The organism is Staphylococcus sp. MB377 (assembly GCF_001922505.1).
Lineage (GTDB): Bacteria > Bacillota > Bacilli > Staphylococcales > Staphylococcaceae > Staphylococcus > Staphylococcus haemolyticus.
The window spans coordinates 57,672-115,342 of sequence record NZ_MAON01000022.1; the positions used below are offsets into that span (position 1 = coordinate 57,672).

Sequence of the window (57,671 nt, forward strand, 5' to 3'; positions counted from 1 at the left end):
AATCTTTTTACTTCATTTAAAATTTATTGAAAAAGAAAGAGACCCACCTTACTCTCCAGTTAAGATGCGTCTCTAACGAATTTTATCAGTTGAGAGCTTATTATCCCCCTCATACATCAGATCGATCTAATGTGAGTTAATTATACTATGGAATTGAATCTTTTTTAATAGTGGTTAGTATCAATATTTTGTCTAATAATATCAATTTATGTAATTTTAACAATATATAGGTGGTAAAATATTTATCTTTAGGGACTTTTGACTGTAACTATACGTAGTCAAGCATAGTAACAAATTGAGTTATAAAATTATGTAATGATGACATCTATATTCCACATACATAAATCCCTTCAATTACTTTCATTTTCAAAAAATGAACTATTTGTGAAAAGTATCACAAAAGACTTTAAAAATTTTTAAAAGGGTGTATGATAAGAATTGTAAGGAATAAGTAATGGGAAGTGATACTGATGAGAAAAGTAATTGAAGAAGTTGTTTTTTCTGATGAAGGCAGTTACGACATTTATTTGAAAACTGGTGTTAATCAAGGAATGATCGGTGATATTAAAGATGGCTACTTGACTATCGATTCAATTCCATATATTGATGCAGAACGACTATATTACTATGGACTCGAACGTAAAACACTCGTTACAAATTAATACAAATTGAATGGCCTCCTATTAACATTCAAGAACCTTATATGCCTTCGTTGGTGAGCAGTCGAAGGCATACCATAAATATACCCCTAATCATTCTGGAATAATGTGTTGAAAGCCCGTATCTCTATGGTAAGATACGGGCTTCAGTGTATTATAAATCTTTGAAATTCTTCTTAACTTCATTATATTGATATTCTTGATTATATAACTTAAACTTGTAGCCTTCTTGACTAGAGAATGGCATTCTTACACGTGGAATTTGATCCAATTGTGCGATAAATTCTCTCTCTTGGCGTGTACGTTGCTTCACACTCATATTCATCCATTCTTCTTCACTATATAAATCGATGAAATGAAACGAGAAACTTGTTCTACTCTTTTCAGCACGTAACGCTTGAATACGTTCATCAAATGTCATTGTGTATCCTCCTATCTTTCTATATGCCCAATGATTTAATTACATATATTAACTTTAATACGTTTTCATAGAGATTACAATTCATCTTAGTATTTTCATAATAATATTTCCTGGAAATTGTCTTAAAGGTTTAATGCATTTTAAATAAGGTAATGTATTTTATGAATCTAAAATAAAGGATGAAGTGAAATGACAGAATTAAACGGACGCGTAGCAATTATTACCGGTGCAAGTAGTGGTATAGGAGCAGCAACAGCAAAAGCACTTGAGAAGCAAGGTGTTAAAGTCGTACTAGCAGGACGTAGTCATGATAAATTGAATACGGTAGCGAAAGATATGAATGAAGACAATATACATATTGTGCCTACAGATGTGACAAACCAAGCAGAAGTAGATGCATTAGTAGCAAAAGCCATCGATGTATTTGGACATGTGGATATCTTCGTAAATTGTGCAGGTGTAATGGGTTCATCTAAAATCACAGACTATCAAGTTGAGTCATGGGATTCAATGGTTGATACGAATATTAAAGGACTTCTATACAGTCTCAATGCGATATTACCTAAGTTTGAAGCACAGGGGTCAGGACATGTGGTAAATTTAGCATCTATATCTGCGAATGAAGTATCTAAAGAAAGTGCATTATATAGTGCTACAAAATCTGCTGTACTGATGATTTTTAATGGTTTAGAAAAAGAATTAGCAAAAACAGGGATTAAAACAACAAGCATATTACCAGGAATGGTAGATACACCAATGACAGAACGCAGTGACTTTGGTGGTCGTAAGAAACTAGATCCTGAAAATATTGCAGATGCGATTATTTACGCATTAACACAACCTGCACATGTTAATGTGAACGAAGTGACAGTACGACCAGTGTAGTAGATTATAGAGAGGCTAGGACATTAAGTACTTAGATAATGTAAAATTATATTAAAATGGTATACTGATAATGAAGGATGATAGTGGGGATAACTAAGATTTGGAGGAGTGACAAAGATGGAGAAACGTCTTTATAACTTATTAGAATTATTAGTTAGCTATAATACGGAGAGTCCACCTGGACGTAATACAGACCCTTTGCAAGATGAGATTGAAGAATTATTAAAAGCACTTGGATCTAGTATTCAACGGGAACAACTCTATAAGGATGATAGTGTCATTGTCGCGACTTTGAAGGGGAGTGACCCTTCCGCACCTAAACTTATATTAAATGGCCATGTAGATGTGGCATCAGTAGATGATGATTCAAACTGGACGTATCCGCCGTTTGAATTAACCCAAGTGGATGACTGGCTTTATGGTCGTGGGGTAAGTGATATGAAAGGTGGTATGGCGTCATTATTTTATGTTCTTGAAAAGTTACATCAAGAAGGACGCCAACCGAAAGGCGATATTATTGTGCAATCGGTTGTAGGAGAAGAAGTAGGTGAAGCAGGTACGAAACTTGCGTGTGAAATTGGACCTAAAGCTGATCTAGCACTTGTGTTAGATACCAGTGAGAATATGGCGCTTGGTCAAGGTGGTGTGATTACCGGCTGGATTACGGTGAAAAGTAAGAATACCATTCATGACGGTGCGCGTAGTCAAACCATCCATGCTGGTGGTGGGCTATTTGGTGCGAGTGCCATTGAAAAAATGACAAAAATTATTCACGCACTAAACGAATTAGAACAGCACTGGGCTGTAATGAAACATAGTCCAGGTATGCCTCCAGGTGCAAATACCATTAACCCGGCAGTGATAGAAGGTGGACGGCATCCGGCATTTATTGCAGATGAATGTCGTTTATGGATAACGGTTCATTATTTGCCAAACGAGCGATATGAAGATGTAGTTGCAGAAATAGAAGATTACTTGAATCGTGTGGCTGAGGCTGATATTTGGCTTCGGGAGAATCCATTGAAGTTTGAATGGGGCGGTGAATCAATGATTGAAGACAAAGGTGAAATCTTCCCTAGCTTCACCATTCCTACTGAACATCCTGGATTTAAACAATTACAGTCAGCGCATCAAACTGTTCATGGAACTGATTTAAAGCATGGTATGAGTACGACTGTAACTGATGGTGGTTGGACAGCACACTTTGGTATACCAACTATTTTATATGGACCTGGTAGTTTAGAAGAGGCACATAGCGTCGATGAGAAGATAGAAGCATCAGAACTACAAACCTATAGTGATGTTCTCTACCAATTCTTAAATCATTGGTACGATCACCCTGAGAAATAAAATTGTTTACAAAAATAAAGGCAATGGTCATGAGCGACCATTGCCTATTTTATATGTTATTTCTTTAGAGAACGACGGATACGATTCATCCAATTGGCACGACGTTTAGATACAACTGGCATACCTGATGGTTGAGCTGAACGTTTCTTAAGTTCTTGTCCATATTTAATTGCTTCTTGCATTAAATAGACTTGTGAATTTAATGGTGATAAGTTATTTTCCACATAGTGATAATGACCATGTTCATCTTGGTAGCGTCCTTTTTGATTATCAGATAATTGTAAGTCCATGAAGTCGACTAGGCGTTTTCCAATTTCTTTATCTTCAACTGGGAATAAGATTTCTACACGTTTAATCATGTTACGTGTCATTACATCAGCTGATGATAAATAGATGCGTTCATCTCCATTGTTATGGAAGTAATAAATACGAGAGTGCTCTAGTAAACGACCAACGATACTTACCACTTCAATATTCTCACTTATGCCAGGAATACCTGGTTTTAAGCAACAGATACCACGAATAATGAGTTGAATCTTCACACCGGCTTGTGATGCTTCGAATAACTTTTCAATGATGGCTTTATCCGTAAGTGAGTTCATCTTCATCATAATCTTACCATTGCCATGTTGAAGGTGACTGCTAATCTCTTTATCAATGCGATCGATAAAGACATCACGAATATCAAATGGTGCTACGATTAATTTATTGTATTCTGGTTTTACTGAGTACCCACTTAAATAATTGAAGAAGTTAATGGCATCTTCTGCAATTTGTTCATTTGTAGTGATAATACCCATATCTGTATAGAGTTTCGCAGTCTTGTCATTATAGTTACCTGTTCCTAAGTGAACGAATGATGTTAATTCGCCACCGATACGTTTAACGACTAAAGCGATTTTACTGTGTGTCTTAAGATGTGTCATACCATATATAACGTGACAACCTGCATCTTCTAACATGCGTGCCCAGTGTACGTTGTTTTCTTCATCGAAACGTGCTTTCAATTCTACAAGTACGGTTACTTGTTTACCTTTTTCAGCAGCTTCTTTTAAACTCTTAATAATAGGTGAGTCTTTACTAACGCGATACAATGTCTGTTTAATCGCTATTGTATTTGGATCGTCCGCAGCTTCGCGAATAAAGTCAACAATCGGTTCGAAAGATTCGTATGGGTGATGGAAGAAGATATCACGTTTTAATGCAAGTTCATATAAATTATTATTGCCTAAAGAACGTGGAATCTGTGGTGAATATTTTTCATAAGTTAAATAGTTTAATTTATGAGATAGGTGATCGACTAAGCCGAAAATAAATGTTAAATCCAATGGTCCATTTAAGAAATAAACATCTTGCTTATCAACTTCCAATGTTTCGATAAGCCAGTCTAAATCATCTGGATTTGCAGTACGACCATCAACTTCCAGACGTACAGCTGAACCACTCTTACGTTCTTTAAGGAAACGTTCGATTTCGATAAGTAAGTCTTCAGCGCCATCCTCATGTATCGTCAAATCGGCATTTCTTGTGATTCTGAATGTGAAGGTATTTAATATTTCATAACCAGTAAATAAATAATTGATAAAATATGTGATAACATCTTCAACCATAACCACATATTGTTTAGGACCTTCATTATAAGTTAAGAATCTTGGAATGAGTGACGGGATTTGAACAATTGCTGAATTAATCGCATCTTCAGTATCAATGTCTACGAAGATGTTTAAACTTTTATTATTAAGTTTAGGGAAAGGATGATACGCATCAATGCCAAGTGGTGTTAAAGTTGGCAGAATCGTTAGTTTAAAATCTCTTTCTAATTTGTTTAATAAAGGTTCAGATAATTCATGTGGTTCACACATCACTATTTCATAATCTTGAAGTTCAGTCATTAATTCGTTATAACGTTCATATTGTGTATCAACATATTTTTTAGCTTTTTCTTGGATGGCATCAACTTGTTCTTGTGGTGTCATTTGTGCTTTGTTTTCTGGTTTGTCGTAGCCCATCTTAACTTGGTCTTTTAAACCTGCAACGCGAACCATGAAGAATTCATCTAAGTTAGAACTAAAAATAGATATAAAGTTTAATTTCTCTAGTAGCGGATTATTTTTGTCATATGCTTCTTGAAGTACGCGATAGTTGAAATCAAGCCAACTTAGTTCGCGGTTGTTGTAGTATTGCGGTAAGCTAATATCATTTTCTCCCAATTGAGTTTGCATTCCAAATACACCTCGTCATTTCCTCAAATATGCGTTATTCTTTTCAATTAGTAAGTAAAAGGCATAACATCCTAAGTTTAAGATAGCATACTTGTTTTAAGATTTTGTAAAGATAATGGAAACATTTCCTTTAAGTATCTTTTCAATATGTTTTTTCTGTCTGTTTGCTTGATATTCTTCTGCAATAGGCTCGCCTTCAGTATAAAAAACAGTTAATTGATAGTCCTCGTCGCCTTTTTTCATTTTCTTCAATTCAACATCGACTACGAAGCTTGTTTGAGAAATATTTAAAGCGTTGATAAATTTAATGATGCCACCGAGTGCTTGAATCGTATCTACTTCTTTATTGCTAAACCAATCTGTTTCTTTGCAATAGAATTTCAATAGTGATTTATTTTTGAAACTGGCGAGTAGCGCTAATTTAACACGGTCTTTATGTGTATAACCGTTAATCATAGAGTTAGCAATGATGTAGTACGTGTGTGGAGAACTTGAATCTGAATCGATAAAGCTACCTAGGTAGTAAATATAAGCGCCTTCTTCAAATAGACGTTGATCGTTATCACTGATGTCTAAATCAGCGATATCAATTAATTGTGATAATAAGGATTTAGCTAATTTAAGACGTGCTTGTGAACTAACATCTTCAATCTTATATTCACGTGCTAAGAAATGAATTGATTCTTTACGTACATTATTTTTATCGAAGACATCAGTATAGCGTTCATGTACTTGCTTCATGACATATCCCTCACGTAAACCATTTCTAGAGAATGTGAATTGTTTAGCGTCTACAATTTTATACAACGTTTTAAACACTGATACAGCTGGTAAGATAATATCTACACGGTCACGACTTAGGCCGTCAAGGTTGGTTAAATCATCGCGATCACTTTTACGAATGATATCAAAGACTTCATCAATATCTTTATTCGTCATTGTATAATTGTGTACACCGCCAATAGGGTATGAATGTTCGGCTTGATGGATACGAGCTACATTTCGTGCGGAACCACCGACACCTACAAGTGCAACCTCTTGATCTTTCAACCACTCTAAAGATTCAAATTGTTGAGATAGGAATTTCTCCATATCTTTAATGGCACCTTTGTCGTTATCATCTTTGTCGTTGAAGAACTTTCTTTTAAGTGTTACGACACCGAAAGGGAAACTATGTGATTCAAATAACTCTTTATCTTTAAATAACGTTACTTCAGTTGAACCGCCACCGATGTCGACGGATACTCCGTTTTCAATTTCAGTAGTGTGAGTAATTGCGTAGTAACCATAGTAAGCTTCGTCTTCTTCGGGTACGATTTTAATATCAATACCAACTTCATTTTTAACTTCTTTGACAATTTCATCATTGTTTTTAGATTGACGGATTGCGGCAGTAGCAATCGGATGTAATTCAGTTACATTGAATTTATCAGACACAGATTTAAAACTGTGTAATGCATCAATGAGTACTTTTATGCCTTCTTTACTCATTTTATTATCTTTAGTGAGATATTGGCTTAGTCGTGCAGGCGTCTTAATGTTGAGCAATTCATTAATTCCTGATTCTTTAGTAAAGTTAAAAATAACTAATCTGATAGTATTTGATCCAATATCTACTAAACCTATTCGTTCTTCCATCGTGTCCTCCTATATGACTAGAATAATGTTGATTAAAATACACTTCTATACCTTTATTTTACCGTAATATAACACTTTGAAAAAGGGAGACTGCGATAAATATTTAGTAATTAGTAAAAATTTTGTAAGGGATTACATAAAAATAAACCTCCTCGGAGATAGAGGAGGTTTGTGCACATCTACATGGCTAAAATTTTATGTTTAATTATTATATTATTTCGGAATTTTAACAGGTCCACCTGGTCCTAATGGAATGCCTAGTAAGTACCAAGCGATAACGAATAATGTCCATACGACACCTAACGCAAAGGTGTATGGCATTAAACTTGAAAGTAGGGAACCTAGTTTCATATTTTTATCATACTTTTGCGCGTAAGATAGAATAAGTGGCATATAAGGCATCATCGGTGTGATTGGGTTTGTAATTGAATCACCTACACGATAAATCATTTGAGTAAATGCAGGATGATAACCTAGTAAAATCATCATCGGTACGAAGATTGGAGCCAGAATACCCCACTTAGCCGATGCACTACCTATAATTAAGTTAATAAAACTACTAAGAATAATGATGCCTATAATAAGCACGATACCATTTTGATGTTGAAGTAATTTGGCGCCATAGACTGATACAATAATACCAAGATTGCTCCATTGCAAGAATGCTAATAATTGAGCTGCAAAGAATACGATTAATATGAAAGATCCCATTGAACCAAGAGAGTCACTAATCATACTACCTAAATCTTTCGAGTTCTTGATTTGTTTACTCAAAATGCCATAGACCATCCCAGGAATTAAGAAAATAACAAGAATTACTAAACCAACACCATTAATTAAGGGTGAATCGTCTATGAGACTGCCTGTTTTAGCATTTCTTAACCAACTTCCTTCTGGAATACAACAAATGATTAGGGCAACAATCAGTAAAAGAAATGACATGTTCGCCCAGAATAATGCTTTATTTTCAGTTGGTGTAATATGAGATGATGTTTCCTCGTCTTCATCATAATTTGCTTGACTCGCATCATATTCGCCTAAACGTGGTATAACAACCTTTGTTGTAGTGAAATAGATAACAGGAATTACTAAGATGACACTTGCGGCAATAAAGTACCAGTTCATAGCCACATTAATCTTGACGCTATCTGAAACAATCTTCGTCGCTGGTTCAGTAAATGCATAGACTAATGCATCTTGCATACCAATTAAAAAGTTTGCACCAAAACCACCTAATGAAGAAGCATAGGCCATTGCAAGACCGGCGATTGGGTGATAGCCAATCTTAATAAAGATCATTGCTGCTAGTGGGGGTAAAATGACTGTTGCTGCATCCCCAGCTAGACTTCCTAATATTCCAATTAAAATGATTGTAGGTACAATGATTCGCTTTGAAGCTCGGTTAATAACTGAAATCATTAACTTATCAAAATATCCTGATTTCTCAGCAGCACCGACACCAATCATCACTGCTAATACAAGTCCTAGCGCAGGAAATTCAGAGAAGTTCTTAACGGCATCATTCATAATCATAGCGATACCTTCAGTACTAAGAATACTCTTTATATGTATGGTTTCTCCATTTCCTGGATGTTTCACTGACACATCAAAAAGAGACACAATCCAAGTGATAACGGCTAAGCCAACACACATTAAGAAGAAAAGCATTGCAGGGTCTGGTAATTTATTACCAGCTTTTTCAACACCATTTAGAAATTTGTTAACTAAAGATGTTCTTTCTTTTGTATTAGTGGTCATAAAATGGCCCCCTTTGTTAGTTAACTCAAAGTATAACAAACTGATTTTTAAAATATAGCAATTTTCAGAAATTTAAATATAAGAATTGGTTATTAATGTGATAAGTACAATAATAATTACTTATCAAATAAGATTGAAATTAAATTGTGTGATGAAGCGCTATCATTATGAGAATAAGGTTTGAGGGTGTTTGAAGTGTGGAAAGATAAACATTGTATAGATGAGTTGAATTTCATTAAAGAAATTTGAAAATAGGAGTGAAAGCCGTTATGAAACGTTTAGAAAATAAAATTGCAGTCATCAATGGTGCAAGTACAGGTATCGGCCAAGCATCAGCAAAAGCCTTGGCTAATGAAGGTGCACATGTACTCGCACTTGATATTTCGGATGAATTAGAAAAAACGGTTGAAGAAATAAATCGTAATGGAGGTAAAGCTACTGCGTATAAAGTAGATATCTCAGATGATAAACAAGTTCAAGACTTTGCGGATAAAGCTAGAGATGAGTATGGGCGTGTAGATGTTATCTTTAATAATGCGGGTGTAGATAATGGCGCAGGCCGAATCCACGAGTATCCTGTTGAAGTATTCGATAAAATTATGGCAGTGGATATGAGAGGTACGTTCTTAGTAACCAAATTCTTATTACCGTTAATGATGGAACAAGGCGGTTCTATTATTAATACGGCATCATTCTCAGGACAAGCTGCCGACTTATATCGTTCTGGATATAACGCTGCCAAAGGTGCAGTCATTAACTTTACGAAATCTATTGCTATTGAATATGGTCGTGAGAATATTCGTGCGAATGCTATTGCACCAGGAACAATTGAAACACCATTAGTAGACAATTTAGCTGGTACTTCAGAAGATGAAGCGGGTAAAACGTTCCGCAATAATCAAAAATGGGTCACTCCATTAGGTCGACTAGGTAAACCTGAAGAAGTAGGTAAACTTGTTGCATTTCTAGCATCTGACGATAGTTCATTTATTACTGGTGAAACGGTTCGAATTGATGGTGGTGTTATGGCTTATACTTGGCCTGGAGAAATGTTAAGTGATGATAGTTGGAAGAATTCAGTAGAATAGCAATTAATTGCAATATTTAAAATTAAAATGAAGATTAATATTATAACCCCAGTCTATGGCAGTAGACTGGGGTTTAGTGACGTCAAATGACGTTAATCTTCATTATATTAAGCACACCACACACTAGTGTGAAAATGCGTTATTTAGATGATATGAATTAAACTATCAACTTCATAATATTTTAACTAGTAACTTACCATTTTATTCTCTCATAAGCGTCATCGTTTAGTGAACGAACGATTTCAGTTACAAGGCGCACTGAATTTTCATAATCATCTGTGTGGAGTACTGACACATTTGAATGCATATAACGTAAGGCAACGCCAATAGAAATTGTAGGTATACCTTCATTTGCAACATGGATACTTCCTGCATCTGTACCACCGCCAGCTGTTGTATCCCATTGCACAGTAATATAATGTCTTCTTGCAACTTCTTTAATATGTTGACGTAAGCCTTGATGTGCAACATTAGATGCATCCATTAAGATTACTACAGGCCCATTTCCTAAAGTCGTCTCACTTCCAAGGTTGTTCATTCCTGGTGTATCGTATGCGACTGCAACATCCACTGCAATAGCGAGGTCAGGTTTGATTTTATTAGCAGCAACTTTAGCACCACGCAAGCCAACTTCTTCTTGCACAGTTGCCCCTGCATATAAATCTACACCGATTTGTTCATCTTTAAGTCTTTTTAATACATCGATCGCAAGTGCACAACCGTAGCGATTATCGAATGCCTTTGCAGTTAAATATTTGCCATTCGCTAATTCTTCAAATTCACTATAAGGTGTAATCATATTGCCAACTTCGATACCGTGATTCTCAGCATCTTCTTTACTTCGAACACCGATATCAATGTACATATCTTTAATTTGGACAGGCTTCTTACGTTCCTCTGGGTCAAGTACGTGTGGTGGTTTTGAACCGACAAGACCACGAATTTCAGTGCCGTCATCCGTTGTGATAGTTACTTTTTGAGATAACATAACTTGGTTCCACCAACTGCCAATAGGTTGGAATTTAATAAATCCATTATTATCGATTTTAGTCACGATAAAGCCAATTTCATCTAAGTGGCCAGCTACCATAAGTGATTTTGTTCCATTGTCACTTGCTTTTTTACCAAATATGCCACCCAAACCATCTTCTATAATTTCATCACTTACAGGCCCTAAATATTCTTTCATCTTTGACTTTACATTGCGTTCATAACCAGCAATGCCATTCACATCAGTCAATGATTTTAATAATTCAATTGATTCTTTCATATACACACACTTCCTAACGTCATTATTTACTAACATTGTAGCATGTAGATTTTTGTTTTTCTGAAAAAATTGTTTCTAATCAAAATTATCTGGTAATGATATACATAATAAGATAAAGTAAATGCTATAATTTAATTGAAAAATGACACAGTGGGAAGTAGATGAGTATGATGAAAAAGTTCTTTGTATTGACGATATTAATGGTGTTAAGTGTAAGTATATTAGGCGCGTGTAGTAAGGAACGCTCTAAGACATATGAAGGGGACATGGAAGGGAAGCATGTATTAACGACATTGTCTTATAAAAAGAATAAAGTAGTAAAACAATCAACTGTAACAACATTGAAGTATAATGATTTCGGTATGTCCAGGAAAGAAGCTAAGAAGACGTTCCAAGATCATCATCAATTGAAAGACCTTAAAGGTGTATCTTATAGCTTAGAAAATAATCATGAAAAATGGGTTGAAACAATCGATATAAACTATAAAAAAGCAGATATTAAAGAAGTCGAGAAGTATTTCTCTTTAATGTCAACATCTAAAAATGATAAGAAGGTCAATATGGAAGGGACCGTTAGAGAATTAAAAAAATTAGGCTTTAAACAAAAAAGTAATATGACAGATGAATAATGAACTAGAAAAGCTGTAACGGAGCCGGGGACATAAATTAATGTCTCAAGATCCGTTACAGCTTATTTTTATATCATTTAAATAATACTAAGTGCATCATTTAAGTCGTTAATAATATCTTCAGCGTTTTCAGTACCTATAGATAGACGAACCATTTCTGGAAGTACACCTGATTGACGTTGTTCCGCTTCAGTCAATTGTTGATGCGTTGTACTTGCAGGATGGATGACGAGTGATTTGGAGTCTCCTACATTTGCGAGTAATGAGAATAGTTGCAATTTATCGACGAAGCGAGCGATGTCATCAACTGATCCGTCTACGCCAAATGTCAGAATTGCACCTTGACCTTTTGGTAGATATTTTTTAGCTAAGTTATGATATTTGTTGTTTTCAAGACCAGGATAATTTACCCAAGTGACTTTAGGGTGTTGAGCTAAAAATTGAGCAACTTTTAAGGCATTTTCAGAGTGACGTTCCATACGTAGATGTAATGTTTCTAAACCAATTAAAAATTCATGAACATTATAAGGCGACACAGCTGAACCTAAATCACGTAATAATTGAACACGTGCTTTAGTGATGTATGCAGTTTCACCGACATCATTCGTATATGAAATGCCGTGATAACTTGGATCAGGTTCGACTAATCCAGGGAACTTACCGTTATCCCAATTAAACTTACCGCTATCTACTATAATGCCGCCTATTGATGTACCATGGCCCCCTATAAATTTAGTAGCTGAATGGATAACAATATCAGCACCATGTTCAAATGGACGACATAAATAAGGAGAAGCAAATGTATTATCAATGACAAGTGGTAAACCATTATCGTGTGCAATTTGTGCTACCGCTTCAATATCTAATACATCTATAGCTGGATTACCGATTGTTTCAGCATAAATCGCTCTTGTTTTATCATTAATTGCTGCTTTAAAGTTGTTAGGATCACTAGGGTCAACAAAGTGAACTTTAATACCTAGTTTTGCAAAGGTGATGTTTAATAAGTTATAAGAACCGCCATATAGGTTAGACGATGCTACAATCTCTGAACCAGTTTCCACAATATTAAGTAATGCCAATGTGATAGCAGCTTGACCTGAAGAGGTAGCTAATGCACCAACACCACCTTCTAATTGTGTGATACGAGCTTCAAAGACATTCTGAGTTGGGTTCATAATTCGTGTGTAAATATTACCTGGTTTAGCCAGAGAGAATAGGTCTTGCGCATGTTGCGTATCATCAAAGACATAACTTGATGTTTGGTAAATAGGCACAGCACGTGATTTTGAGAATTCATCGATAACTTGTCCAGCATGAATCGTTTGTGTTTCAAATTTCCAATTTGGATGATTGTCTGTCATAAATATGACCTCCAATTAATAGAATATTCTGATTGTTTATTTTTAATTATTATACAGCACTTTAAAATGAAATCAAACTGAATTAGTAAGAATTAAAAGGTAGGGGATAGAATTTCCGAGAGGATATTTAACTGGTGCTCGCTTAACTCAAGAAATTACAAAAAAGAGAAGGTACTTGATATGAGTACCTTCTCTTACTAGTCAGCTATTACGAGTTTGTGATATAGCTTCAAAGTATTATTTTTATCCAACCTTAACTCTCTTTGCCATCGAGTTAACTTATTAATTTCAATTTATAGTCAATGATATTTTCTATTGAACCATCAATGCGTTTGATTACAATATGGTCAGTTGTAATTTCATTTGGACTTTTGACACCAGCTGCGGCCGCAATGTTAAATAGTCCCTCATGTAAACTTGTAATATAGTTCGTTACTCGATATTGCTTTTCATCGACAATTAATGCTTTTTCCTTCTTAGGATCAGTCGTCGCAACACCCACAGGACATGTATTTAAGTGACACTGTTGACTCATAATACAACCTACACTAATCATCATGCCACGAGCAATATTAACTAAATCTGCACCTAATCCTAAAGCAATTGCTACTTTATCTGGAGTAATTAATTTACCTGAGGCAAAGATTTTCATTTTATCTCTAATTTGATGTTGCTCTAACATACCAGTTACGATAGGTAGTGCTGTAAATAATGATAGACCGACACCATCTTGTAACTCTTGGAATGTCGCTCCTGTACCACCTTCACCGCCATCAATTGTGATGAAATCAGGATAAATATTCATATCAATCATTGATTGAACTAATGCTTCAATTTCTTCAACTTTACTCACTACAATTTTAAAGCCGACTGGTTTTTGACCTAGTTGACGTAATTTATCTACAAATTGTAATAAGTCTTCAGGTGAATCTATAAAATCAAAGCGGTTAGGTGAGTTCACGGTTTTATAAGGTTCAATGTTTCTGATTTTGGCAATTTCTTCTGTAACTTTATTGCCCTCCATATGACCACCGCGAGTTTTGGCACCTTGTGCGAGCTTAATTTCAAATGCTTTGACCTCTTTATGATTTGCCGTCTTCAGAAATTGATCGTCGCTAAAGTTACCATCTTTATCACGAACACCAAAGAGACCAGGTCCGATTTGGAAGATAATGTCGCCTCCACCTTTAAGGTGATATTCTGACAATCCACCTTCACCTGTATTCATCCATGTGCCTGCACGGGCTAACCCTTGTGATAATGCAGTGATTGCACGACCACCAAGTGCACCGTAGCTCATTCCTGATTGACCAACGAGTCGTTTGATTTTAAAAGGATGTTCTAAATTGTTTCCGAGAATAATAGCATTATTGTCTGTTAAGTAGTACGGATCAATAGCTGTTTGATATCGATGTTCATCACGTTGAAATATGCGTTCATTGTCCACTTTATAGACAAATGTTGAAATCATAGTTTGATTATTAATTTGTAATTCATTACGTTGTAAAGGAAACATTGTATTTCGTATGTAAAAACCATCCTTATACTCTCGTTGTGTTCCAAAACTAGACATTCGAGAGTTGTATTTACCTGCTAGCACAATATTTGTGTACTGATTTCTTGAAAATGGTTTCCCCTCTGTATCATTTGCAAATAAGTATTGACGTAATTCTGGTCCAATCTTTTCTGCAAAGTAACGTACACGTCCTAGAACAGGATAATTACGTAAGACACTGTGTTGATTCTGCCCTTTATCTTTAAATAGCAACACAAGTACTAAGCCGATTATTGAAAGAATCACAATAAATATCATGATGTTAACAATAAACTGCATAACTGTAAGTATAGAAATCAATTTTATTTCTCCCCCTTTGAACTTTCTACAATTTAAATCATACATCAATGTAAATCTTTTACAATTTAAAATAGGAAGAAATTTTCAATTTCTTAATATTAATAATCTGATAGAATAACAAATGATATATGACATACATGTATTTCGATGATAAAGTATGATGTACAAGATGTAAGAGGTGACCTATGGATAAAGAGGAAAAGTCATTGACACAAGAGGGTTTAAGAAATCAATGGGGAAGTTCTGAAGTAGTAAAAAAAGATTTCTTATTAATACCCATTTACATCGCTTTTCAAATTTTAATGCCAATTATTATTGTATTCGGTGTTCTAGGTGTTCATGCGATGATAACGCAAGATCCACCACCACTATATTTATATAATTTGATGTTGAGCGTCAGTTTCGTTATAGCGCAATTTATTGTTATCGTGTCATTTTTTGCATTACATAAACTTTATATTGCTGATGTGGCATTTAGACAATTTCGCATTGTTAAACGTAATTACTTACCATTAATAGTTACTGTGAGTATCAGTGCATTATTGCTATATTATACTTTTAATTATGTAGCGCAGAAACTACCTAAACCTTTAAGTTATGATGTAACTCAAGCGCAACTTCGTCTTGAAGGTCTATTCAATCATCCAATTGCAATTGTGTTTTCTTTTATTACAGTGGTTGTATTACAACCTTTAATTCAAGAATTAATTTATCGACATTTAATCATTCATGAACTCGAAAAAAAGCTGAATTTGATGGTAGTTATTGTATTGAGTATAGTGATAGAAGTGAGTGTACAGGTATATGACTTGATATCCATCATGGAAGTGATACCGTATTTAATATTATCAATTGGCTCTATCATTATTTACATAAGAAGTGGAAAGAATTTAGCAGCATCATATCTTTATCATAGCTCTGTACATTTGGTGATATTTATTACTACAATGGTAGAGAAGTTCTTTTAATTTTTGATAATAGTTGAAATTTACATATTCAAAAAGAATAGATAGGGAGAGACTTATGACAAATGAATATGAACATTCGCAAGAAACATCTAAGCATTCACAACTAAACAATGAATTTGCATCAAAACGAATTGTTAAACGTGATTTCTGGCTTATACCAGGCTACTTAATTATTAATATTGTTTTGCCGTTGATATTAACAATAGTTGTAATGATTACGATTGTAGCTATTACGGGTCAGACCTCACAAGATCCTTTTATAAAACAATTAATGGGGATTAATCAAATTTTTGTCTTATTAGGACAGTGTCTGTTATTACTATTATTTTATTTAATGCATCGCAAATCACTTATTCCATTATCAATTCAACGCTTTAAAGATTTGAAAAAACATATCATACTGATTATTGTTGTTCTCATTGCGATGTATTTAGCACAATTTTTATACGGAAACTTAATAGAATTGCTACCTGAAAAATATCAGTTTAATAATACTGAAAATAATAAACAAATTGAGGAACTCTTTAAGACGAGATGGATTTGGCCAATATTATTTTTAGATATAGTAATCGTTACGCCAATCGTTGAAGAATTACTCTTTAGACATCTCATTATTCATGAACTCGGTAAGAAATTAACATATGGTGCAATGTACGTTGTATCAGTATTATTCTTTGCTGGATTACACGTACTAAGCGCATCATCTCCATTTGAAGTTGGGCCATATTTAATTATGGCAATTGGATTTGTAGTTGCGTATCACTATAGTGGCCGTAACTTAGCAATCACCATTACGTTGCATATGATAAATAACTTAATTTCATATCTCTCTATTATTATTTCGATTATTTGGTAATCGATTTACTCGGATTGAAGTGAGATACAGTGAATCAATAAATGTTAACTTGAATTCGCTTATCTTACTTCTTTTTTTGTTATTATAGATATAAATGATGCTAGAACAGGTTAAACAAAAAAGTATTTTAATTTATTTTTCAATAAAAGTAATAGTTAAGAGGAGGTTAGTAACAGATGTTATTAAACATCAAAAATTTATCATATAAAGCGGATAGACGTATGATACTCAAAAATATCAACTTTCAATTAAATGAAGGTGAGGCAGTAGCGATCATTGGTCCATCTGGTAGTGGGAAGAGTACATTTTTAAAGCAGATTAATAATCTAATTAGCCCGACAGATGGGGAACTTTATTTCAAAGATAAGCCATTCAATAACTATCCTCCTGAAGAATTGCGTATGAAGATAAGTTATCTCATGCAACAGAGTCAACTTTTTGGTGAGACGATTGGGGATAACATGTCATTTCCAGCGTTAGCTCGTGAAGCGCACTTTGATAAGGAAAAGGCACTCGATTTATTGAAGAAAGTGAACTTAGGTCAGTATGATTTAAACTCTAAGATTGAACATCTATCCGGAGGTGAACGTCAAAGGATTACGATTGCACGTCAACTTATGTATCGTCCGGATATATTATTGCTAGATGAATCTACAAGTGCACTCGACACGCAAAATAAGCACATTATTGAACAAATGATTTTTGACATGGTTAAAGAAGGTGTCGCAGTCTTATGGATTACGCATAGTGATGACCAGAGTATGAGACATTTTCATAGAAGAATAACAATTAGTGATGGTGAGATAACGAAAGAGGAGGCGTTAAATCAGAATGAGTAATACAGCCCTTTGTTTAACTGCATTATTATTATTAATTCCAATCTTTATTTCGTATAAAGAAGGGTTACATATTATTAAAGATTTAGTAGTAGCTTCCGTACGTGCAGTTGTACAGTTAATCATCTTAGGTTTTATATTGCACTATATTTTCAAAATAGATCAAGCATGGATATTAATGTTAGCAGTGTTAATTATTATTATAAATGCATCGTGGAACACAATTAACCGTGCTTCTCCTGTTATGCATCATGTCTTTTGGATTTCATTTATCGCTATATTTATTGGAACTGCTTTACCACTAACTGCTACTGTATTAGCTGGAGCAATTGATTTCAAAGCAAATGAAGTTATCCCGATAGGTGGTATGTTAGCGAATAATGGCCTTATCGCGATTAATTTGGCTTACCAGAATTTAGATCGAGCATTTGTTAAAGATATTACCGATATTGAATCTAAGCTTACATTAGCCGCAACACCTAAATTGGCTTCTAAAGCATCAATTAGAGAGAGTATACGACTTGCTATCGTACCTACGATAGACTCGGTAAAAACATATGGCCTAGTTTCTATTCCAGGGATGATGACAGGATTGATTATTGGTGGCGTACCTCCACTACAAGCGATTAAATTCCAATTACTTGTCGTATTTATCCATACCACAGCCACGATAATGTCAGCTTTAATTGCGACATATTTAAGCTATAATCAATTCTTTAACGTACGTCATCAATTAGTGGCGCGTAATAGTGCACTCAATGCACCCGATGAAGAAGCGAAAGATAATTAAATTAAAAAGTCAGCTTTCACTTGATTCTCCAAATGAAAGCTGACTTTTAATTTACTATGCTGTATCCACCAATACGATATGGAAATGTACACCTTGCTTAGATGGTAATAGTGTAATTGAACCATGATGATAATTAACAGCGTCTTTTATGATAGATAAACCGATACCATGTTGAGCTTTATTCGTTTTAGACGTATACGACTGTCTAAATAGTGCATCAATATTAGCGTGAGGTAGGCCTTGTCCGTCATCCATATAATCAATCATCAAGTTATTTTCAATTTTAGAAATAGTTATCTTTATGCTAGGGTTGATCTCATTATGATCAATACTATTATTGATTAAATTTATCAGAAGTCTCTCGAAATACAATTTATTCCCATAAAACGTTGATTCATCTTCAAGATGAAAGTCGCATGTTAGGGATTGGTAACCAATAATTTGAGCAATTCGATTAACTGTTGATTGAATAGGAAAGTTCTCTTTATCATGCTTCATCTGATTGGTTTCCATATCAAACGATTGATTCAAGCTATCAATCAAATCACTCATAAACGTTGCTTTCTCCGAAATAAGTTGAACATAAGATTGTGACGCTTCATCAGCTTGTATTAGTTTAGAGTATCCATAAATCGTTGTAAGTGGTGATTTTAGATCATGAGAGATTTGACTAATCCACTTCGATTTATAATATGACATTTGATTATGATAAAACTTATCAGACAACATTTGTTCATTCAATTTCGACAAAGATGCGTCCAGTTCCGGATATGTTCGACGATTCTTAAATCGCTTACGTTTCGACGTAGGCTGATGTAGTTTACCTAAAGACAAATTGCCAATCCAATCAATGTAAAAGGATAACGGTCTTGGAACATGTACCCTTTGCTGCGTACAGTTTTAATCATCTTAGGTGAATTAGGAGTCGCTTCAATCTTCTTACGCAAAGTTCTAATATGTACCATCAAAGTGTTATCATCGACACCTGTATCGTATCCCCATACTTTAGCGTAAAGCTGATCTTTCGTAAGTACTTGGTTCTTATTTTTAACAAGATACGCTAATAAATTATATTCACGATTCGTAAGGTTGATTGGTTTATCATTAATACACACCTCCGTACTATTGAAGTTAATAGTTAAATCATTATAACGATACATCGACTGATCTTTATCATTTAAATGTAAAGACACTCTATAATATAACTCCATAGGATCAAAGGGTTTCTTAATATAATCAACTGCACCTTGTTCGAAGCCTTTATAAACATCTAAATGTGTTGTTTTAGCAGTAACTACGATAACGGCTGTATCATTTAAATCAATATATTTCAATAACTGATAACCATCTTCAGACTTTAAATTTAAATCTAATAATATAACTTGAAAATTGAATTTCAATAATTCAAATTTTGCATCTTTAATATTATCAACGGATTTAATGTGTCGTATCCCTTTTGTACTTAAAGATAATTTCATTAACTCATTAATATCTTTGTCATCTTCAATAATAAGTACTTCGCCGTTCATTTAAACCACCTCAATATCTATCTTATATAACTTTTTAACATTTAACTATTCCGATAATAATTATTTAAGGAAAAATTAAGATTAAACTAAGTAGTATTTAATTTGAAAATTTTACTATATAACTAAATCATTGAACGAAGGAGCAAATTATATGAAAGTTATATCCCATCTGCTTGGAATTATGATTACACTACTTGCACTATTTAATATACTTAGATTTTTAATAAGCCTAGTTGAAAGTTATTTTAATATGAATTTTGGTTTTGATTTTGTATTGCATAATAATTATGTGACTTACGGTGCAATTGCATTACTTGTTCTTTCAGCATTTCTACAAGAACTTATCGAACATCAATACAACAATAATGAAAGTCTCTTTTAAAACATTGGGGAAGAAAAATATAAGTGAATATTATATAATGGAACAGTTACGAAACTTGAAGAACAGTGCGTAGCTGTTTTTTTATGTAAAAATGATTAAATGAAAGGGGTATGAATGATGTCTGTTATGCGGATAGCCACATTTATCATCAGCGTATTTATTGTAGGTATGGTTGAAATGATGGTCGCTGGTATCATGAATTTAATGAGTGATGACTTAGGTGTTTCAGAAGCGATTATTGGACAACTTGTCACGCTTTATGCATTAACCTTTGCAATATGTGGACCTATACTTGTTAAATTAACCAATCGATACCCTGCACGTCCCGTATTACTATGGACTTTAGTCATCTTTATAGTAGGGAATGGCATTATCGTCGTAGCGCCTAACTTTACGATTTTAGTCATCGGACGTATATTATCATCAGCCGCTGCATCATTAATTATCGTCAAAGTCTTAGCACTAACAGCAATGCTAACGATACCTAAGAACAGAGGTAAGATGATTGGCGTTGTCTATACTGGATTTAGTGGTGCAAATGTCTTTGGTGTGCCAATCGGTACGATGATTGGTGATTGGATTGGTTGGCGTTTCACATTCGTATTTATTATTGTTATTAGTCTTATTACCGGCTTATTAATGTTGAAATATCTTCCAACCACTACGGAACTCAATCAAGCCAATAGAATGTATAATAACGTTTCCGATGATAATCAAGTTACAACTCATATTGTTCGACCAGTTGAGATCGTTAAGTTTTTAGCAATTACATTGCTTATTCTAATCGCTAATTCAGTGACGTTTGTATTTATCAATCCACTTATTTTAGAGAATGGTCACTCCATGGGCTATGTATCATTAGCGCTACTCGTTAATGGTGTTGCCGGTGTTGTTGGTACATCAATGGGTGGTGTGCTAGCTGATAAGTTGACTAGTAAGCGATGGTTAATTATTGCTTTCACAGTATTTATTATAGTTATGTTAGCTATTAATTTAATTTTATCTACAACAATACTATTATTAGTTGGACTCTTTATTTGGAATATCGTGCAATGGAGTACGAACCCTGCGATTCAAAGTGGTATTATCGAACATGTTGAAGGTGACACAAGTCAAGTAATGAGTTGGAATATGTCTTGTCTTAATGCAGGTATTGGTTTAGGTGGTATTATCGGAGGCCTTGTTGTTTCAAATATGAATGTTGAAGCGGTCACGTTTGTAAGTGCCTTTATAGGTTTATTAGGACTGATTATTGTACTTACATTAAAGAACGTACATTATGCTAAAAGTTAATATCATATAACCATTTTAAACCCGTGATGGATGCGTGCATCTATCACGGGTTTTCCTTATTTATATACACGTGGTTCTATGCGATTTATCGAGTAAGGTTCGTAGGGCATGGTGCCTGTTCTAGCGTAATGAACTAAGTCACTTATCATACGTTTGCTTAATTCGATCTCATTGTTTGAAATTTTAATAGAGTGACCTTGTAGTATATCCATCTTACCGAACCAGAAGACTAAATCTAAAATATGATAAGCACTTGCAAAATGAACATGTTCAGGTCGAGCCCAATCAAAGCGTAACAACCAACGATAAGAATTATTACTCATTTGTTGAAGTAACATAAATGTAGGCTGTTTAAAATATAACTCCGTCACGACATATGCTTGTTGTTTTCCAGTTTGAACACGACTGAAATCGACGTGGATATGATTTAATTTCATGACATCAACGAAACGTTGAGGGTTCAGTTTACGTGATTCATTTCGGATATAACAATCGCCTTCATCTTTCGTATAGCTTAATACAATCGGTTTGTTGAATTCAGATAGAGGCCTATACATCTTGCTATCTTTAATCGGTTGATATATTAATTCTAAGCCTTTAGATTTGCCACGTGCTTTCTCCTCATATGCCATTAATTGTAGAATGGCTTGATCATCTAAATCGTTTATACTTTTTCCGGAAAAGTGTTGTTGCATTAAATCATCAAAATATTGTGCTTTCATCATGCCAGTTTCTGCTGAATCTAACTGCAATATGCCACTTAATAACATGACTTGATTATAATAGTGGTCAAGTTGTGGTTGCTGCATCAATGCTTGAATACTCATACTGCCTGCTGATTGACCCCATAATGTAACATTGTTAGGATCTCCGCCAAAATACTCAATAAAATGTGCAACCCACTTTAATACCGCAATTTGATCAGATAGACCGTTATTTTTATCGTAGTGCGCGTTAAAGTAAGACCAATCTAGAAATCCTAATGCACCTAATCGATAGTTGAACGTAATCACAATGACATCATGTAGCTCAACAATATGTTCTGGAGTATATAATTCTGCTGAACCATGACCATTTATAAAGCCACCACCATAAAAGTAAATGATTACAGGTTTCTTTGCTTTGCCAGTCGATTGACGCCAAATGTTTAAATGTAGGCAATCTTCATTAAGTTGAAATTTCTGTTTCGTAGTTGAAAAAAACGTTTCTAATTTATTGAATGGTTGTGGAGGGATTGCTCTGAATTGTGTAGCATCAACCAATGTATTATAACTATAGATAGGACTAGCGTGTTTAAAACGACGATGTCCAATAGGGGGATATGCATAAGGAATGCCTAGAAATAAATCTAAATTCTTATGTGTCAAACCTTCAAAAGCACCATACTTCGTATTAATTATTACCATCAGATCATCACCCAACATTTATCAATTACTTTAACTATAGCATTATTTTATAAGTTGAAAGATATTGAATGCTGTTCTATTCTAAAAAGAGCCTGTGACATAATTCAATGACTCAGACTACAAATATATATTGGCAGTAGTTGACTGATTTAAAAATACACTTTTAACAAGCTTTTTTAATTCTAGTCAACCTTGCTTGGTGGGCGGGGCCCCAACAAAGAGAATTTCATTAAGAAATTCTACAAGCTAAGCAAGCTGGGGATACAACGAAATAAATTTTGGAAAATATTATTTCTGTCCCACTCCCTACAATATTAATCATTATGTTGTTGGATTGCTTCTTTTCTATCAGCTTCCTGTTGTTCTGCTTCCATTGTATCTTCTTTCATTTGTTTATTAATCTTCTTAGCGCGTTTGTAATATACACTCTTGAAGTGACTTGTAATACCAATTCTATAAAAGACAAGTGCTAAAACTATTATAACTAGGAAATCGTAAGGGTAGTGTATTAAGTTAATACCTTTAAACTCTTTACTACCGATAAATGACATACAAGCTAATAAGATTAAGTAGACAATAATCCATATACTTCCGCCAATTTGTTTTTTAGTGTTTTTCCAATTCATTTTATACTCATAGAAGAAATAAATTGGTAATCCTAAAATAATAATCAATATAACTTCAGCTGTGGTTGGCCACATCGCCCAATAAATTGCTAATGAAGCAAGTACAAATGATAATGGTGCCATTACTTTTAACATCGTGCCTCGGAATGGTCTGTGTAATTTAGGTCCCATTTCACGTAACGACATTACCGTAGTTGGTCCTGTTAGGTAAGCGACTAATGTTGCTGTTGAAATAACAGCGGCTAATACACCCCAATCACGGAATAACGTCACCATGACCATACTGATGATCGCATTAAATACGATGGCTACACGTGGAATGTTATAAGTTGTATTAATTTTACCTAAGAACTTAGGAATATGACCATTACGTTCCATTGCATTTAATACACGACCAGTAATCGCAACAAATGAAACGCCTGTACCAAATGGTGAAACAACTGCTTCGATGTATAGCAAAATAGCTAACCAGTTGATGCCTAATAAGATTGCCATGTCTGCGAATGGTGAATTGAAGTTGATACCACTCCAACCATGCTCATGAATCATTGATTGTGGCATTGATGTAATAAATGTACTTTGTAGTATGATGTACAGAATTGCGCTCAACGTTAATGAAATTGCAATGCCACGTGCAATATTCTTTTCAGGATTTTTAATTTCAGATCCCATATTAATGATTGTTTGGAATGCATTAAATGAGAAGATGATTCCTGATGTTGTTGTTGCTGCAAAGATTGGTGCACTACCGTACGGCATAAATTCGCCAATAGATGAACCGTAGTTACTAGTGTCGAAACCTGAAAGCATTAACATGATGATTGTTAGTAACGGTACACCTAATTTAAAGAACGAAATTAAACTAGTGAAAGACGTTAATAATTTAACTGACCAATAGTTTAATAAAGAAAAAATAATGATAATGACATAGACAGCGAATAATCCGGTCGTACTGATTGAACCATTATGCATTAATGCAGAAGTTGGTTTGGCCCAATCCCAGGGCCATGAACTGATGTATTGTACAGCGGATACTGCTTCAATTGGAATGATAGTAACTAATGATACCCAGTTTGCCCATGCGGCAATAAATCCTAACAATGAACCGTGTGAGTATTGAGCATAGTTACTCATACCACCAGATTGCGGAAACATTGTTCCTATTTCAATATAGTTATAAGAAATCGTTCCTATAACTATAAACCCGATAATCCAAGATAAAATGGCTGCAGGACCAGCTGCAGAAGAAGCTTCCCATGCACCAAATAACCAACCTGAACCAATTAAACTTCCTAGTCCTAATAATACAAGTTGGACCAGACTGATTTTACCTTCGTTATGATTTTGTCCCATAAATACTCCTTTATGTTGTTTTAATATTCATCAAAAATGATACGTTATAATTATACGCTTATCATTTCATTAGTCAATTTATGATTTTGTAAATTTACAAATGATTGTGTAATTAATAGTTATTTATTGACTTAAATAATATAGTGATTGTATTGTTATCAAACTAACGATATGAGGTGACCAAGGTGCCAGAGAAACAATCCGATAAACAGGTATTAGCTTTTTTAGAAAAAGAAAGTCAATGGAAGGAATCTTATCAATATTTAAGAAATTTAATATTTGATGAGTCAGAATTAGAAGAAGCATATAAATGGATGCATCCAACATATATCGTTAATGATAAAAATGTTATAACGATTCATGGTTTTAAACATTATGTAGCGTTACTATTTCATAAAGGTGCAATTTTAGAAGATAGATATAAAACGCTAATTCAACAAACAGAGCGAGTTCAAGCAGCAAGACAATTACGCTTTAAAACACTGGATGAAATTAAAGCGCGTCGAGATGAAATTTTATATTATATTAATGAAGCCATTGAAGTTGAAAAGGCCGGCAAGAAAGTTGAAATGAAGAAGACAGAGGACTATGAAATACCTGAAGAATTACAGCAAGCATTCAATGATAATCCTAAGTTAGAAGAGGCATTTTACAAATTAACGCCTGGTAGACAGCATCAGTACATATATCACATTTCACAAGCAAAGCGCAGTCAAACAAGACAAAGCAGAGTTGAAAAATATATTGACCATATTCTTGATGGTAAAGGCATGTATGATAAATAAATGTTAAGAAAAAAGCTTTTAATCTTCATCTGTAGAGATGTCGATTAAAAGCTTTTATTTAAATCAAGTTAAAATGTATCGATGTGTTAATTCAAATTAGCCATTTAATTTAACTAAAATTTTAGCTTGAGATTTATCGTTTACTAATTGTTCGAATCCAGATTCAACAATGTTTTCTAATTCAATTTCATCTGTTACTACGCTCTTAACATCTAAGCTACCGTTCGCAATTAAATCAATTGTTTGTTGGAATGTAGTAGGTGAGTATGCAATTGTAGATGTTAATTGAACACCTGAGTTAGTTAATAACATTGGGTCGAAATCTACTGCATGAGCAAAGATTGATACGATGACAACTGTACCTCTTGGACGCGTAACTTGTACTGATTGAGATAATGTTACGCCAACACCAGCAACTTCAAATGTAACATCTACACCATTTTCAGTATGTTTGTTAATAAAGTCTACAGGATTTGTATTACCAGAGTTAACTACATGTGTAGCGCCGACTTCTTTAGCTTTAGCTAAACGCTCTTCAGATAAATCAAATACGAAGATTTTACTTGCACCAGCTGCTTTAGCTGCAACAATTGTTAATAAACCAATTGGACCAGCACCAAATACTGCTACTGTATCACCAAATAATAATTTACCTTCTTTAACTGCTTGAACCGCAACTGCAGTTGGTTCTACTAAAGCGCCTTCTTTATCAGATACACTTTCAGGTAATGCATATACATTTTCTTCTGGTGCATTTGTAAATTCTGCAAAGCCACCATCAGAACCTAAACCGATAAATGAATAACCATCATATAAGTCAACACTTTCATCTTTCTCATGTTTAGATACAGTTGGGTTAACAACCACACGGTCCCCTTTTTTATATTTAGTAACGTCTTTACCAACTTCTTCAACAACACCAGCAAACTCATGACCTAAAGTAACAGGTGCTTTTTGTCCAAGTAGTGGATCAGGTTTATCTGTAGAGATGAAGACTGGTCCTTCTAAGTATTCATGTAAATCAGTTCCGCAAATACCTGCCCATGAAACTTTTACTTTTACTTCATTGTCTTTTAATTGCTTAGGTTCACGATCTTCCACGCGAACATCTTTTTGACCATACCATACTGCTGCTTTCATTATTACAACATCCCTTCGATAAATACTTATTACACCTATAGACTAATACTATTAATTTCGTAATGCAATTTTGAATACAGCTTTATAATATTTATTTAGAAAAGTTTGACAATTTCATGAATTTTATTGTCAGCAACTTTATTTTCGACAGTTTTTAACTTGATAATGCTTGAAACAACTTAAAAAATTGTAATTGTGAATTTTTTTAATCTTTTCATATAAGAAATGTTTCAAAAAATTATATAGGGTATATAGATATAAAAGATGAAAAAAGCTTGAATTATATTGAAATTGAATTAATCAAAATTTTATGAAGCAAAGGCCATGAGGCTCTTGTTTAACTTATTACGTATTTGTTTAACAATGGGACTACTGGCCTTTTTGTTTTATGAGCTTTTTTATCTGGCAACAATAGGAAGGAGCAATCTAATGACGCTAAGTATTAAAAACTTAACAAAAATTTACTCTGGCAATAAAAAAGCAGTAGATAACATTTCATTAGATATTGAATCTGGTGAATTTATTGCCTTTATTGGGACAAGCGGTAGCGGTAAAACGACAGCTTTACGAATGATTAACCGAATGATTGAAGCCACTGACGGCACAATTGAAATGAATGGGAAGAATGTTCGAAATATGAATCCAGTTGAATTACGTAGAAGTATTGGCTATGTTATTCAACAAATTGGATTGATGCCTCATATGACCATTAGAGAAAATATTGTCTTGGTACCAAAGTTGCTTAAATGGTCTAAAGAGAAGAAGGATGCTAAAGCAAAAGAATTAATCAAGTTAGTAGACTTACCTGAAGACTATTTAGATCGTTATCCATCAGAATTATCAGGTGGTCAACAACAACGTATTGGTGTCGTGCGTGCATTAGCTGCAGAGCAAGATATCATCTTAATGGATGAACCTTTTGGTGCATTGGATCCAATTACGAGAGACACTTTACAGGATTTAGTTAAAGATCTTCAAAAGAAATTAGGGAAAACATTTATTTTCGTGACACATGATATGGACGAAGCGATAAAGCTCGCAGACCGAATTTGTATCATGTCTAAAGGGAAAGTTGTTCAATACGATACACCGGATAATATTCTTAGAAATCCTGCCAATGATTTCGTTAGAGAATTTATTGGACAAAATAGATTGATTCAAGATCGTCCGAATATGAGAACGGTTGAAGATGCGATGATTAAGCCTGTTACGGTAAATGCCAACGACACGCTCAATGACGCAGTCAACGTTATGCGACACAGACGTGTCGACACAATATTTGTTGTTAACAATCATCATCATTTACTTGGATTCCTAGATATTGAAGATATTAACCAAGGGTTACGTCAACGTAAGGAATTAATCGATACAATGCAACGAGATGTTTACAAAGTCCATATTGATTCTAAATTACAAGACTCCGTACGTACGATATTAAAGAGAAATGTTAGAAACGTACCAGTCGTTGATAATGACAACGCACTTATAGGTCTAATTACACGTGCTAATCTTGTCGACATTGTCTATGACTCTATTTGGGGTGAAGAAGATGATGAGATGACATTGTCTGATTCGCACATGAATGATGTCGAACGCGAAAATGAGTTAGGTAACATCGAAAAAAATGAACATGCCGAAGACCGTCCAAATGACGCTACAACAAAGCAAAAAGATGTTACAGATAGATTAGATACGCATGATGTGAAGAATTCTGATCATTCGGGAGTTGATCGTTAATGCGCCAATTTTTCCAAGAATATGGAAGCCAACTTGTATCGAAAACGATAGAACACTTTTACATATCAATTATCGCGTTATTAATTGCGATTGTAGTTGCGGTTCCGTTAGGCATTTTATTATCTAAGACGAAACGTACTGCAAATGTAGTGTTAACGATAGCGGGTGTGCTTCAAACGATTCCGACGTTAGCAGTATTAGCCATTATGATTCCAATCTTTGGTGTAGGTAAGACGCCAGCGATTGTCGCATTATTCATTTATGTATTGTTACCAATTTTAAACAACACAGTTCTAGGAGTACAAAATATTGATAAGAATATCATCCAAGCTGGAACAAGTATGGGTATGACAAAGATGCAGTTAATGAAAGATGTCGAATTGCCATTAGCCTTACCACTTATACTTAGTGGTATACGTTTATCAAGTGTATACGTAATCAGCTGGGCTACATTAGCTAGTTACGTTGGCGCTGGTGGACTCGGTGATTTAGTCTTTAACGGATTAAATTTATATCAGCCACCAATGATTATTAGTGCTGCAATTCTTGTAACGTGTCTAGCTTTACTTGTCGATTTCATACTTTCTTTTATTGAAAAGTGGGCCGTGCCTAAAGGGCTTAAAGTATCTAGATAAATACAAAGGGAGGATTTTAAAATTATGAAAAAGTTAAAACTTACTTTCATACTTCTTACTATGTCTCTCATCGTATTATCTGGATGTAGTTTACCAGGTTTAGGCGATGGTGACGGTAAAGATAGTGTGAAAATTACTGCCACAGAAACTAGTGAAACAAAAATTATGGCAAATATTGAAAAATTAATGATAGAACATTATACAAATGGCAAAATTAAACCTACTATTGTTGGTAATTTAGGTTCCAGTATTATTCAACATAATGCATTACAACGTGGAGATGTGAATATGTCAGCAGTAAGATATACTGGAACAGAATTGACGAGTGTACTTGATGCCCCACCAACAAAAGATACTAAAAAAGCAATGTCAGAGTCACAAAGATTATTTAAAGAAAAATATAATCAGAAATATTATGACTCATTTGGGTTTGAAAATACGTATGCATTCATGGTTACTAAAGAAGTAGCTGAGAAATATCATTTAGAAAAAGTTTCAGACTTAAAAAGATATAAAGATGAATTACGTTTAGGTATGGATACACAATGGATGAACCGTGCTGGTGATGGATATCCAGCTTTCCAAAAAGACTATGGGTTTAAATTTGCGAGTGCACGCCCAATGCAAATTGGTTTGGTGTACGATGCTTTGAAAAATAAAAAATTAGATGTTGCTGTTGGTTATTCAACAGATGGACGTATCGCTGCTTACGATTTGAAAATCTTAAAAGATGATCGTAAATTCTTCCCACCATATGATGGAAGTCCATTAGCCACTGAAAAATTAATCAAAGATCACCCTGAAATTGATAAAGCACTGAAAAAATTACAGGGACAAATTAGTACTAAAGAAATGCAGAAATTAAACTATGAAGCGGATGGAAAAGGTAAAGAACCTGCCGTTATTGCAGAAGAATATTTGAAGAAACATAATTATTTTGAAGATGACAGTAAGAAAGGTGGTCAAAAATAATGAAAGGTAACTTGTTAAGCTCACTTTATGAATACTATACCTTGAACTTTGGCTATCTTATGGAACTCTTTTTCAAACATTTATTAATGTCTATTTATGGTGTGTTATTCGCTTGTATTATTGGCATTCCGATAGGGATATTAATTTCAAGATATACGAAGTTATCATGGCCTATTATTACTATCGCGAATATTATCCAGACAGTTCCAGCAATCGCAATGTTAGCAATACTTATGCTAGCACTTGGGTTAGGTCCTAATACTGTAGTGTTTGCAGTATTCTTATATGCGTTACTTCCAATTATTAAGAATACGTACACTGGCATTACCGAAGTAGACTACAATATTAAAGATGCAGGCAAGGGGATGGGAATGACTAAGAATCAAGTCATGCGTATGATTGAATTGCCATTGTCATTATCAGTGATTATTGGTGGTATCCGTATTGCTCTAGTTGTAGCGATTGGTATCGTGGCAATTGGCTCATTTATTGGAGCTTCAACACTAGGGGATATTATTATACGTGGTACAAACTCTACTGATGGTACGGTTTATATACTTGCTGGTGCCATTCCAATTGCGTTAATTGCGATTATTATAGATTTAGGATTACGCTTCTTAGAAAAGAAACTTGATCCAACAAGTAATAGTAAGAAACGAGACAATAAAGTTCAAAGCATCAATTAATGATTGCAAACCGAAAAAAACCTGAACACAACATTGTGTTCAGGTTCTTTTTAAAATGTTTAGAATAAAATTGAAGCTAATGGTGGAACAATGGCAACGATAATTACGCCAACGATAACAACGGCGATACTACCCATTGACTCTTCAGTTTCACCAAGTTCTTTGGCTGAAGCTACGCCAAGTGTATGTCCACTCGTACCAAGTGCTAAACCACGAGCAATTGGATTTGAAATTTTAAACCACTTAACAATTTTAGTGCCTAATGCAGAAATAACAACGGCATTTAGAATAACGGCTAATGACGTTAACTCTTTAACGCCGCCAATACCTTGTGATACTGGAAGGGCGATCGCAGTTGTAGCAGCTTGTGGTAGCATTGAAGCACCAATTTGATTGCCTAATTGGAATACAATAGCTACTAAGTAAATTAAGATAAGTGCGATTAACGTTCCAATTGCGATACCACCAAAAATCTGTAGCCAATATTTTTTGAGTACATCACGTTTTTTATATAAAGGGATGGCGAAACTAATTGTTGCTGGCTCTAAGAAGAAGTTAATAATGTCTCCACCTATTTTGTAATTTTCATAACTAATACCTGTTACTTTTAAAAATACGATCCCCGCAACCATTGCTACAAAAAGTGGTGCTAGTAAGAAGAAACCGTTCGTTTTTTTATAGAAATATTGTGCAATGACAAATGGTATTAATGAGACTAATATACCAAAATACGGTGTTGTAATTCCTAAATGATCTACCATTAGTTACCCTCCCCAAGTTTAGTTTGTTCATTTTGTTCTTTAGATGGGAATAATGTTTTTGTTACGAACAATTGTGAGACAAATCCTACACAGATAAGTAGTAATAACGTTGAAATAATAATTAATAACAATATTAAAATTGGGTGTTGGCTTAATATTGGTAAAGAATTGATAACCGAAATTCCGGCCGGTACGAATAAGAAACTAATATTATTCGTTAATGCTGTGCCGACACCTTCAACTTGACCCAATTTGACAACACCAGTGCATAATAGGATGAATAGTAATACGAGTCCTATTACTGACGCTGGCATAGGAAATGGTATGAAACTTTCAATAATTTTAGATATAAATAGTACGATAGCAATCGTTAATGCTTGCTGAAAGAAATTATACGTTTTTGCTAACTTATGATTTCCTTTATGAGCATTACTTTGTGATTGTTTATTTGCCATATTTTAACGCTCCCTTTCTCTTTCCCTTACAAATAGAATATTATGGAAACGCTTACTATTGTGAGTTTTGTCTGTGACTTACAAAAATTAGGACGTGAGTTACAATATATTCAAGTTGAAAATCAAATAGACAAAATAATAGCAAATGGTACGGCGTTTTTCTATAAATAAAAAGTATTTAACCTAAACTTGCATAACGAAAAATGTTATTAGCAAGTGGCTAAATACTCATTAATGAAATTATATATAAGTTAATTATTCGTTCGTTTATGCAAGGCCAATTTCATGTTTAAATGCTTTCATAAATGAACGACTGACTTGAAATTTGTCTCCAGAAGTCATGGTTACTTGATAAGTATAATTGAACCAATGTTCAACGCTATCGATATGCGTTTTATTAATAATAGTCGCACGATGGATTTTAATAAATATGTTATTCGATAATTTCTTTTCATAATAGTTAAGTGGTTCATTTGTTTGGTATGTGCGATTGATAGTATTTATCGTTGTTATCCCATTGTTGACTGAAACTGCCGTGATGTCGTCTTTTTGGATTACATAGATACGTTCATTCATTTCAATTGGCAGTACGGTTTGGTCTCCGTTATCATGACGTTCATCTCGTTGCATTGATTGAGTAGATGATTCACTTGTTGCATGATCTATCTCATTACTATTAGATAGTTGATGCTTAACTTTATTTACTGCTTGCTCTATACGCTCAAGTTCAAAAGGCTTGAGTATATAATCAATTGCATCAAGTTCAAAGGCTTTAACTGCAAATGTATCGTGTGCAGTGGCAAAAATAATATGTGGTGGCTGTTTCATTTTCTTTATCTTTTGTGCTAAATCTATACCACTCTCATCCATAAGATTGATATCTAAAAAGACTAAATCATATGTTTCTGATAAAAGTCTTTCTAACGTTTCTTCAATGTTTTCAGCCTCATCAATTACGTTAAATCCTGAGATCTCATTTAATAAGTAATGAAGCTCATTTCGAGCTAATGGTTCATCATCAACGATTAACGTCTTCACCTAAATATCCTCCTTTATTGTATATGATGGTATATGACAACTTACCGTCGTTCCTATTTCTGTTGATTCAAAATGTAAAGCGGCCTTAGTGCCGTAAAGTCCTATTAACCGTCTGTTTAAATTTTCTAAGGCACTACCAGTTCCTGTCTCTGAATCAACACTCATTTGTCCAATCAATGGTAACTTATCATCATCAATTCCACTTCCATTATCACGAACGGTTAGTGCTAATTCTTCGTTGTCATGATGTGCAGTCACATCAATAATATTATCTTTACGGCGATGTTTAAAGGCGTGTTTAATAGCATTCTCAACTAGGATTTGAATGACGAAAGGTGGGATGAGCACATGTTTACAAGATGAATCAATATGATATTCAATTGTGAATCGATCAGGGAAGCGTGCTTGTTCTAATGCTAAGTAGGCCTCAACTTGTTGCAACTCTTTCTCCAAAGTAATGGTGTTATTTCGAGCACCTTGCAGATTTGATCTAAAGAATTGGCTTAACTGCAATAATAACTTTCTTGCCTTTTCACTATCAATACGTACGAGGGCTGAAATGGTATTAATCGCATTAAAGAAGAAGTGCGGATTAACTTGTGCTTGTAATGATTTGATTTCAGCATCTTTTAAAAGTTTACTTTGCATTTCGGCCTGACCCAATTCTAATTGACTTGAGAAGATATCTGCTAAGCCACGTGCGAGTTGTTTCGTTGATGTCGTATTATCATATTCATTTGTAAAATAAAATTTTAATGTGCCGGCTACTTCTTGATTAATCATTAAAGGAATGACGATTGCAGATGTTAAAGTACAATTTGGATTGTTGCATCCGATTTCTTCTTTAGAGTGTGCCTCTTTTAATTGACCAGTTTTTATAACATCTTTTGATAAATCAGTAATGATCGCTTTTTTTGCAACATGATGGTCACTTGCAGCACCTACATGCGTTAAAATATCTGTTCTGTTTGTGATAGCAACTGCCGATACGTTCATCAATTTCAGAATGATTTCAGCAACGGAACGTGCAGACTGTTCAGTTAAACCAGACCTAAGATACGGCAACGTTTTATTCGCTATTTCGAAAACATCATGCGTTTGAATAGCACGGGTTTGCTCTTCTTGTTTTAATGTTGAAAGTATTATAGATAAGAAGATAGCTGTCCCAATACTATTGATTAAAATCATAGGTAAAGCGATGAATTGAACAAGCGACCATGCAGACGCTGTATCGTTGGCAAAGAAGAGAATGCATGCCATTTGAATTGCTTCATTAAGTGCACCAATAATGGCACCCATTAAAACGGTTGGGTAAGTATAGTGACGCATTGTACGATAACCATAAAACCCTGATATGAGTGCGATGAAAATAGATGAAATGAGATAGGTGTATGCATTTGCACCGCCAATATAAAGGCGTGACAACCCTGATACAATGCCTACTATAATTGCGACGAAAGGTCCGCCAATTAAACCAGACATCCCTATTGTTAATACACGTGTATTTGCCATAGATGCATCGTCATTAAGGTGGTAATAAATGTTACTAGTTACAATATGTCCATTTTCAATTTCAATTCCAGTGAAATTTGAAGTTATAGCAAATAGAGCGAACAAAATTGTTAATTGCCATTGAGAACGCAATTTTTCGCGTTCACCCATCATCGTTTTAAAGTGATTAATATTCAGTAACATATAGGCGATAATAATGATTAACCCTACACGTTCAAGCAATAATATAAATAAATTAAACATAGTAAGCACCTATTCAATGTAGTTTCAGTTAAAATAATTATCCTTTCTTTAATTATAATATGGATAATTTTAACTTAATAGTTTAAAATTAAAACTTATAATTTGTAGGTATCTAATTATTGATTTATTGCACTTTTGAGTATGTTGTTAAAAATATTTATTGAAAAAGTTAGAGTATATTATTAAGTCATTTCTTCTTAATTATGATAAGGTTTTCAATGTAAACAAATTTCTAAGTGAGTGTCGTATCAAACATAAGCTAACGTCAAATAATGTAAGTCATGATGCACATGTTAATAAATTATAGAAATAAGGGACTAATTGATTAAAGTCATAGACATAAAAGGTATGACACTTATTATGGTTGCTTCATTATGACGTATATCAATTTGAGTAGATTAGTTTTAGGGTAATTTAGGAGGAATTTTTCGAGATGGAGTCATCAAAACAATTTAGGGGAGATAATAAATTACTAATTGGTATTATAATCGGGGTACTTACGTTCTGGTTATTTGCACAATCATTAGTGAACGTTGTTCCAACGTTACAGTCTTCATTTAACACAGACATGGGTACGATTAATATTGCCATTAGTTTAACTGCATTGTTCTCTGGACTATTTATTGTAGGGGCAGGAGATATTGCAGACAAATTAGGCCGAGTAAAAATGACATATATCGGCTTAGCATTAAATATTATTGGATCATTATGTTTAATCATCGCACCTGTCGCATGGTTGTTATTAGTAGGTCGTGCGTTACAAGGTTTATCAGGTGCATTAATTATGCCGTCTACACTTGCAATAATAAATGAATATTACATAGGAAAAGAAAGACAACGCGCTGTCAGTTACTGGTCTATAGGTTCTTGGGGCGGTAGTGGTATTTGTTCATTATTTGGTGGTTTCATGGCCTCAACGATCGGATGGCAGTGGATTTTTATTGTTTCAATTGCACTTTCAATTTTATCCTTTTTCTTAATTAAACATACACCCGAGACTAAAGTTGAACCGAATGCGAATGAAACTAAAACTAAATTTGACGTTACTGGTTTAATACTATTAGTTATTACACTATTGAGTGTTAACGTGATGGTTACGCAAGCTGCAGATCGTGGACTATTCTCACCAATGATTTTATCACTTGGTGCTGTATTCTTAGTTGCGGGTATCCTGTTTATTATTAGAGAATTAAAAGCAGAGAACCCGTTAGTTGATTTTCATATTTTCAAAAATAAGGGTTACAGCGGTGCGACATTATCAAACTTTATGTTAAATGGTGTTGCCGGTGGTACACTTATTGTTGTTAATACGTATTATCAAAGTCAATTAGGATTTAGTTCACTACAAGCAGGTTTAATTTCAATTACGTACCTTGTAGCTGTGCTAGTCATGATTCGTGTTGGTGAAAAATTATTACAAAAACTTGGTGCTAAAAAGCCATTACTAATAGGTAGTGGATTTGCATTCTTAGGATTATTACTATTATCTTTAACATTTTTACCAAATGTTGCTTATATTATTTCAAGTATTATAGGTTACTTATTATTTGGTATCGGTTTAGGTACATATGCCACACCTTCTACTGATACAGCGGTTGCGGAAGCGCCTGACGACAAAGTAGGGGTAGCATCTGGATTGTATAAAATGGCATCATCTTTAGGTAATGCCTTTGGTGTTGCGATGTCTAGTACCATTTATGGTTTTGGCGCATCATTAATGAATTTACAACTAGGTGGCGCTGCTGGTGTATTATTCAATGCCGGAATTGCTTTAACCGCATTTATAGTTATCTTGATTTTAGTTCCTAAGAAATTAAGAACAAATTAATATAAATATTAGTTTTTAAAAGATAGAGATATCGAATTCAATAAGAGTTCGATATCTTTTTTAATAAATTAAAGAATAATTTATATCAAATTATCTTAAAATTGTGAATATTCCGTTTACAATATTGACTCTATAAATTTAAAGTAGTATTTTAAAAACATCATTAGAAAAAAAGGGGTCGTGACTTATGAAAATAGCAATTGCAGGTTCTGGCGCGTTAGGAAGCGGATTTGGTGCGATGTTATACCGTCAAGGTTATGATGTAACGTTAATTGATGGATGGAAGCCACAAGCGAAAGCTGTTAAACAAGAAGGTTTACATATAGACATCAATGGTGAAAATCATCATCTTACCATGACGATGTATCAACATAACGATATTCCTCAAGATGCTCAATTTGATGTTATCTTTTTATTTACTAAAGCGATGCAGTTACAAGATATGCTGGAACATATTAAAGCACACATTCATGACAATACAATTATGGTTTGTACTATGAATGGTTTGAAACACGAGCGTTTAATTCAACATTATGTTGATGAATCACGAATTGTGCGCGGTGTTACTACATGGACTGCAGGATTAGAATCTCCTGGACATACGCATTTAATGGGTTCAGGTCCGGTTGAAATTGGTGCACTTGTATCTGAAGGTCAAGCTAATGTTGATGTCGTGTATGAACTGTTAGATCAATCTGGTCTTAATCCATATAAAAGTGAGCAGTTGCAACAATCAATTTGGAAGAAAATTTGTGTGAATGGTACTGCTAATGCACTTTGTACGATTTTAGAATGTCGTTTATCAAATTTGAATGAGAGTGATTATGCGAAACAGCTTATTTACAAGATTACACAAGAAATTGTACAAGTAGCAACGGTAGATGGCGTACATTTAAATGGAGATGAAGTTTACAATTATCTCATCGATTTAAATGAAAAGGTAGGCCCACATTATCCATCAATGTATCAAGATTTGATTAACAATAATCGACTTACAGAAATTGATTATATTAATGGAGCAGTTGCTCAATTAGGTAAAGAACATCATATAGATGCTCCAGTTAACCAATTTGTAGCGAATCTGGTACATGCGAAAGAACAACAACGACATGCAAAATAATGTCCACTTAGAAGGTGTGAAGGACATGTTTTCATCTAATATGCTAATACAAAGTATGTTAGTTGTGACTTAAGATTGAAATATGAAACCAATTTAATATATAAGGCTTGGAGTGAGATGTTGAATTCAAATTGAATTCGGTCTCGCTCCATTTTGAGTCGAATAATTATATCTTTGTGATTAAAATTGATACGCTAAATCCTTAATTTAATATGAATGATTTTAAATTTTTCATAAAAGGGTAGAAGAAAGTTAAGTGAATTTGAAGGAGCTGTTATTAGAATGAATCGTTCAACGAAACGTGTCATCATTACGAGTATTGTAGGTGGATTGCTAAGTGGTGCAGTTAAGATTGGTTGGGAAGCTATCGTTCCGCCTAGAACACCTGACCGTGAGAAAGAAACCCCTCCAATGACATTATTGAATCAGGTGGGTTTACCAGATTCGATCAAAAAAGCAACCTATCACTATAATGGTAATGATATTCCAATAACGGTTATGGGTATTCATTATGGCTTCTCTGTAGCAAATGCTTTAGCATATGGCTTATTAGCTGAAAAATTCCCAAGAATCACAGCATTGAAAGGATCATTATTTGGCGTTGCTATACATATTGCATTTCATGAATATTTATTGCCAAAGTTGAATTTGACACCTCAGGTTAAAGACTTACCTTATGAAGAACGATTTTCAGAGTTGTTCGGTCATATTGTTTGGATGAATACTATTGATATGATTAGAGATTCAAGTAAGTAGGTTAGATTGAGATATTCATTTTCAGAAAAAGAGAAATAAAAAGGTGAGTACAATAAAGACTAAAATATTAATACAGGCGCAACAGGATTAATCGGAACAAGATTAACACAACGTTTGATTGAAGAAGGACACGAGGTTGCCGGATTTACTACATCTGAGAGAGGTAAAGAGAAATTAGAAGGACTAAACGCTAAAGCGTATATTGGCGATATCTTAAAAGCGGATACTATTGATGTAGCAATTGATGACTTTCGTCCTGAAATTATCATTAATCAAATTACAGATTTAAAAAATGTTGATATGGTAGCAAACTCAAAAGTGCGTATAGAGGGCGGTAAAAACCTAACTGATGCGGCACTTAAATATGATGTTAAAAAAGTAGTAGCTCAAAGTATTGGTTTCATGTATGAACCAGGAGAAGGACTTGCTACTGAAGAAGCACCATTAGATAATCATTCAGATGGTGACAGAAAAATTACGGTAGATGGCGTGATTGGACTTGAAAAAGAAACCGCTCGTATGGACCAATATGTTGTGTTACGTTTCAGTTGGTTATATGGACCAGGTACTTGGTATGGTAAAGACGGTATGATTTATAATCAATTTAAAGATGGAGAAGTAACATTATCAGATGGTGTCACATCATTCATTCATTTAGATGATGCTGTTGAAGTATCTATTCAAGCGATGAACTTTGATACTGGTATTTATAATGTTGCAGATGATGAGCCAGTAAAAGGATCAGACTTTGTAGCATGGTATTCAAAAGAAGTTAGTGCGGATCCTGAAGTCACTATCCAACCTGTACAACCATTTGAACGTGGCATCACCAATGACAAGTTTAAAGAACAAGGTGGTACACTAATCTACAATACATGGAAAGATGGTATGCATCCTTTAAAATAAGATTGTAGAAATGAAATAAAGAGGCTGGGATATTATTCCTATAGAAATAGCTAGTAAATGAGTCTTAAAAACTTCATTTGCTAGTTTCTTTATTTACAATACTTCGAATTATTGGCTCGCTTTCTTAGGAGTTAGCCTCACCCTGTAGTCTTCAGCTTGTCCTATTTTCTCAAGAGTCTCGCCAAAATACTTAGTATTTTTTATTCTTATACAAGAACTTAATATCCCAGTCTCTTTTTAGTATGTTTTGCTCTTTTTTGAGTTAGTCATTGTGATTTGTAGACTTACTTCTACGCTGTTCTTCAATTTGTTTACGTAACTGATCTCCAGCAGCTTTGCCTACTTTTGCATAATGGCTATGTGCAAAATGCATTTGAATAATTAAAAACGTTGCACTTATCGCCCAGTATAAACTTAAGGCTGAAGCAGATTGCAGTGATGCATAAATAATAAATAATGGAGATAACACCATCATGACATAGTATGTGCGGCGTTCTTCTTTTGGATAATGCATTGCATTGACCAAAGGTTGAATGAGGTAAAGTAAAGCTGCTATAAATGTCATGATTAAATCCGTATGCATTAAATTGAACCATAAAAAGTGAGGGTGCTCGATAATACCACCACTCGTTGGATATTTAATACAAGCGTATAAACCTAATAAAATAGGGATTTGGATTAATATTGGCAAAGTTCCAACTAGGCTTTTGAATGGATTAATACCATAGTTGTTGTACTTTTTCATTAATAATTTATTAGCTGCAGTACGTTCTTCTTGTGTATCAGCATTCTTTAGTTTATCTTGCAGTTTCTCAATTTCTGGTTTAACTACCTGAGTTTTACCTCTCATAATGTGAATGTTTTTCACTTGGATAAACATTAGTGGCATTAGTACAAGACGTATGATAAGTACAATGACAATAATGGCTAATCCATAATTCTCATGGAATGTTCGACCTAAGAAGTGAAGTAACATATCCATTGGCTTAACAAATATAGTATAAAAGAACCCATGTTGATCTTCTTTATGAGAATAGTCACATCCACCCAATAATATGACAACACTCATTATGAATAAGGACCATTTTTTTCTCATTTATAATCTCCTATATGCTTGAGGTCTTTAATAATCTTAGTCTTTAATATGTTTAGCTTAACATATTCGCATGATAAGCGTAGCGGTTAATCTCAATTTTATGACTTTGATTTATTTGTAACTGTAATTATTTTTAAAAGAGTCAAACCAAAAAGACTCGTTAATAAAGTGATGAAACCTAGTATAGTGACTTTAGCTGGTGCCGGTAGCCAAGACATAATAAATTGCCAATCAGAGCCATTTAGTAACAATGAAGGCAATACATGTAGAAGACCTAAAATTAAAATAAAGCCGATTGAAAGTATGAGTATTCGATATTTCGTGTTTCTATGTTGAACGCTTAATAGGATCAGTTGATGACTGGTGATATGACGATATAAGTAAATCAAAGTTATAGCAACCATGATCCAAATCACGATTGTAACTACAATAATCATAGTTTTGTATTGATTGATGTAGTATTGTACCGTATCAATATGCTGTCCTTGACTTAATTGCGTATTTAAATGTTTGGCAAGCGTTGGAGTATGACTAGAATAAGCGTTTGCGAGAACAACAATGCCATAGTCTTTCTTAGGATTCAAAATAATATAAGAAGAATAGTTCTCAAGCGTACCTGGATGATAGATAAGTGTTTCTTGATTATCCTTAGTGACAAACCAGCCTGTTGCATATTGAGAATCATCATCGTCATTTGTTTTAACCTTTGGTTTGTGTGTAGCTTCAACTAAAGATTTTAAATGTCTTGGGGGATGAAGTTGAAATTTTATCCAAGGTTCTAAGTCATGTGTGCTAGCCATTAAATAGGCTGACGGGTTATCACCGATATTAAACTTTGGATTATCTGAGTATGCTTTATTATGTTGAATATCATACCCCTGAGCATCATCTCCGCCCTTTTTATTACTCTCTTTAGTAGAAATATGTTTCATATTTAAAGGTTTGAAAATATGTTCACTCATATAAGATGAATAGGGAGAATGAGATATATTCTGAACAATTAAACCTAAAATATCGTAATTCATATTAGCATATTCGAACTGTTCTCCTGGTCGATGGTTCAGTGAACGACCATTAATACTGTTAACAATTCCATCTAGACTATCCGTCTTTTTTGTAATTTTATCATTGTCAGTGATATCTCCTGGAATACCACTAGTTTGAGATATTAATTGATTAATAGTGATTTCTACTTTTTTTCCTTTATATTTCATATGAAAGTTAGGTATGTATTTACTTATAGGGTCATTTAATTTGATTTTCCTTTCATTGACGAGTTGCATAATGGCATATCCCGTCATTGCTTTGGAATTAGAAGCAATTTCAAAGCGTGTATTAGAGGTTACTTTTTGTTTATTTTTAATGTTTGCATACCCATAACCTTTATTGAGTAACATTTTATTATCTTTAATAATTAATACAGAGACGCCTGGAATGTGACCATCATTCATTTCGTTTTCGACAATGCTGTCCAAATAATTTTGAGAAGTAGGGCTAATCATTGAATAGTTGGGTTGCCATTTAATCATGATTGAACAAATAAATAAGATAATAACTAATACGAGTCCACTGAAAAGAAATGTCTTTTTCATTTTTAATCCTCTAATCATAAGATTTAAGTAGTGAACAATTTATACGTTAACGAAAATAGTATAGCAAGTTTTTTGATAAATTGCTCTTGTGTTTCTTTTGTGTTGCTATCTATTGATTTAAATTATTAATAATAGAAATTTTACAAATAAATATAACTGTAAAATGTAACTTTAATGGTAATAAATCACATTAAAATAGTGGGGCCATCTATACTTTTTATCAAAATGGGAGTATATTTTATCCATTGAATTTGAATATAAAGAGGTAAAGAGTATTATGTTCACTCAATTTAAAAGACTTTTAATTGGTAAACCTAAAAGAAATCGCGATTTGAAAAATGAAAAAATCAGTAATTTCAAGGCTTTAGCAATACTTTCCTCGGATGCATTGTCATCAGTAGCCTATGGTCCGGAGCAAATTTTGATTACACTTGCAGTCGTTGGCGCTATGGCGTCATGGTACACGTTACCAATTGCATGTGCAGTATTAGTACTATTAGCAGCTTTAATCTTATCATATCGCCAAGTCATTTATGCCTATCCTAAGGGCGGCGGTGCTTATATGGTTTCTAAGACTAACTTAGGAGAAAAATGGGGACTAGTAGCTGGTGGTTCATTACTTGTTGATTATATTTTAACTGTAGCGGTAAGTATTGCTTCTGGTGCAGATGCGTTTGTAGCTGCATTTCCGTCACTGTATCATCACAAAGTATTGATTGCATGTTTACTAGTACTATTTATTTTAATAATGAATTTACGTGGATTGACAGAATCTGCTACAGTATTGTCTTATCCAGTCTATTTATTCATTATCGGGTTAATTATTATGATTGTTGTAGGAGTATGGAAAGTTGCAACTGGCCAAGCTGAACCACATATGCACGCAACAGTGGGAACAGCTGTGCCTGGTGTTACGCTATTCCTACTATTAAAAGCATTCTCATCTGGTGCTTCATCTTTAACAGGTGTCGAAGCTATATCTAATGCGGTGACTAATTTCAAAGATCCTGGTCCGAAAAATGCTGTTAAAACATTAGTTACAATGGGTGGCATCCTTGCATTTCTATTAGTAGGCATTGTAGGTTTGGCCTATTGGTACGGCGTAATGCCTGAGACTGAAACGACCGTATTGTCTCAATTAGCAATGAACATTCTAGGACACAATGCTGGTTATTATTTTGTTCAAGCAACAACAGTAATGATTTTAGTTTTAGCAGCGAATACCGGTTTTACCGCATTCCCAATGCTTGCTGCTAGCATGGCAAAAGATAAATATATGCCTCGTATGTTTAGTGTTCGAGGAGATCGCTTAGGTTATTCGAACTCTATCATTACTTTAGGTGTTGGGGCTATCTTGCTTATTATCATTTTTGATGGTAAAACTGAGAACTTAATTCCACTCTATGCTGTAGGTGTATTTATTCCGTTCACATTAGCTCAATATGGCATGGTGCTAAAATGGATTAGAGGCAGAGAAAAAGGGTGGTCTCGTAAATTGATTGCCAACGCGATAGGTGGAACAATTACATTTATCGTATTTATGATCTTCTTGATCACTAAATGTAGCCATGTATGGCCAATATTGATATTTTTACCTTTAATTGTGACTGTATTCCTACGTATCAAAGGTCATTATAAAGATATTGCTAAACAGTTGAAATCGACAGCGATGGTGCAAGATATGCCAATCGTTGATAAAAATTTAGCGATTGTTCCTGTAAGTACGATTACATCAGCCATTGATAAGTCAGTGTATTATGCTCAAATGATTGCTGATGATGTTATAGCAGTACATGTTTCCTTTGGTGATGAAGCGGATAAATGCTTTGCTGAAAAATGGCAACGTCATTATCCAGATGTGCGTTTAGTCATCTTACATTCTGAATATCGTAGTGTCATTAGACCAATTTCAAGATTTATTGATAAGATCAATAAAAAAGCGAATGATAAAAATTATGTCATTACAGTTGTTGTGCCTCAGTTTATTACAAAAAAATCTTGGCATAACTTCTTACACAATCAAACGAGTATTAGATTAAAAATGCACTTGTTCTATCAAAAGAATGTTATTTTGGCAACTGTACCATTTAAATTACACAAATAAACTTATAGAAAAGCCCATAGATAATGCAAGGTTACATTATCTATGGGCTTTAATTGATTTTAGTGAGCGTTGCTTACTTCATGTGCTAGAACGATTTCATTGTAATTGATGTTTTCTCGTAATTGGGTTGCAACTTCATTAGTTACTTTATTTCGTGAAATAAATTCATCTAAAATGGTGCGTTGGATGTATAATGCTTCCAATTTTACATCTTGTTGTTGCTGTGTAGTAAGTTCATATACTTCTTTGTTTTGATTTCTTTGTTGCTTTTTATTCTTATTGTGACGAATCGTACGAGATGGATTGTGATATTGGTTAATAATTAAACTCACTTCTAAGACATTTGAACTATTTTGTTCTTGACGCATTTTCATAATAATATTGTGATTAACAACACGCATTAATTGTTGCACTTTGTTAAAGCTATTTGTAAATTCTTCTCTTTGTGCCTTTTTATCGTCTTTTACTTTTTGACGTTCAGCTTTATATTCTTCACGCTTAGCTTTAATATCCATTTTATTTTGTTCAGATGTAGCATGATGTTCTTCTTTTAATAATGCACGGTTTTCTTTATGAATGCGATGTGCCTCTTTTCGTGATTCTTTACGAGCTTTAAATCGTAAGCCAATCAATTTAAAGAAACGACTTATTTTTCTTAGAATAGACATTTCACGATAAGATTGACTGAATTCCATAATATTGCGATAGTCTGTTAAATCCTTCTTAGTAATTCTTTCTTTTTCGATTAATCGTTCTAGTGTTCTTGTTTCTTCTTCTTCAGCTATTTCTTGAAGGCGACGTAATTCCTTCGTATTTTTATTGTCCGGTTCCATATTGATTAAGAATGATAACTCATTAAAATATTGATTTAATATTGGTCGATAATCCATACTTTTTTCTTCAGAGTTTTTCTTTTTAAAAGTATCAAGTACTTGTTGAACCATAAATATTTTAGCTGATTGATAGGACATACCTTTAAATTCTGAGACCTTTTCAGATGGTGTGATAAACGGTAGAACAACTTGGGCGAGAATTAAGCTAGTTAATACCATAAATGAAGCGATGAATAATAGATCATTACGATATATAAACTCTTGGTTACCATCCATCATATATGGAAGTGTTAATGCCATTGATAAAGAAATGGTACCGTGTATCCCACACATCGTCATAATAAAGGCATAGTGATTACGCTTCGGTGGTCCAGCATCTTCTTCATCATCTAAATAAGATTGAACGTTGTTTGGATAGTAAAAATCTTTAAATAATAAGTACACCCAAACAAATCTAAATACATAAATCGCTAGCGCAATTAATAGAGCGGTTGTAATTAAAAATACAATGTTTTGTGGTTCGTCATGAATAATTTCCATAACTACTTCGGGAACAATATATCCCAACACTACAAATACAAAGCCATTTAATGCATAACTTAGCGTATTCCATATTTGGTTATAGTTCATTTGTAATTCCGTTTGGGCACGAATTAAACGGTCGCGTTCTAAACCATGGATTAAACCAGCGACAACTACAGCTATAATTCCTGATGCGTGAAGCTCCTCGCCAATAAAATAAACGGCGAAAGGAGTAAGTAATTGAATGAATGTTAACGTATTACTATCTTTCATCCCTTTATTGGCAGTTAAATAAACTCTTAAAGTTACGACTAGTGCGCCAACAATGATACCAATTAACACACCTAAAATAGTTGAAATAATAAATTGGCCTATTGCATCAAACGCTGAAAAACTACCAGTTACAAGTGCAGTAACTGCAATTTTAAATGAAATGATACCTGCAGCGTCATTAAGTAACGATTCACCTTCAAGAATTGACATTGACCCTTTAGGTAATATCTTACCTTTAGTAATTGCGGAAACTGCGACTGCATCAGTAGGGCACAGAATTGCAGCAATTGCAAATGCGGCTGGCATTGGTAAATCAGCCCAAATCCAGTGAATAAAGAAACCTACACCAATAACGGTAGTAAATACAAGGGCCATTGCCATAAGAACAATGGGTTTATGATACTCAAGTAACTTTGTTCTGGAAATATGAGTACCTTCCACAAATAGCAGAGGGGCGATAACAGCCATCATAAAGACTTCCGATTCAAATTCAAAGTGCATTGGAATAGGTAGCACAAATAAGCAGACACCCAATGCGATTTGAATAAAAGCAGTAGGAATTTTAGGGAACCTATTATAAATAATAGAACTAATAATAACTGCGAATATAAATAATAAAAATGCTTCTAATAGCTCCATGAATAACTCCTTTATAAAATGAATACTAATAGTTTACCATGTGACATGATAAGCTACCAAAAATGGCAACCTATTTACCATATTTAAGTGTCTATAAACGGATATATGAATTAAAGTGGTTATCAATATAGAGTTGTTTGAAATGTTTAAAAGTGGGAGTAGTTGAATAAAGTTGTATTATAGTGAGAACAGAGTTAAAATCATAAAAATATAAAAACTGAGAAAAGCTTGATTTAAGCATCTTCTCAGTTTAATTTGCTTATATAAATTGAAAAATTTCGTTTATCAATTAATTAATGTGATGATTAATAATTAATTGAATTACGACCTTGACTACGAGTTCGTTCTGCTAAGTCTTCTGCATTAGACTTGTATTTTCTATAAAAGATGAACAAGAAGATAAACCAAATTGGTGAAATGAAAATGGCCGCTCTTGTATCTTCGCTAAAGAATAGTAGTACAAACACAAACGCGAAAAATGCGAGTACGACATATGCTGTCTTAAGTCCGCCAAAGAGTTTAAATTTATTCTTATGGTGTTCTTCTGGATTCTTTTTAACGAAAACAATATAAGAAATGATAATCATTGCCCATACTACTAAAAATAGAACAGTTGACAGTGTTGTAACATAAATAAATAATTTAATGGCATCTGGGAAAATAAAATTAAGCAATGCTGCTGCTAATAAGGTACCAGATGATACTAACATAGATAAGTAGGGAACACTGCTACCATTTGTTTTGCTTAAAACTTTAGGTCCTAAACCTTGTTTAGCAAGTCCGAATAAAATACGACTATTAGAATAAATACCACTGTTTGTTGCTGATGCTGCGGCAGTTAATACTACAAAGTTTACTAGTCCGGCAGCGAATGGTAAGCCGATTAAACTAAACATCGTTACGAATGGACTACTATTTGAGTCTATTTTATTCCAAGGAATAACCGACATGATGACTAATAAACCACCGACGTAAAATAATAAGATACGTATAGGCACGTTATTAATCGCTTTAGGAATTACATTTCTAGGGTCTTTCGTCTCACCAGCAGTTACCCCGATAAGTTCAATACCAATAAATGAATAAACGGCAATTTGGAATGCCATTAAGAATCCAAATGGTCCATTAGGGAAGATACCGCCGTGATTAGTTAAGTTACTAAACGATGCATGACCATAAGATGTTTTAAATGAGAAGAATATCATGACAAGTCCAACGATGATCATCGCAATAATAGTAACAATCTTGATAATTGAGAACCAAAATTCCAATTCACCGAATAATCTTGCACCTAACATGTTAAAAGAGATTAACATTAATACTATGAACAAGACGGTAATCCAATGTGGAACTTGTGGGAACCAAAAACTAAAATATTGTCCCATTGCTGTTAAATCTGACATACTTGAAGCAATCCAAGCGAGCCAATATGTCCAACCAATGACAAATCCGGCAAAGGGACCTATGTATTCGTTCGCAATATCTACAAATGAATTAAAGCGTGTATTACTTAATAACAATTCTCCAAGTGCTCGCATGAATGCAAACATGACCATACCAATAATCATGTATGTTAGTAAAAGGGAAGGTCCTGTTAAAGCAATTGTTTGTCCTGAACCTAGGAATAATCCTGTACCAATTGCGCCCCCAATCGCAATTAATTGAATATGCCTGTTGTTTAGTTCTCTTTCCAACTGTCTAGCCATATACTTCCTCCTTAGAAAGCAATGATGCGATTTTTAATTTTTATTTGTAAACGCTTTCTTTTTATGCAAAAAATTTTTTCTTTTAACAAAGTATAGCGTTTGTTCAATAGCTGTTAAATTTTAGATAAAAAGCGATTTTGATACTAATTGTTCACAAATTATGTAACTTTGCTAAAAGGTAATTTTATTATACTCTTTATTGTATAAAATATAAACAAATTTCTGAAAATTTAATAAACAGATTTATTTATTATTAATAATAAATATGACATAATGATTTCAATTCAAAACAAGTAAGAGGGAAGACATTAATGAAGATAGGTACAATTTCAGATTTACATATCGATCGACATCCTAAACTAGAGCCACAAGCATATCTTGATGCACTCGCCCATATTGTGGAACAAAGAAGTGTTGATTTATTATTAATTGCAGGAGATATGTCTAATCATTTTCAGCAAGGTTATCAATTTATTCAAGACTTAAAAGAAAAATGTCGTATACCAATCTTATTCGTGCCTGGTAATCATGACTATTGGACTTCAGAAGCATCACTCAGTTCAAAGCAAATTTATGAATTTTATGCTAGCAAGCCAGATTGTTTAATCGGAAAACCTTATATTATTAATAATAATTGGGCAATTGTTGGACATACAGCTTGGTATGATTATAGCTATGCGGATAGCAAATTTGATTTGGATCGAATTAAAAGAGGGAAATATTATGGTGCCACATGGCAAGATAAAGTGAAAATTGATTGGGATATTGATGATAGAGTGTTATCTAAAGAGGCGGCTAAACAAATACAAGAAGACTTAGAACAAGTGAAAGATAAACATGTTATTTTAATGACACACATTGTTACGCATCCTCAATTTATAGTACCTATGCCGCATCGCATTTTTGATTTCTTTAATGCTTATATTGGTACTAAGGACTTTGATGAATTTTATTCAACCTATTCCATTCGTTATAGCATTATGGGGCATGTGCATTTTCGCAAGATGATTAGTGAAAATGGCATCACATATATTTGTCCCTGCTTAGGGTATCAACGACAATGGAGAACGAGTGATATTAATCAAGAAATCAATAACGCTTTAGTAACATTTGATATTAGTGATGAATAAAATATATGTGAGATCGGGAAGTGTCTTAAATTATCTCGACCTCACTTAACAGTAACTATTAATCATTGGTGTTTACTTTAAGATAAATACATGTACGACCAGGAGCGTTAAAGCTACGTTCTAATTTCGACTTTGCAATTTTAATAATTTGAAAGCGATTAGGAACTATAGCAGGAAAGATAACAAATTTAAATAAATGACTCCATAAGGGATCTATATAGTAGTAATATTTATCATCATATCCAATTAATAGCGTAACATGAATGTTAGAAACGAGTGCTTTCTCATGATCATCAAATGTAAAGTGTTTTCGAAATGGTTTACGTCCTAAACTCGTGTGGTACATGATGACCGGTTGACCTGAATCGATTACGGTCTCTAACGATGTTAGGTCAGTACCTGTGCCATCAACAATACGTGAATCAATTGTTTGTAAATATGGAACATAAGCATCTGGAAAGATGGTTTGATGATGACCCAATTTGACAAGTAAGTGATGACCCACATAGCCTTTATAGGGATTATTAGGATGTTTGGGCCAATGTTTCATAATTTCAGTTGCTTTAATATTATGACTGTTATATTGAAGTAACATTGCTGCTGAAACACCTTCGCAGCCCATGACCATTGGAATTGGAAATAATTGGCTAATTGGTTTGATTGATAATATCGTTCTTTTCATCCTTATTCTCCTCAAAGACACTTTTATGATTTACATCACTTAATTTAAGTAAATTTATTATATACCTTAGTGGTCATCTCGTATATTAATATGGATTTTGACTTTATTGATATAGAATAAATGAAAAAGGGGACATTTGAATGGCAATACAATATAAATTGGAACAGTTAAATCATGTTCAACTCATCGGTGTCTTAAGAAAGTATGAGAGTGGCGATGAGATGCAAAAAGATATACCGTCATTTTGGCAAAAAGTAAATAATGATGGGGTTGTAGATGATTTAATTGAACTTAGTAATCAAACATTATCAGGATTGTTAGGCGTCATTTTACAGAAAGAAGATAATCATTTCGACTATTTCATTGGTGTACCTTGTGATAATTCGAATAATAATGATTCTCACTTTAATACACTCGAATTGTCAGCTCATAAGTATGTTGTTATAGATGCGAAAGGAAAAGTTTCCGAAGCGATTAAATCGATAATGCCTAAAATCTATCAAGAGTTATTACCTCAAGCTAAATTTAAGACGATTAGAGCACCTATGTTTGAACATTATTTACCAGGAAATACCCAAAGTAGTGATTATATTACGGAAATTTGGATTCCTATAGAGGATCAGACAAAAGATTTAGATAAAATAGGTATTACAAAACTATAAAATACTGTAATTAAAAGAACTGAGGAGGCGCTCTTTTAAGCGTTTCTCAGTTCTTGTTATACTTTCACAATTTATTTTCTAATTGCATGAACGATATAATTCATATTCTTTTTATGTTTACGCATTGTTTTAAACATTTTGATAAACATTTTGCGATTAGTTAATTTTAGAGCGTTTTTAATAATTTTTAACGTACCAAGGAGGCCTTCATCTCGAATCATGCCTATTGGAGTCATTAAAGATAGTGGACCTACTTTAGACTCAATATTTGAAAAACCAGCTTCTTGATAGAGTTGATACCAATCTTCAGGCGATAAAGGTGTAACTTTCATATTGATGGCGTTACTTAATTCATCAATGACCGTTGTTGCCTCTTGTCTATTAATAATTGCAATGTCATGTGTAAGTATAATGCCATTCGGCTTTAATACTCGATAATATTCATTTAGCACTTTTTCCTTAATCTGATAAGGCAACATTGTTAGCATCGCTTCATTTAAAATAATATCAAAACTCTTATCTTCAAAAGGTAATTTCATAGCATTGGCTTGCGTTAAATGAATAAGCTTATCTAAATTGTGTTTCGAAACATTTTGTTTACCTTTTTCTAAAGCGGTTTTATTTAAGTCTACGCCCTCAATGTGGCAATTATATTTTTGAGCTAATTCAATAGAAGTTGTACACATATTACAAGCTACTTCTAAAACACGTTTGCCACTGGTGAAGTGTCTTTTATTTATAAGCCAATTTGTTGCTAACACACCCCCTGGTCGTAAACGTTTCTTTCCTAATTGTGCTAAAAATGTATGGCCGGCTATTTTAGTTACCGTAGTCAACACTTCCTGTTCTAACTGAATTTGTTAAAGAGTACGTGATTTTCTAAATGTACATGTTCATGAGTTTCACGTTCTAAATTCTCTAGACGATGATATACTAACCTCCAAGTTTGGCAAGCTTCACTAGGAGGTTGATATTGGTTAGTTAATTCACGCATGTCTTCAAGTAATTGTCCTGTTTGAGTGTGGTCGTCAACTAAGCTTTGAATGATATCAGATGAATGATCTACTTGTTCACCATGAGAAAGTTTAATTAACGCTGGGAAATCATGTTCATCTTCTTGAGCCATATGCTCAAGCATACCATCTCGATATTGACGATATAAATCTTGTAACTGAATTAGAAATGGATGGTTCGGTCCATGAACTTTAGCAATTTTTGTAACATAAGGGGATAGATTCTTAAATTCTTCACGTATTGTTTCGTGATAGCGAGATTGTATATATTGAATTAATGACGGTGCATCAAGATATTTCACATTAATGTTTCCTTGATCATGGTTTGGAAGTTCATTAATTTCATCTATTAAAGTTTCTGCATCAACTTTTTTATTTTTAACTGCCTCATTTATAGATATATTGCCACCGCAACAAAAGTCGATGCCATATTTTCTGAAAATATCAGCACTTAGTGGGATATCAGTAACAATTTCTGCAACGATAGATTCATTTGTAATCATTAAAACTCCTCCTTTATTTACTTTCATTATAATCGTTAATAATAATTATCAATTAGAAAAAATATAGCTGTCACCTATTTGTTGGAAAGTTATTAAAATATTGTGAACGAGTAACTTTGATTTTAAATTAATGGCCTCATTTTAAAATGAAATGCAAAAAACTGAGAAAAGCTCGATATGAGCATCTTCTCAGTTTAGTCGACTACTGCATGATTTTATGTAGCATTTTAATCCTTTGTCTTAATCTTCTAGTTATATTGAATAAAAGATTTATTATGCTGGGTTACGATGATTTCTAAAATAAATCACTTGTAGTGTTATTAAAATGACTGCTGTTATCATAATAACGAAAATGTATGGGGTTGTGTCATATTGTCCTTTGAGTCCTACAATAGGAGAGATAATACCACCAAGTATAAATTGGAATAGTCCTAATAAACTAGACGCATTACCACTACCACCAGTACGTTCTTCCATTGCCATTGAAAAACCAAGTGGCCCAATAGACGTAACAGGACATACATTTAAGAAAAATGCGATAAGTAAAATCCATAAGGGACCATGAACTGCAAGTGTAATCACAATTAAAATGACACCTACAACTTGTATTAAGGTTAAATAAATCATAAGTTTGAAACGATTAATATAAGCTACAAGAAGTGCGACGATCTGACTCACGATAATTAAACCGACACCATTAACAGCGACCATGATACTGAATTGTTGAGGTGTCATATTATAAATTTTTTGCGTAATAAATGGAGAAGCGGATGAAAAACTAAATAACATTACATACGTTAACCCCTGTAGAAACATTGGAATAATGAATCGTGGTTTTTTCATTAGACTACCGAAATCTAATAAAATGTCTTTAAAGTTAAGTGATTTGTGTTCCGATTTATGTGTCTTTGGCATCATTGTAGCGACGCCTAATAGTACTAATAGACTTATAAATGTTAGGATAATGAATACAATTCTCCATGATCCAAGTGCTAATGATAGTCCACCGAGTAATGGCATGATGATAGTAACAATACCATTCACGACCATTAATGATGCTAGAAATTTTGCTAATAAATCGCCCTCGTATCTATCTCCAGCGAAAGCTTTGGCTATAACGATAATACCACCGGCTGTAAACCCTTGGGTAAAACGAATACATAAAAATAAAATTAGGTTAGTAGCGAATACGCCACTAAGTGTGGCTAAGAAAAATATACATAATATGATAAGACCTATTCTTTTACGACCATATGCATCAGATAATGGGCCAAATAGGAATTGGCCAAGTGCTAAACCTATCATTGCAAATGATAATGTAAGTTGTATTTCAGATGTCGATGACCTAAATTGATGTTGTACTTCAGGTAATGCGGGTAAATACATATCAATAATCATAGGTCCAAATGCAGTCATTACACCTAATACTATTAGAAGCAATAGGGGTAATTTTGTATGAGTTGAAGGTTGCATAATGTTTCTCCTTAAAAAGTTTGCAAACTACATTATAAAGGTTTTTTGTATATTTGTAATTTACAAAATAAAAAAGCGACACAGAATTCATTGTGTCGCCTAATATAGGTTGATTAACTTTCAAAAAGTTTTGAATATAAGCTTTCTCAATCAAGCCAATTATTGTGAATTTGTATCACTTGAATTTCCAAGAATACTATTTAATTTCTCTTTAATTTCATCAAATTTTGTATTTACATCGTTGAGTAAGTCATTAACTTTACTTTGGCTTTCGTTATTTTGTTGAGCATTATTAGCTTCTTTTAATTTATTGACTTGCTCTTGATAAAATTTAGTTAATTTAGAATCTTCACCAGTTTGTTCACTATTTTTTAAGTTATTAACATCCTCTTGAATTTGTTTAATTCTTGAGTCAGTATCTACTTTATCTTTAATGTCATTTTTAGCATCTTCTACTTGTTGTTTGATATTATCAGTTTGATTTTGTACTTCATTTTTATAATCTTTAGATACATTGTTGTCATTAGAAGCATTATTCGTTTGTTGGTTATCACTACTATTGTTATTAAGTATTGCTCTTGTGGCAAATACCGCTACGATAATCAACAATATTGCAATAATAGCAATTAGCCATTTTTTAGATTTCTTATTTTTTTCGTTCTCTTCTTCTAACTGTTGTTCGCGTCTAAAGTCACGATCGTTATAGTATCTATTACCATCTTCATCGTATTCATCATTACGTCGGCGATAATCCTCACGATAATCATAATCATCTTGATATCGATGGTCATCATTACGATATCTCGGATCATCATCTCGATAACGTGAATTGTTACGATTGTATGCTTCTTGACTTTCGCGTCGTTCATGACGCGCACGTCCATCCGCGCTTTGTCGGTTACGTTTGCGATATTGTTCATCATATTTGTAAGAATCTTTATATTTGTCTGTTCGTTTCAAGATAGTCACCTCATATTTTAAATAGTTAGTTTGAATAGTCTTGCAATATTTTCAGCAGTATGTGTCATGTTTCGTTTAGCGTTATTTAATAATGAAGGCAATGATTCTGGTTGCTCAATTAAACTAAATGCACTGTCAATGCCATGCTTATAAACATCTTGGTATCCTTCGGCAAGACTACCACAAATAGCTATAACAGGAACGTGATGTTCTTTTGCTGCTTTAGCTACTCCGATAGGTGTTTTACCAAAGACTGTTTGAGCATCCATCTTTCCTTCACCAGTTATGACAAGATCTGCATCCTGCACTCTTCTCGAAAAGTCAATTTCTTTTAATATAATATCAATACCGTTAGAAAGTGACGCATTGAAGAATGCGAGGATACCTGCACCTAATCCACCAGCAGCACCGGCACCTGGGATATCTTTGACACTTACATTTAGTTCTCGTTCTATCATATCATGATAGGTTGTAAGTGCGGAATCCAACTTTGGTATCATCTTAGCGTCAGCACCTTTTTGAGGACCATAGATTTCAGTTGCGCCATTAGCACCTAATAACGGGTTTGTCACATCACAAGCAACTTCAAATGTGACGTGCTTAAGTCTTTGATCTAAGTTTGAAAAGTCAATTTTTGCTAGCTCAGATAAGTAGCCGCCACCGAGTTTTAAAGGTTGATTTTTAGAATCAAGAAATTGAGCGCCTAATGCACATAACATGCCACTACCGCCATCATTGGTAGCACTTCCTCCAATGCCTAAAATGATCTTAGTAACATGATGATCAAGCGCATCTAATATTATTTCTCCAACACCGTAAGTAGATGTAATAAGTGGATTACGTTCTTCATCTGTCAATAAATCTAGTCCTGATGATGCAGCCATTTCAATGATAGCTACTTGATTATCCTGGGAAAGTGCATATGAAGCTTCAATGTTTCTATGCAATGGGTCATGAACTGGAATGGTGTACGTCTTAGCATTAAGCGCTTCCTTTAGAGCATCTGTTGTACCTTCACCACCATCTGCCATTGGGATAATGTCATAGTGAATATCTTCATGAAATATTTTCTTGAAACCATCTTGTATTGCTAAACCAGCTTCTTTAGCTGACATGCTCTCCTTAAATGAATCAGTGGCAATGACTATTTTTCTAAGATTCATCTTAGTAGACCTCCAATAGTTTATATATTTAAAATTAGTATAAAATAATATTTGAATGTATAATTAATAAAAAAAGAATATAATATAATTAGTTGAGCCAAAACGAGTGCTAATTTAATTAACTTTATGACATAAAGGAGTTCGACATGCATAGACTTAAACATCATGAATTTTACATCTGGATGATTGGATTGATCCTATATTATGGCTATTTAGGCTACATTATCCCTTTACATAGTACAGATTGGTTTTGGGGTAGTGGCCACGGTATGCAAGTGGTCAGAAATGTTTTTAATAATTTTAATGGAAGATACATTAGCAATTTATTAGAATTTGCAAGTGTCCATTCTATATTACTTCGTACATTATCATTTGCGTTTATATCAATCTTTATCGTGGTACTTTTATTAAGATTATTGAATCAGTTTGGTGACACAAATTATTTAATATTAAGCACTGTTTTATTATTTATTATACCCAATTCCTTGTTTGCACAAAGCTATGGTAATTTTGAATTTTTTTATACATATGTTTTTGGCACATGTTTTTCTTTATATATCTTAAGTTTTATAATAAAAGTATTACTTAATAAAGATGAATTTAGTCGTATTGAAGTTTTTATATTTTGGCTAATATGTACATTGGGACAGTGGTTTGCTGAGCCTTTAGCTTTTTATAATGCCAGTATATTACTTGTAGGAATGATTTATTATGCCATACGCAATCATAAGTTTTACTATAGTCTGGTACTTGGTTGGTTGCTTTCATTATGTGGGGCGATGGTGATGCTATTAAATGATAAATATATTTAAATCTTCTCAAGTGTTGAGGCATTAAGAGGACACTTAGACATGCTTGGGTTAAACCATAAGTTCGAAATATCACTTCTAAAAGATATTCCAAGATATCTCTTTTTTAATAATATTATTATTTTATCCTTAATAGTGATTATTCTAATGATATTGCTATTAAAAAGTAGCGCGTTCTTAACTTTACCTACAATAAAGCGAATCATTTTACAAATAGGTATTTGTATATTGCCTATATATAAAATCTTTATATATGAACCTTTTAATTTGAAACAATTGTCAGAGACATTTACGTTTGAAATCATTAATACTCTATTGTGTCTTATAATGATGGTTAGCATTGCAATTTCATGTAAGTTAGTCATTCAATTACCATATAATCGATTGTTGGTTTTTATGTCACTTGTTTCTATTACAATTAGTGTGTTACCAGTTATTTTAATTACTGAAGTTTCAGTTCGACAATTTTATTTAGCATATTTACTTTGTATAATTGTACTCATTAGTTTAATTTCAGAATTAGGCATTTTGACGTTGAACCATTATAATCTTTTAAAAAGTTGTATACTTATCTTTGCAATTATAAATATAATTATTTTCACTGATGTACATATTCGTAGTGAACAACGACTAGAAGATGTAAAATCGCAAATTGATAGCAATAAGCGTCACATAACATTATCACATTTACCTTATGAAACTTACCTATTTGAAATTACACCAGCAGATGAAGCAGATTTAACTAACTTCAAAGAGTTT

The 57,671-nt window shown here is 33.6% G+C and carries 51 protein-coding genes (1 of these 51 only partly in view); 25 read left to right on the forward strand and 26 right to left on the reverse strand.

Features of this window, described 5'->3' with window-relative positions; all coding sequences use genetic code 11:
* The first annotated feature begins 470 nt into the window (after positions 1-470).
* Positions 471-662, forward strand: coding sequence for a hypothetical protein (locus BB045_RS05470; RefSeq protein WP_011274908.1), 192 nt, complete (start codon positions 471-473; stop codon positions 660-662).
* 151 nt (positions 663-813) lie between these two features.
* On the opposite strand, the gene BB045_RS05475 is transcribed toward BB045_RS05470, so the two are convergent.
* Entirely contained in the window at positions 814-1,080 is a 267-nt protein-coding gene (locus BB045_RS05475; protein ID WP_037535652.1) for a DUF1413 domain-containing protein, read from the reverse strand.
* 189 nt (positions 1,081-1,269) lie between these two features.
* On the opposite strand from BB045_RS05475, the gene BB045_RS05480 reads away from it, so the two are divergent.
* Positions 1,270-1,965, forward strand: a complete 696-nt coding sequence (locus BB045_RS05480) for an SDR family oxidoreductase (RefSeq protein ID WP_070581910.1) — start codon at positions 1,270-1,272, stop codon at positions 1,963-1,965.
* A gap of 117 nt (positions 1,966-2,082) precedes the next feature.
* A complete protein-coding gene (locus BB045_RS05485; RefSeq protein ID WP_070581912.1) occupies positions 2,083-3,315 on the forward strand; it encodes an acetylornithine deacetylase in 1,233 nt (410 codons plus the stop codon).
* Positions 3,316-3,371: 56 nt separating this feature from the next.
* Here the strand turns inward: BB045_RS05485 and BB045_RS05490 are convergent, their stop codons facing one another.
* The 3 genes from BB045_RS05490 to BB045_RS05500 form a co-directional block, all read right to left on the reverse strand.
* Entirely contained in the window at positions 3,372-5,537 is a 2,166-nt protein-coding gene (locus BB045_RS05490; protein WP_070581914.1) for an RNA degradosome polyphosphate kinase, read from the reverse strand.
* A gap of 96 nt (positions 5,538-5,633) precedes the next feature.
* Positions 5,634-7,175 carry an exopolyphosphatase gene (ppx, locus tag BB045_RS05495; protein ID WP_070581915.1) on the reverse strand — a complete coding sequence of 514 codons (1,542 nt, stop codon included), beginning with the start codon at positions 7,173-7,175 and terminating at the stop codon, positions 5,634-5,636.
* Between the two features lie 213 nt (positions 7,176-7,388).
* Entirely contained in the window at positions 7,389-8,933 is a 1,545-nt protein-coding gene (locus tag BB045_RS05500; RefSeq protein ID WP_016930774.1) for an AbgT family transporter, read from the reverse strand.
* A 269-nt stretch (positions 8,934-9,202) separates the two neighbouring features.
* Between BB045_RS05500 and BB045_RS05505 the strand changes: the two genes are divergently transcribed.
* The gene (locus BB045_RS05505) at positions 9,203-10,021 is read left to right on the forward strand and encodes an SDR family oxidoreductase (protein ID WP_075140579.1); all 819 of its coding nucleotides are present in this window, start codon (positions 9,203-9,205) and stop codon (positions 10,019-10,021) included.
* Between the two features lie 193 nt (positions 10,022-10,214).
* Here BB045_RS05505 and BB045_RS05510 read toward each other — a convergent pair whose 3' ends face one another.
* The gene (locus BB045_RS05510; protein ID WP_053025559.1) at positions 10,215-11,291 is read right to left on the reverse strand and encodes a M42 family metallopeptidase; all 1,077 of its coding nucleotides are present in this window, start codon (positions 11,289-11,291) and stop codon (positions 10,215-10,217) included.
* A gap of 167 nt (positions 11,292-11,458) precedes the next feature.
* Here BB045_RS05510 and BB045_RS05515 point away from each other — a divergent pair, with 167 nt between their 5' ends.
* On the forward strand, positions 11,459-11,920 hold the full coding sequence (locus tag BB045_RS05515; protein WP_053025561.1) for a YehR family lipoprotein: 462 nt from the start codon (positions 11,459-11,461) through the stop codon (positions 11,918-11,920).
* Positions 11,921-11,997: 77 nt separating this feature from the next.
* Here BB045_RS05515 and BB045_RS05520 read toward each other — a convergent pair whose 3' ends face one another.
* Complete coding sequence (locus BB045_RS05520; RefSeq protein ID WP_070631798.1) at positions 11,998-13,284, reverse strand: O-acetylhomoserine aminocarboxypropyltransferase/cysteine synthase family protein; 1,287 nt, start codon at positions 13,282-13,284, stop codon at positions 11,998-12,000.
* 274 nt (positions 13,285-13,558) lie between these two features.
* Positions 13,559-15,136, reverse strand: a complete 1,578-nt coding sequence (locus BB045_RS05525) for an FMN-binding glutamate synthase family protein (RefSeq protein WP_141748987.1) — start codon at positions 15,134-15,136, stop codon at positions 13,559-13,561.
* Between the two features lie 188 nt (positions 15,137-15,324).
* On the opposite strand from BB045_RS05525, the gene lnsB reads away from it, so the two are divergent.
* The 4 genes from lnsB to BB045_RS05545 all read left to right on the forward strand — a co-directional run bounded on the left by lnsB (position 15,325) and on the right by BB045_RS05545 (position 18,589).
* Positions 15,325-16,107, forward strand: coding sequence for a CPBP family lipoprotein N-acylation protein LnsB (gene lnsB, locus BB045_RS05530; RefSeq protein ID WP_053025565.1), 783 nt, complete (start codon positions 15,325-15,327; stop codon positions 16,105-16,107).
* Positions 16,108-16,162: 55 nt separating this feature from the next.
* Entirely contained in the window at positions 16,163-16,963 is an 801-nt protein-coding gene (locus BB045_RS05535; RefSeq protein ID WP_053025568.1) for a CPBP family intramembrane glutamic endopeptidase, read from the forward strand.
* A gap of 176 nt (positions 16,964-17,139) precedes the next feature.
* Positions 17,140-17,802: an ABC transporter ATP-binding protein gene (locus BB045_RS05540; protein ID WP_053025570.1), complete on the forward strand. Its 663-nt coding sequence runs from the start codon at positions 17,140-17,142 to the stop codon at positions 17,800-17,802.
* On the forward strand, positions 17,795-18,589 hold the full coding sequence (locus BB045_RS05545) for an ABC transporter permease (protein WP_037550211.1): 795 nt from the start codon (positions 17,795-17,797) through the stop codon (positions 18,587-18,589). Before BB045_RS05540 ends, BB045_RS05545 begins: the two co-directional genes overlap by 8 nt.
* A gap of 54 nt (positions 18,590-18,643) precedes the next feature.
* Here the strand turns inward: BB045_RS05545 and BB045_RS05550 are convergent, their stop codons facing one another.
* Positions 18,644-19,423, reverse strand: a complete 780-nt coding sequence (locus BB045_RS05550; RefSeq protein ID WP_256722961.1) for a sensor histidine kinase — start codon at positions 19,421-19,423, stop codon at positions 18,644-18,646.
* Entirely contained in the window at positions 19,414-20,118 is a 705-nt protein-coding gene (locus BB045_RS05555) for a response regulator transcription factor (RefSeq protein WP_075140580.1), read from the reverse strand. Before BB045_RS05555 ends, BB045_RS05550 begins: the two co-directional genes overlap by 10 nt.
* Positions 20,119-20,269: 151 nt before the next feature.
* On the opposite strand from BB045_RS05555, the gene BB045_RS05560 reads away from it, so the two are divergent.
* Positions 20,270-20,500, forward strand: coding sequence for a hypothetical protein (locus BB045_RS05560; protein ID WP_052071612.1), 231 nt, complete (start codon positions 20,270-20,272; stop codon positions 20,498-20,500).
* Positions 20,501-20,617: 117 nt separating this feature from the next.
* Positions 20,618-21,793 (forward strand): MFS transporter, encoded by a 1,176-nt coding sequence (locus BB045_RS05565; RefSeq protein WP_053025082.1) that lies wholly within the window; start codon positions 20,618-20,620, stop codon positions 21,791-21,793.
* 56 nt (positions 21,794-21,849) lie between these two features.
* On the opposite strand, the gene BB045_RS05570 is transcribed toward BB045_RS05565, so the two are convergent.
* Together BB045_RS05570 and BB045_RS05575 are read right to left on the reverse strand one after the other, a co-directional pair.
* A complete protein-coding gene (locus BB045_RS05570) occupies positions 21,850-23,199 on the reverse strand; it encodes a carboxylesterase family protein (protein ID WP_075140581.1) in 1,350 nt (449 codons plus the stop codon).
* 314 nt (positions 23,200-23,513) lie between these two features.
* Positions 23,514-25,178: an APC family permease gene (locus BB045_RS05575; protein WP_070581926.1), complete on the reverse strand. Its 1,665-nt coding sequence runs from the start codon at positions 25,176-25,178 to the stop codon at positions 23,514-23,516.
* A 185-nt stretch (positions 25,179-25,363) separates the two neighbouring features.
* Between BB045_RS05575 and BB045_RS05580 the strand changes: the two genes are divergently transcribed.
* Positions 25,364-25,963, forward strand: coding sequence for a YdeI/OmpD-associated family protein (locus BB045_RS05580; RefSeq protein ID WP_053025079.1), 600 nt, complete (start codon positions 25,364-25,366; stop codon positions 25,961-25,963).
* 96 nt (positions 25,964-26,059) lie between these two features.
* Here the strand turns inward: BB045_RS05580 and BB045_RS05585 are convergent, their stop codons facing one another.
* On the reverse strand, positions 26,060-27,103 hold the full coding sequence (locus BB045_RS05585; protein ID WP_053025078.1) for a 2,3-butanediol dehydrogenase: 1,044 nt from the start codon (positions 27,101-27,103) through the stop codon (positions 26,060-26,062).
* A 429-nt stretch (positions 27,104-27,532) separates the two neighbouring features.
* On the opposite strand from BB045_RS05585, the gene BB045_RS05590 reads away from it, so the two are divergent.
* From BB045_RS05590 to BB045_RS05605, 4 genes are read left to right on the forward strand one after another with little or no spacing between them, the layout of a single operon-like run.
* A complete protein-coding gene (locus BB045_RS05590) occupies positions 27,533-28,840 on the forward strand; it encodes a betaine/proline/choline family ABC transporter ATP-binding protein (RefSeq protein ID WP_070581928.1) in 1,308 nt (435 codons plus the stop codon).
* Positions 28,840-29,475 carry an ABC transporter permease gene (locus BB045_RS05595; RefSeq protein ID WP_053025076.1) on the forward strand — a complete coding sequence of 212 codons (636 nt, stop codon included), beginning with the start codon at positions 28,840-28,842 and terminating at the stop codon, positions 29,473-29,475. Before BB045_RS05590 ends, BB045_RS05595 begins: the two co-directional genes overlap by 1 nt.
* A gap of 24 nt (positions 29,476-29,499) precedes the next feature.
* A complete protein-coding gene (locus BB045_RS05600; RefSeq protein ID WP_070581930.1) occupies positions 29,500-30,447 on the forward strand; it encodes an osmoprotectant ABC transporter substrate-binding protein in 948 nt (315 codons plus the stop codon).
* The gene (locus BB045_RS05605) at positions 30,447-31,133 is read left to right on the forward strand and encodes an ABC transporter permease (RefSeq protein WP_037550177.1); all 687 of its coding nucleotides are present in this window, start codon (positions 30,447-30,449) and stop codon (positions 31,131-31,133) included. The genes BB045_RS05600 and BB045_RS05605 overlap by 1 nt, the downstream gene beginning before the upstream one ends.
* A gap of 59 nt (positions 31,134-31,192) precedes the next feature.
* Here the strand turns inward: BB045_RS05605 and lrgB are convergent, their stop codons facing one another.
* The 4 genes from lrgB to BB045_RS05625 form a co-directional block, all read right to left on the reverse strand.
* The gene (lrgB, locus tag BB045_RS05610; protein ID WP_053025074.1) at positions 31,193-31,894 is read right to left on the reverse strand and encodes an antiholin-like protein LrgB; all 702 of its coding nucleotides are present in this window, start codon (positions 31,892-31,894) and stop codon (positions 31,193-31,195) included.
* Positions 31,894-32,349: an antiholin-like murein hydrolase modulator LrgA gene (lrgA, locus tag BB045_RS05615; RefSeq protein ID WP_037550173.1), complete on the reverse strand. Its 456-nt coding sequence runs from the start codon at positions 32,347-32,349 to the stop codon at positions 31,894-31,896. Before lrgA ends, lrgB begins: the two co-directional genes overlap by 1 nt.
* A 267-nt stretch (positions 32,350-32,616) precedes the next feature.
* Positions 32,617-33,387, reverse strand: coding sequence for a response regulator transcription factor LytR (locus tag BB045_RS05620; protein WP_053025073.1), 771 nt, complete (start codon positions 33,385-33,387; stop codon positions 32,617-32,619).
* A complete protein-coding gene (locus BB045_RS05625) occupies positions 33,388-35,142 on the reverse strand; it encodes a sensor histidine kinase (RefSeq protein WP_070581932.1) in 1,755 nt (584 codons plus the stop codon).
* Between the two features lie 433 nt (positions 35,143-35,575).
* On the opposite strand from BB045_RS05625, the gene BB045_RS05630 reads away from it, so the two are divergent.
* From BB045_RS05630 to BB045_RS05645, 4 genes are all read left to right on the forward strand, one after another.
* Positions 35,576-36,970 (forward strand): MFS transporter, encoded by a 1,395-nt coding sequence (locus BB045_RS05630; RefSeq protein ID WP_053025071.1) that lies wholly within the window; start codon positions 35,576-35,578, stop codon positions 36,968-36,970.
* Positions 36,971-37,157: 187 nt separating this feature from the next.
* Positions 37,158-38,090, forward strand: coding sequence for a 2-dehydropantoate 2-reductase (locus BB045_RS05635; protein WP_053025070.1), 933 nt, complete (start codon positions 37,158-37,160; stop codon positions 38,088-38,090).
* Positions 38,091-38,372: 282 nt separating this feature from the next.
* On the forward strand, positions 38,373-38,846 hold the full coding sequence (locus BB045_RS05640; protein ID WP_037550159.1) for a DUF1440 domain-containing protein: 474 nt from the start codon (positions 38,373-38,375) through the stop codon (positions 38,844-38,846).
* A gap of 66 nt (positions 38,847-38,912) precedes the next feature.
* Positions 38,913-39,752: an NAD-dependent epimerase/dehydratase family protein gene (locus tag BB045_RS05645; RefSeq protein ID WP_070581936.1), complete on the forward strand. Its 840-nt coding sequence runs from the start codon at positions 38,913-38,915 to the stop codon at positions 39,750-39,752.
* Positions 39,753-40,014: 262 nt separating this feature from the next.
* Here the strand turns inward: BB045_RS05645 and yidC are convergent, their stop codons facing one another.
* Together yidC and BB045_RS05655 are read right to left on the reverse strand one after the other, a co-directional pair.
* Positions 40,015-40,848 carry a membrane protein insertase YidC gene (gene yidC, locus BB045_RS05650; RefSeq protein ID WP_053025067.1) on the reverse strand — a complete coding sequence of 278 codons (834 nt, stop codon included), beginning with the start codon at positions 40,846-40,848 and terminating at the stop codon, positions 40,015-40,017.
* Positions 40,849-40,946: 98 nt separating this feature from the next.
* A complete protein-coding gene (locus BB045_RS05655) occupies positions 40,947-42,440 on the reverse strand; it encodes a serine hydrolase domain-containing protein (RefSeq protein ID WP_075140582.1) in 1,494 nt (497 codons plus the stop codon).
* 277 nt (positions 42,441-42,717) lie between these two features.
* Here BB045_RS05655 and BB045_RS05660 point away from each other — a divergent pair, with 277 nt between their 5' ends.
* A complete protein-coding gene (locus BB045_RS05660) occupies positions 42,718-44,544 on the forward strand; it encodes an APC family permease (RefSeq protein WP_053025066.1) in 1,827 nt (608 codons plus the stop codon).
* A gap of 59 nt (positions 44,545-44,603) precedes the next feature.
* On the opposite strand, the gene BB045_RS05665 is transcribed toward BB045_RS05660, so the two are convergent.
* The gene (locus tag BB045_RS05665) at positions 44,604-46,811 is read right to left on the reverse strand and encodes a cation:proton antiporter domain-containing protein (protein WP_075140583.1); all 2,208 of its coding nucleotides are present in this window, start codon (positions 46,809-46,811) and stop codon (positions 44,604-44,606) included.
* A 305-nt stretch (positions 46,812-47,116) separates the two neighbouring features.
* Positions 47,117-48,517 (reverse strand): amino acid permease, encoded by a 1,401-nt coding sequence (locus BB045_RS05670; RefSeq protein ID WP_011274948.1) that lies wholly within the window; start codon positions 48,515-48,517, stop codon positions 47,117-47,119.
* A gap of 311 nt (positions 48,518-48,828) precedes the next feature.
* Here BB045_RS05670 and BB045_RS05675 point away from each other — a divergent pair, with 311 nt between their 5' ends.
* Positions 48,829-49,647: a metallophosphoesterase gene (locus BB045_RS05675; RefSeq protein WP_053025064.1), complete on the forward strand. Its 819-nt coding sequence runs from the start codon at positions 48,829-48,831 to the stop codon at positions 49,645-49,647.
* A gap of 58 nt (positions 49,648-49,705) precedes the next feature.
* Here BB045_RS05675 and BB045_RS05680 read toward each other — a convergent pair whose 3' ends face one another.
* On the reverse strand, positions 49,706-50,329 hold the full coding sequence (locus BB045_RS05680) for a C39 family peptidase (protein ID WP_070581944.1): 624 nt from the start codon (positions 50,327-50,329) through the stop codon (positions 49,706-49,708).
* A 140-nt stretch (positions 50,330-50,469) separates the two neighbouring features.
* On the opposite strand from BB045_RS05680, the gene BB045_RS05685 reads away from it, so the two are divergent.
* Entirely contained in the window at positions 50,470-50,991 is a 522-nt protein-coding gene (locus BB045_RS05685; RefSeq protein WP_075140584.1) for a GyrI-like domain-containing protein, read from the forward strand.
* Positions 50,992-51,062: 71 nt separating this feature from the next.
* On the opposite strand, the gene BB045_RS05690 is transcribed toward BB045_RS05685, so the two are convergent.
* From BB045_RS05690 to BB045_RS05710, 5 genes are all read right to left on the reverse strand, one after another.
* A complete protein-coding gene (locus BB045_RS05690) occupies positions 51,063-51,827 on the reverse strand; it encodes a class I SAM-dependent methyltransferase (RefSeq protein WP_053025061.1) in 765 nt (254 codons plus the stop codon).
* An 11-nt stretch (positions 51,828-51,838) separates the two neighbouring features.
* Entirely contained in the window at positions 51,839-52,507 is a 669-nt protein-coding gene (scdA, locus tag BB045_RS05695) for an iron-sulfur cluster repair di-iron protein ScdA (RefSeq protein WP_053025060.1), read from the reverse strand.
* 273 nt (positions 52,508-52,780) lie between these two features.
* Positions 52,781-53,980 (reverse strand): putative multidrug effflux MFS transporter TcaB, encoded by a 1,200-nt coding sequence (gene tcaB, locus BB045_RS05700; RefSeq protein WP_053025059.1) that lies wholly within the window; start codon positions 53,978-53,980, stop codon positions 52,781-52,783.
* 159 nt (positions 53,981-54,139) lie between these two features.
* On the reverse strand, positions 54,140-54,940 hold the full coding sequence (locus BB045_RS05705; protein ID WP_070581946.1) for a hypothetical protein: 801 nt from the start codon (positions 54,938-54,940) through the stop codon (positions 54,140-54,142).
* Positions 54,941-54,957: 17 nt separating this feature from the next.
* The gene (locus tag BB045_RS05710) at positions 54,958-56,103 is read right to left on the reverse strand and encodes a glycerate kinase (RefSeq protein ID WP_070581948.1); all 1,146 of its coding nucleotides are present in this window, start codon (positions 56,101-56,103) and stop codon (positions 54,958-54,960) included.
* A gap of 146 nt (positions 56,104-56,249) precedes the next feature.
* On the opposite strand from BB045_RS05710, the gene BB045_RS12405 reads away from it, so the two are divergent.
* The gene (locus BB045_RS12405; protein WP_256722962.1) at positions 56,250-56,915 is read left to right on the forward strand and encodes a hypothetical protein; all 666 of its coding nucleotides are present in this window, start codon (positions 56,250-56,252) and stop codon (positions 56,913-56,915) included.
* A gap of 39 nt (positions 56,916-56,954) precedes the next feature.
* On the forward strand, positions 56,955-57,671 hold the 5' portion of the coding sequence (locus BB045_RS12410; RefSeq protein WP_256722963.1) for a hypothetical protein. 51 nt of this gene lie beyond the right edge of the window; the window shows 717 of its 768 coding nt (coding positions 1-717); it begins with the start codon at positions 56,955-56,957; its stop codon lies beyond the right edge, outside the window.

What these genes read in the sequence shown, in the direction of transcription:
- BB045_RS05630 (WP_053025071.1), top strand. Translation starts at nt 35,576, where the DNA reads ATGGAGTCATCAAAACAATTTAGGGGAGATAATAAATTACTAATTGGT.
- BB045_RS05485 (WP_070581912.1), top strand. Translation starts at nt 2,083, where the DNA reads ATGGAGAAACGTCTTTATAACTTATTAGAATTATTAGTTAGCTATAAT.
- BB045_RS05540 (WP_053025570.1), top strand. Translation starts at nt 17,140, where the DNA reads ATGTTATTAAACATCAAAAATTTATCATATAAAGCGGATAGACGTATG.
- BB045_RS05655 (WP_075140582.1), bottom strand. Translation starts at nt 42,440, where the DNA reads ATGAAAAAGACATTTCTTTTCAGTGGACTCGTATTAGTTATTATCTTA.
- BB045_RS05670 (WP_011274948.1), bottom strand. Translation starts at nt 48,517, where the DNA reads ATGGCTAGACAGTTGGAAAGAGAACTAAACAACAGGCATATTCAATTA.
- BB045_RS05570 (WP_075140581.1), bottom strand. Translation starts at nt 23,199, where the DNA reads ATGGTAATAATTAATACGAAGTATGGTGCTTTTGAAGGTTTGACACAT.
- BB045_RS12405 (WP_256722962.1), top strand. Translation starts at nt 56,250, where the DNA reads ATGCATAGACTTAAACATCATGAATTTTACATCTGGATGATTGGATTG.
- BB045_RS05490 (WP_070581914.1), bottom strand. Translation starts at nt 5,537, where the DNA reads ATGCAAACTCAATTGGGAGAAAATGATATTAGCTTACCGCAATACTAC.
- BB045_RS05535 (WP_053025568.1), top strand. Translation starts at nt 16,163, where the DNA reads ATGACAAATGAATATGAACATTCGCAAGAAACATCTAAGCATTCACAA.
- lrgB (WP_053025074.1), bottom strand. Translation starts at nt 31,894, where the DNA reads ATGGTAGATCATTTAGGAATTACAACACCGTATTTTGGTATATTAGTC.
- BB045_RS05505 (WP_075140579.1), top strand. Translation starts at nt 9,203, where the DNA reads ATGAAACGTTTAGAAAATAAAATTGCAGTCATCAATGGTGCAAGTACA.
- tcaB (WP_053025059.1), bottom strand. Translation starts at nt 53,980, where the DNA reads ATGCAACCTTCAACTCATACAAAATTACCCCTATTGCTTCTAATAGTA.
- BB045_RS05635 (WP_053025070.1), top strand. Translation starts at nt 37,158, where the DNA reads ATGAAAATAGCAATTGCAGGTTCTGGCGCGTTAGGAAGCGGATTTGGT.
- BB045_RS05625 (WP_070581932.1), bottom strand. Translation starts at nt 35,142, where the DNA reads ATGTTTAATTTATTTATATTATTGCTTGAACGTGTAGGGTTAATCATT.
- BB045_RS05560 (WP_052071612.1), top strand. Translation starts at nt 20,270, where the DNA reads ATGAAAGTTATATCCCATCTGCTTGGAATTATGATTACACTACTTGCA.
- BB045_RS05565 (WP_053025082.1), top strand. Translation starts at nt 20,618, where the DNA reads ATGTCTGTTATGCGGATAGCCACATTTATCATCAGCGTATTTATTGTA.
- BB045_RS05680 (WP_070581944.1), bottom strand. Translation starts at nt 50,329, where the DNA reads ATGAAAAGAACGATATTATCAATCAAACCAATTAGCCAATTATTTCCA.
- BB045_RS05475 (WP_037535652.1), bottom strand. Translation starts at nt 1,080, where the DNA reads ATGACATTTGATGAACGTATTCAAGCGTTACGTGCTGAAAAGAGTAGA.
- BB045_RS05710 (WP_070581948.1), bottom strand. Translation starts at nt 56,103, where the DNA reads ATGAATCTTAGAAAAATAGTCATTGCCACTGATTCATTTAAGGAGAGC.
- BB045_RS05575 (WP_070581926.1), bottom strand. Translation starts at nt 25,178, where the DNA reads ATGGGACAAAATCATAACGAAGGTAAAATCAGTCTGGTCCAACTTGTA.
- scdA (WP_053025060.1), bottom strand. Translation starts at nt 52,507, where the DNA reads ATGATTACAAATGAATCTATCGTTGCAGAAATTGTTACTGATATCCCA.
- BB045_RS05470 (WP_011274908.1), top strand. Translation starts at nt 471, where the DNA reads ATGAGAAAAGTAATTGAAGAAGTTGTTTTTTCTGATGAAGGCAGTTAC.
- lrgA (WP_037550173.1), bottom strand. Translation starts at nt 32,349, where the DNA reads ATGGCAAATAAACAATCACAAAGTAATGCTCATAAAGGAAATCATAAG.
- BB045_RS05685 (WP_075140584.1), top strand. Translation starts at nt 50,470, where the DNA reads ATGGCAATACAATATAAATTGGAACAGTTAAATCATGTTCAACTCATC.
- BB045_RS05585 (WP_053025078.1), bottom strand. Translation starts at nt 27,103, where the DNA reads ATGAAAGCAGCAGTATGGTATGGTCAAAAAGATGTTCGCGTGGAAGAT.
- BB045_RS05520 (WP_070631798.1), bottom strand. Translation starts at nt 13,284, where the DNA reads ATGACAGACAATCATCCAAATTGGAAATTTGAAACACAAACGATTCAT.
- BB045_RS05675 (WP_053025064.1), top strand. Translation starts at nt 48,829, where the DNA reads ATGAAGATAGGTACAATTTCAGATTTACATATCGATCGACATCCTAAA.
- BB045_RS05590 (WP_070581928.1), top strand. Translation starts at nt 27,533, where the DNA reads ATGACGCTAAGTATTAAAAACTTAACAAAAATTTACTCTGGCAATAAA.
- BB045_RS05605 (WP_037550177.1), top strand. Translation starts at nt 30,447, where the DNA reads ATGAAAGGTAACTTGTTAAGCTCACTTTATGAATACTATACCTTGAAC.
- BB045_RS05660 (WP_053025066.1), top strand. Translation starts at nt 42,718, where the DNA reads ATGTTCACTCAATTTAAAAGACTTTTAATTGGTAAACCTAAAAGAAAT.
- BB045_RS05640 (WP_037550159.1), top strand. Translation starts at nt 38,373, where the DNA reads ATGAATCGTTCAACGAAACGTGTCATCATTACGAGTATTGTAGGTGGA.
- yidC (WP_053025067.1), bottom strand. Translation starts at nt 40,848, where the DNA reads ATGAGAAAAAAATGGTCCTTATTCATAATGAGTGTTGTCATATTATTG.
- BB045_RS05545 (WP_037550211.1), top strand. Translation starts at nt 17,795, where the DNA reads ATGAGTAATACAGCCCTTTGTTTAACTGCATTATTATTATTAATTCCA.
- ppx (WP_070581915.1), bottom strand. Translation starts at nt 7,175, where the DNA reads ATGGAAGAACGAATAGGTTTAGTAGATATTGGATCAAATACTATCAGA.
- BB045_RS05510 (WP_053025559.1), bottom strand. Translation starts at nt 11,291, where the DNA reads ATGAAAGAATCAATTGAATTATTAAAATCATTGACTGATGTGAATGGC.
- BB045_RS05500 (WP_016930774.1), bottom strand. Translation starts at nt 8,933, where the DNA reads ATGACCACTAATACAAAAGAAAGAACATCTTTAGTTAACAAATTTCTA.
- lnsB (WP_053025565.1), top strand. Translation starts at nt 15,325, where the DNA reads ATGGATAAAGAGGAAAAGTCATTGACACAAGAGGGTTTAAGAAATCAA.
- BB045_RS05665 (WP_075140583.1), bottom strand. Translation starts at nt 46,811, where the DNA reads ATGGAGCTATTAGAAGCATTTTTATTATTTATATTCGCAGTTATTATT.
- BB045_RS05480 (WP_070581910.1), top strand. Translation starts at nt 1,270, where the DNA reads ATGACAGAATTAAACGGACGCGTAGCAATTATTACCGGTGCAAGTAGT.
- BB045_RS05600 (WP_070581930.1), top strand. Translation starts at nt 29,500, where the DNA reads ATGAAAAAGTTAAAACTTACTTTCATACTTCTTACTATGTCTCTCATC.
- BB045_RS05595 (WP_053025076.1), top strand. Translation starts at nt 28,840, where the DNA reads ATGCGCCAATTTTTCCAAGAATATGGAAGCCAACTTGTATCGAAAACG.
- BB045_RS05515 (WP_053025561.1), top strand. Translation starts at nt 11,459, where the DNA reads ATGATGAAAAAGTTCTTTGTATTGACGATATTAATGGTGTTAAGTGTA.
- BB045_RS05555 (WP_075140580.1), bottom strand. Translation starts at nt 20,118, where the DNA reads ATGAACGGCGAAGTACTTATTATTGAAGATGACAAAGATATTAATGAG.